54 protein-coding genes (1 of these 54 only partly in view) are annotated in these 56,415 nt (G+C 71.8%); 23 read left to right on the top strand and 31 right to left on the bottom strand.

Annotated features, from left to right (window positions below; genetic code table 11):
* The 3 genes in view from dhaM to dhaK are tightly spaced (at most 57 nt apart) and all read right to left on the bottom strand, a layout consistent with a single transcriptional unit that may run on beyond the window.
* On the bottom strand, nt 1-668 hold the 5' portion of the coding sequence (gene dhaM / locus JSX79_RS09660; RefSeq protein ID WP_229085947.1) for a dihydroxyacetone kinase phosphoryl donor subunit DhaM. 55 nt of this gene lie to the left of the window's left edge; the window shows 668 of its 723 coding nt (coding positions 1-668); it begins with the start codon at nt 666-668; its stop codon lies beyond the left edge, outside the window.
* Nucleotides 665-1,291 (bottom strand): dihydroxyacetone kinase subunit DhaL, encoded by a 627-nt coding sequence (dhaL, locus tag JSX79_RS09655; RefSeq protein ID WP_070418992.1) that lies wholly within the window; start codon nt 1,289-1,291, stop codon nt 665-667. The genes dhaM and dhaL overlap by 4 nt, the downstream gene beginning before the upstream one ends.
* Nucleotides 1,292-1,348: 57 nt before the next feature.
* Nucleotides 1,349-2,350 (bottom strand): dihydroxyacetone kinase subunit DhaK, encoded by a 1,002-nt coding sequence (gene dhaK, locus JSX79_RS09650; protein WP_070419595.1) that lies wholly within the window; start codon nt 2,348-2,350, stop codon nt 1,349-1,351.
* Nucleotides 2,351-2,662: 312 nt separating this feature from the next.
* Here dhaK and JSX79_RS09645 point away from each other — a divergent pair, with 312 nt between their 5' ends.
* Together JSX79_RS09645 and glpK are read left to right on the top strand one after the other, a co-directional pair.
* Complete coding sequence (locus JSX79_RS09645) at nt 2,663-3,385, top strand: MIP/aquaporin family protein (protein WP_070418991.1); 723 nt, start codon at nt 2,663-2,665, stop codon at nt 3,383-3,385.
* A 45-nt stretch (nt 3,386-3,430) separates the two neighbouring features.
* Nucleotides 3,431-4,942 carry a glycerol kinase GlpK gene (gene glpK / locus JSX79_RS09640; RefSeq protein ID WP_070418990.1) on the top strand — a complete coding sequence of 504 codons (1,512 nt, stop codon included), beginning with the start codon at nt 3,431-3,433 and terminating at the stop codon, nt 4,940-4,942.
* Between the two features lie 81 nt (nt 4,943-5,023).
* Here the strand turns inward: glpK and trpD are convergent, their stop codons facing one another.
* Nucleotides 5,024-6,079, bottom strand: a complete 1,056-nt coding sequence (trpD, locus tag JSX79_RS09635; RefSeq protein WP_092387129.1) for an anthranilate phosphoribosyltransferase — start codon at nt 6,077-6,079, stop codon at nt 5,024-5,026.
* A gap of 70 nt (nt 6,080-6,149) precedes the next feature.
* On the opposite strand from trpD, the gene JSX79_RS09630 reads away from it, so the two are divergent.
* The 5 genes from JSX79_RS09630 (at nt 6,150) to JSX79_RS09610 (ending at nt 11,533) form a co-directional block, all read left to right on the top strand.
* The gene (locus JSX79_RS09630; protein WP_031260857.1) at nt 6,150-6,788 is read left to right on the top strand and encodes a heme-copper oxidase subunit III; all 639 of its coding nucleotides are present in this window, start codon (nt 6,150-6,152) and stop codon (nt 6,786-6,788) included.
* A gap of 21 nt (nt 6,789-6,809) precedes the next feature.
* Nucleotides 6,810-7,619, top strand: a complete 810-nt coding sequence (locus JSX79_RS09625) for a cytochrome c (RefSeq protein WP_071294687.1) — start codon at nt 6,810-6,812, stop codon at nt 7,617-7,619.
* A 33-nt stretch (nt 7,620-7,652) separates the two neighbouring features.
* Nucleotides 7,653-8,720 (top strand): ubiquinol-cytochrome c reductase iron-sulfur subunit, encoded by a 1,068-nt coding sequence (locus JSX79_RS09620; protein WP_070418987.1) that lies wholly within the window; start codon nt 7,653-7,655, stop codon nt 8,718-8,720.
* Nucleotides 8,720-10,405 carry a cytochrome bc complex cytochrome b subunit gene (locus tag JSX79_RS09615; RefSeq protein WP_070418986.1) on the top strand — a complete coding sequence of 562 codons (1,686 nt, stop codon included), beginning with the start codon at nt 8,720-8,722 and terminating at the stop codon, nt 10,403-10,405. Before JSX79_RS09620 ends, JSX79_RS09615 begins: the two co-directional genes overlap by 1 nt.
* A 168-nt stretch (nt 10,406-10,573) precedes the next feature.
* Nucleotides 10,574-11,533 carry a phosphodiesterase gene (locus JSX79_RS09610; RefSeq protein WP_071294686.1) on the top strand — a complete coding sequence of 320 codons (960 nt, stop codon included), beginning with the start codon at nt 10,574-10,576 and terminating at the stop codon, nt 11,531-11,533.
* A gap of 94 nt (nt 11,534-11,627) precedes the next feature.
* Here JSX79_RS09610 and JSX79_RS09605 read toward each other — a convergent pair whose 3' ends face one another.
* From JSX79_RS09605 to JSX79_RS09590, 4 genes are all read right to left on the bottom strand, one after another.
* Nucleotides 11,628-13,181, bottom strand: coding sequence for a stealth conserved region 3 domain-containing protein (locus tag JSX79_RS09605; protein WP_229085946.1), 1,554 nt, complete (start codon nt 13,179-13,181; stop codon nt 11,628-11,630).
* A 93-nt stretch (nt 13,182-13,274) separates the two neighbouring features.
* Nucleotides 13,275-13,730 (bottom strand): DUF6804 family protein, encoded by a 456-nt coding sequence (locus JSX79_RS09600; RefSeq protein WP_229085945.1) that lies wholly within the window; start codon nt 13,728-13,730, stop codon nt 13,275-13,277.
* On the bottom strand, nt 13,730-14,314 hold the full coding sequence (locus JSX79_RS09595; protein ID WP_071294684.1) for a GDSL-type esterase/lipase family protein: 585 nt from the start codon (nt 14,312-14,314) through the stop codon (nt 13,730-13,732). Before JSX79_RS09595 ends, JSX79_RS09600 begins: the two co-directional genes overlap by 1 nt.
* The gene (locus tag JSX79_RS09590; RefSeq protein ID WP_070418981.1) at nt 14,311-15,843 is read right to left on the bottom strand and encodes an SDR family oxidoreductase; all 1,533 of its coding nucleotides are present in this window, start codon (nt 15,841-15,843) and stop codon (nt 14,311-14,313) included. Before JSX79_RS09590 ends, JSX79_RS09595 begins: the two co-directional genes overlap by 4 nt.
* A gap of 42 nt (nt 15,844-15,885) precedes the next feature.
* Between JSX79_RS09590 and deoC the strand changes: the two genes are divergently transcribed.
* From deoC to JSX79_RS09575, 3 genes are all read left to right on the top strand, one after another.
* Entirely contained in the window at nt 15,886-16,617 is a 732-nt protein-coding gene (gene deoC / locus JSX79_RS09585) for a deoxyribose-phosphate aldolase (protein WP_071294682.1), read from the top strand.
* A 128-nt stretch (nt 16,618-16,745) separates the two neighbouring features.
* On the top strand, nt 16,746-17,693 hold the full coding sequence (locus tag JSX79_RS09580; protein ID WP_229085944.1) for an ROK family protein: 948 nt from the start codon (nt 16,746-16,748) through the stop codon (nt 17,691-17,693).
* 156 nt (nt 17,694-17,849) lie between these two features.
* Nucleotides 17,850-18,425, top strand: a complete 576-nt coding sequence (locus tag JSX79_RS09575; RefSeq protein ID WP_229085943.1) for a type IV toxin-antitoxin system AbiEi family antitoxin — start codon at nt 17,850-17,852, stop codon at nt 18,423-18,425.
* On the opposite strand, the gene JSX79_RS09570 is transcribed toward JSX79_RS09575, so the two are convergent.
* The 9 genes from JSX79_RS09570 to JSX79_RS09530 form a co-directional block, all read right to left on the bottom strand.
* Entirely contained in the window at nt 18,404-20,764 is a 2,361-nt protein-coding gene (locus JSX79_RS09570) for a bifunctional (p)ppGpp synthetase/guanosine-3',5'-bis(diphosphate) 3'-pyrophosphohydrolase (protein WP_229085942.1), read from the bottom strand. The two genes, JSX79_RS09575 and JSX79_RS09570, sit on opposite strands and share 22 nt — an antisense overlap.
* Nucleotides 20,765-20,821: 57 nt before the next feature.
* Nucleotides 20,822-21,169, bottom strand: a complete 348-nt coding sequence (locus JSX79_RS09565) for a rhodanese-like domain-containing protein (RefSeq protein ID WP_092387135.1) — start codon at nt 21,167-21,169, stop codon at nt 20,822-20,824.
* Entirely contained in the window at nt 21,169-22,170 is a 1,002-nt protein-coding gene (gene secF / locus JSX79_RS09560) for a protein translocase subunit SecF (protein ID WP_070418977.1), read from the bottom strand. Before secF ends, JSX79_RS09565 begins: the two co-directional genes overlap by 1 nt.
* Nucleotides 22,170-23,921, bottom strand: a complete 1,752-nt coding sequence (secD, locus tag JSX79_RS09555; protein ID WP_071294679.1) for a protein translocase subunit SecD — start codon at nt 23,919-23,921, stop codon at nt 22,170-22,172. Before secD ends, secF begins: the two co-directional genes overlap by 1 nt.
* An 87-nt stretch (nt 23,922-24,008) precedes the next feature.
* Complete coding sequence (gene yajC, locus JSX79_RS09550; RefSeq protein WP_070418975.1) at nt 24,009-24,416, bottom strand: preprotein translocase subunit YajC; 408 nt, start codon at nt 24,414-24,416, stop codon at nt 24,009-24,011.
* 95 nt (nt 24,417-24,511) lie between these two features.
* Complete coding sequence (gene ruvB / locus JSX79_RS09545) at nt 24,512-25,549, bottom strand: Holliday junction branch migration DNA helicase RuvB (RefSeq protein WP_071294678.1); 1,038 nt, start codon at nt 25,547-25,549, stop codon at nt 24,512-24,514.
* Nucleotides 25,546-26,163, bottom strand: coding sequence for a Holliday junction branch migration protein RuvA (ruvA, locus tag JSX79_RS09540; RefSeq protein ID WP_071301584.1), 618 nt, complete (start codon nt 26,161-26,163; stop codon nt 25,546-25,548). The genes ruvB and ruvA overlap by 4 nt, the downstream gene beginning before the upstream one ends.
* Nucleotides 26,160-26,807, bottom strand: a complete 648-nt coding sequence (gene ruvC, locus JSX79_RS09535) for a crossover junction endodeoxyribonuclease RuvC (protein ID WP_175475696.1) — start codon at nt 26,805-26,807, stop codon at nt 26,160-26,162. The genes ruvA and ruvC overlap by 4 nt, the downstream gene beginning before the upstream one ends.
* Before the next feature lie 7 nt (nt 26,808-26,814).
* Complete coding sequence (locus JSX79_RS09530) at nt 26,815-27,579, bottom strand: YebC/PmpR family DNA-binding transcriptional regulator (RefSeq protein ID WP_070418971.1); 765 nt, start codon at nt 27,577-27,579, stop codon at nt 26,815-26,817.
* Between the two features lie 131 nt (nt 27,580-27,710).
* On the opposite strand from JSX79_RS09530, the gene JSX79_RS09525 reads away from it, so the two are divergent.
* Nucleotides 27,711-28,991: an AAA family ATPase gene (locus JSX79_RS09525; protein ID WP_229085941.1), complete on the top strand. Its 1,281-nt coding sequence runs from the start codon at nt 27,711-27,713 to the stop codon at nt 28,989-28,991.
* Nucleotides 28,991-30,448, top strand: coding sequence for a tetratricopeptide repeat protein (locus tag JSX79_RS09520; protein WP_229085940.1), 1,458 nt, complete (start codon nt 28,991-28,993; stop codon nt 30,446-30,448). The genes JSX79_RS09525 and JSX79_RS09520 overlap by 1 nt, the downstream gene beginning before the upstream one ends.
* Before the next feature lie 27 nt (nt 30,449-30,475).
* On the opposite strand, the gene pdxT is transcribed toward JSX79_RS09520, so the two are convergent.
* From pdxT to ybaK, 8 genes are all read right to left on the bottom strand, one after another.
* Nucleotides 30,476-31,072: a pyridoxal 5'-phosphate synthase glutaminase subunit PdxT gene (pdxT, locus tag JSX79_RS09515; protein WP_267484274.1), complete on the bottom strand. Its 597-nt coding sequence runs from the start codon at nt 31,070-31,072 to the stop codon at nt 30,476-30,478.
* Entirely contained in the window at nt 31,066-31,986 is a 921-nt protein-coding gene (gene pdxS, locus JSX79_RS09510; RefSeq protein ID WP_070418967.1) for a pyridoxal 5'-phosphate synthase lyase subunit PdxS, read from the bottom strand. Before pdxS ends, pdxT begins: the two co-directional genes overlap by 7 nt.
* Before the next feature lie 12 nt (nt 31,987-31,998).
* A complete protein-coding gene (locus JSX79_RS09505) occupies nt 31,999-32,682 on the bottom strand; it encodes an HIT domain-containing protein (RefSeq protein ID WP_229085938.1) in 684 nt (227 codons plus the stop codon).
* The gene (thrS, locus tag JSX79_RS09500) at nt 32,682-34,733 is read right to left on the bottom strand and encodes a threonine--tRNA ligase (protein WP_374475197.1); all 2,052 of its coding nucleotides are present in this window, start codon (nt 34,731-34,733) and stop codon (nt 32,682-32,684) included. Before thrS ends, JSX79_RS09505 begins: the two co-directional genes overlap by 1 nt.
* 62 nt (nt 34,734-34,795) lie before the next feature.
* The gene (locus tag JSX79_RS09495) at nt 34,796-35,338 is read right to left on the bottom strand and encodes an adenine phosphoribosyltransferase (protein WP_229085937.1); all 543 of its coding nucleotides are present in this window, start codon (nt 35,336-35,338) and stop codon (nt 34,796-34,798) included.
* Nucleotides 35,339-35,544: 206 nt separating this feature from the next.
* On the bottom strand, nt 35,545-35,778 hold the full coding sequence (locus JSX79_RS09490) for a hypothetical protein (RefSeq protein ID WP_139201846.1): 234 nt from the start codon (nt 35,776-35,778) through the stop codon (nt 35,545-35,547).
* Between the two features lie 585 nt (nt 35,779-36,363).
* A complete protein-coding gene (locus JSX79_RS09485) occupies nt 36,364-38,958 on the bottom strand; it encodes an ATP-dependent Clp protease ATP-binding subunit (protein WP_229085936.1) in 2,595 nt (864 codons plus the stop codon).
* 95 nt (nt 38,959-39,053) lie between these two features.
* Complete coding sequence (gene ybaK, locus JSX79_RS09480; RefSeq protein ID WP_229085935.1) at nt 39,054-39,539, bottom strand: Cys-tRNA(Pro) deacylase; 486 nt, start codon at nt 39,537-39,539, stop codon at nt 39,054-39,056.
* A 67-nt stretch (nt 39,540-39,606) separates the two neighbouring features.
* On the opposite strand from ybaK, the gene JSX79_RS09475 reads away from it, so the two are divergent.
* A complete protein-coding gene (locus tag JSX79_RS09475; protein WP_229085934.1) occupies nt 39,607-39,882 on the top strand; it encodes a hypothetical protein in 276 nt (91 codons plus the stop codon).
* A gap of 67 nt (nt 39,883-39,949) precedes the next feature.
* Nucleotides 39,950-40,687 (top strand): membrane protein insertase YidC, encoded by a 738-nt coding sequence (gene yidC / locus JSX79_RS09470; protein WP_229085933.1) that lies wholly within the window; start codon nt 39,950-39,952, stop codon nt 40,685-40,687.
* 24 nt (nt 40,688-40,711) lie between these two features.
* Here yidC and JSX79_RS09465 read toward each other — a convergent pair whose 3' ends face one another.
* Nucleotides 40,712-40,915, bottom strand: a complete 204-nt coding sequence (locus JSX79_RS09465) for a hypothetical protein (RefSeq protein WP_071294668.1) — start codon at nt 40,913-40,915, stop codon at nt 40,712-40,714.
* Between the two features lie 90 nt (nt 40,916-41,005).
* Here JSX79_RS09465 and JSX79_RS09460 point away from each other — a divergent pair, with 90 nt between their 5' ends.
* Nucleotides 41,006-42,034, top strand: a complete 1,029-nt coding sequence (locus JSX79_RS09460; protein WP_229085932.1) for a hypothetical protein — start codon at nt 41,006-41,008, stop codon at nt 42,032-42,034.
* A 233-nt stretch (nt 42,035-42,267) separates the two neighbouring features.
* On the top strand, nt 42,268-43,629 hold the full coding sequence (locus tag JSX79_RS09455; RefSeq protein WP_071294666.1) for an MFS transporter: 1,362 nt from the start codon (nt 42,268-42,270) through the stop codon (nt 43,627-43,629).
* Between the two features lie 388 nt (nt 43,630-44,017).
* On the opposite strand, the gene JSX79_RS09450 is transcribed toward JSX79_RS09455, so the two are convergent.
* Nucleotides 44,018-46,066 carry a carboxypeptidase-like regulatory domain-containing protein gene (locus tag JSX79_RS09450; RefSeq protein WP_229085931.1) on the bottom strand — a complete coding sequence of 683 codons (2,049 nt, stop codon included), beginning with the start codon at nt 46,064-46,066 and terminating at the stop codon, nt 44,018-44,020.
* A gap of 111 nt (nt 46,067-46,177) precedes the next feature.
* On the bottom strand, nt 46,178-46,630 hold the full coding sequence (locus JSX79_RS09445) for an NUDIX domain-containing protein (protein WP_092387156.1): 453 nt from the start codon (nt 46,628-46,630) through the stop codon (nt 46,178-46,180).
* Between the two features lie 115 nt (nt 46,631-46,745).
* Here JSX79_RS09445 and JSX79_RS09440 point away from each other — a divergent pair, with 115 nt between their 5' ends.
* Nucleotides 46,746-47,654, top strand: a complete 909-nt coding sequence (locus JSX79_RS09440) for a universal stress protein (protein WP_229085930.1) — start codon at nt 46,746-46,748, stop codon at nt 47,652-47,654.
* On the opposite strand, the gene JSX79_RS09435 is transcribed toward JSX79_RS09440, so the two are convergent.
* From JSX79_RS09435 to JSX79_RS09425, 3 genes are all read right to left on the bottom strand, one after another.
* Nucleotides 47,606-48,625, bottom strand: coding sequence for an SGNH/GDSL hydrolase family protein (locus JSX79_RS09435; protein ID WP_071294662.1), 1,020 nt, complete (start codon nt 48,623-48,625; stop codon nt 47,606-47,608). The two genes, JSX79_RS09440 and JSX79_RS09435, sit on opposite strands and share 49 nt — an antisense overlap.
* Before the next feature lie 117 nt (nt 48,626-48,742).
* Entirely contained in the window at nt 48,743-49,099 is a 357-nt protein-coding gene (locus tag JSX79_RS09430; protein ID WP_070418952.1) for a PRC-barrel domain-containing protein, read from the bottom strand.
* A gap of 50 nt (nt 49,100-49,149) precedes the next feature.
* Nucleotides 49,150-50,133, bottom strand: coding sequence for a glycosyltransferase family 9 protein (locus tag JSX79_RS09425; protein ID WP_229085929.1), 984 nt, complete (start codon nt 50,131-50,133; stop codon nt 49,150-49,152).
* Between the two features lie 100 nt (nt 50,134-50,233).
* Between JSX79_RS09425 and JSX79_RS09420 the strand changes: the two genes are divergently transcribed.
* Genes JSX79_RS09420 through JSX79_RS09395 form a run of 6 tightly spaced genes read left to right on the top strand, consistent with a single transcriptional unit; the run spans nt 50,234 to nt 56,374 of the window.
* On the top strand, nt 50,234-50,785 hold the full coding sequence (locus tag JSX79_RS09420; RefSeq protein ID WP_071294660.1) for an HAD-IIIA family hydrolase: 552 nt from the start codon (nt 50,234-50,236) through the stop codon (nt 50,783-50,785).
* A complete protein-coding gene (locus tag JSX79_RS09415; protein ID WP_229085928.1) occupies nt 50,782-51,861 on the top strand; it encodes a glycosyltransferase family 9 protein in 1,080 nt (359 codons plus the stop codon). Before JSX79_RS09420 ends, JSX79_RS09415 begins: the two co-directional genes overlap by 4 nt.
* Before the next feature lie 52 nt (nt 51,862-51,913).
* Nucleotides 51,914-52,915 carry a glycosyltransferase gene (locus JSX79_RS09410; protein ID WP_229085927.1) on the top strand — a complete coding sequence of 334 codons (1,002 nt, stop codon included), beginning with the start codon at nt 51,914-51,916 and terminating at the stop codon, nt 52,913-52,915.
* Nucleotides 52,912-54,276 (top strand): glycosyltransferase, encoded by a 1,365-nt coding sequence (locus JSX79_RS09405; protein WP_229085926.1) that lies wholly within the window; start codon nt 52,912-52,914, stop codon nt 54,274-54,276. The genes JSX79_RS09410 and JSX79_RS09405 overlap by 4 nt, the downstream gene beginning before the upstream one ends.
* A complete protein-coding gene (locus JSX79_RS09400) occupies nt 54,273-54,896 on the top strand; it encodes an SIS domain-containing protein (protein WP_229085925.1) in 624 nt (207 codons plus the stop codon). Before JSX79_RS09405 ends, JSX79_RS09400 begins: the two co-directional genes overlap by 4 nt.
* Nucleotides 54,893-56,374, top strand: a complete 1,482-nt coding sequence (locus JSX79_RS09395) for a PfkB family carbohydrate kinase (protein WP_229085924.1) — start codon at nt 54,893-54,895, stop codon at nt 56,372-56,374. The genes JSX79_RS09400 and JSX79_RS09395 overlap by 4 nt, the downstream gene beginning before the upstream one ends.
* Nucleotides 56,375-56,415 lie beyond the last annotated feature (41 nt).

The following is a 56,415-nucleotide window of genomic DNA, read 5'->3' as shown; positions in this document are numbered from 1 at the left end:
GCGTCGGCTCCGGTCCCCTCGATGGTCACCGACGCCCCCCTGGGCAGTGCGAGCGCCATGATCGCGAGCAGGCTCTTCGCGTCCACCCCGTTGACCCGGACCTCGGCGTCGAACTTGGCGGCCGTCTTCACGAACTCCGCGGCCGGCCGGGCGTGCAGGCCGCTCTCGTTCAAGAGTTCCACCGTCTCGGACGCGGCCACGTCGTCGACGGAGCCGGTCCCGGAGACCGGCGCCGCGCCTCCTGGACCGTCGCCGGACGGACTGGAGGCGCGACTCGCGTCCGCCTCGGAGCCTGCGGCAGACGCGGCAGCGGCCAGGACCGCGTCGACGTCGCCACCGGTCTGTGCGGCGACGGCCGCGGCGACCGCGCCCTCGACCAGCGGGGCCTGCGAGACGTGCACGCGCGCCCGGACGTCGTCGTCGAGGAAGTCGAGCGCGGTGTCGGTGGTCAGGTAGGCGGAGCCGAGGTCGCACAGGACGACCACTGCCTCGGCGTCGGCGAGTTCCTCGATGCCGGCCGTGATGGCCTCGAACGAGGTGCCGATGCCGCCGTCGTCGGTGCCACCGGCGGCCACGAGCGGGACGTCCGCCGCCATCTGCCGGGCGAGCTCGACGGTGCCGGTCGCGATCGCCGCGCTGTGCGAGACGATCAGGATCCCGACGGTCACGCGGCGTCCACGGCCGCGCGGAGGATGTACACGGTGGACTGCGCGCCCGGGTCGCGGTGCCCGACGGCACGTTCGCCGAGGTAGCTCGCGCGGCCCTTGTGGGCGACCAGCGGGTCGGTCGACTCCGCGCCGGTGACGGCCGCGTCGGCGGCGGCGGCGAGCACCTGCTCGGGGCTGTCCCCGGCGGCGGCCGCGGCGCCGGCGGCGTCGACCGCGGGCGACCAGGCGTCGACCATGGTCTTGTCGCCGACGGCGGCCTTGCCCCGGGACACGATGCCGTCACGGGCGGCGGTCAGCACCTGGACGAGCGTGTCGGCGTCGAGCTCCGCTGCGTCCCCGGCGGCCTGTGCGGCCTTGAGGTACGCGGTCCCGAACAGCGGACCCGCGGCACCGCCGACCGTCGAGATGAGCTTCGTCGCGACGACCTTCAGCACGGCTCCGGGGGTGTCGAACGAACCGGCGTCCACGGCCTCGAGCACGGCACGGAAGCCGCGGTCGAGGTTCTCACCGTGGTCGCCGTCGCCGATCTCACGGTCGAGCGTGACGAGCTCGGCCCGGTGCTCGTCGATCGTCGCGGCGGTGCGTCGGACCCAGTCGATGGCCCATGCGGTGTCGAGCGCCAATTCGTGTTCCTTCCTGCGTCCGGCTCCGTTCACGGGCCGGGTCGTGGTGCGGTGGGTTCAGCGTCCCCAGCGCAGTGCCGGGGTCTCCACCGGTGCGTCCCAGAGGGCGGTGAGTTCGTCGTCGAGCACCGTGACGGTGAGCGAGAACCCCTGCATCTCGAGGGATGTCACGTAGTCGCCGACCAGGCTACGCGTGACGTCGAACCCGCGGTCGGTGAGGACCTCGGCGGCGCGTCGGTAGGCGATGTAGAGCTCGGAGAGGGGCGTGCCGCCCATGCCGTTCACGAGGAGCAGGAGCTTCGACCCGGCGGGAGCGGCGAGGTCGGTGAGGATCGGTTCGAGCACGCGGTCCACGAGCTCGTCGGCCGGGGCCATCGGGATGCGTTCGCGGCCGGGCTCGCCGTGGATGCCGATGCCGAGCTCGACCTCGTCGTCGGCGAGGGTGAACGACGGCTCGCCGGCGTGCGGGACGGTGCCGGAAGCGAGCGCGAGCCCCATCGAGCGCGTGACGTCGTTCACGTGCCGGGCGACGGCGGCGACGGCGTCGAGGTCGTCCCCCCGCTCGGCTGCGGCGCCCGCGCACTTCTCGACGACGACGGTGCCGGCGACCCCGCGTCGGCCGGCCGTGTAGAGCGAGTCCTGCACGGCGACGTCGTCGTCCACCACGACGGACTCGACCCGGACGTCGTCCATGCCGGCGAGTTCGGCGGCGGTCTCGAAGTTGAGGACGTCGCCGGTGTAGTTCTTGACGATGTGGAGCACGCCCGCTCCCCCGTCGACGGCCTTCGTCGCGGCGACGATCGGGTCCGGCGTGGGACTCGTGAACACCGGCCCGGGCACCGCGGCGTCGAGCATGCCGTACCCGACGAACCCGGCGTGCAGCGGCTCGTGTCCGCTGCCCCCGCCGCTGACGATCCCGACCTTGCCGGACACCGGGGCGTCCGCGCGGTGGATGTGGATCGGGTCCTCGACCAGCACGACGTGGCCGGCGTGGGCACGGGCGAACCCGCGCACGGTCTCGTCGACCACGGCCTGCGGATCGTTGATGAGCTTCTTCATGCTGACCTCCACGGAGTGCGGGCGATCGCGAGGCAGCACCGCCGTCGTCGACCGGAGTGCCCTCAATCTACATCGCCGCCCCGGGCGAGCGTTCCCCCCGTGTGCACGTTCGTGCACCCCCCCGGGGGCGGCCCACCGGCCTCGGATGCGCGGGCGCACACCGACCATGCACGTTCGTGCACAATCGCGCACTTCCCTCACGAATGCATCGCCATCCGTCGATGCCCGTCAGTATGCTCGGCCCCAATCACTCAACGGGGAGTGCCGGCGCTGTACCACCGGACCCCCACCCTCACGCACTGGAGGTCACCGATGGACGGCATCGGCGTCAATTTCCTCTCCGAGCTCGTCGGCACGGCGATGCTCATCATCCTGGGTGGCGGCGTCGTCGCCGCTGTCTCGCTGACGAAGTCCAAGGGCTTCGGAGCCGGCTTCCTCATGGTGACGATCGGTTGGGGCTTCGCGGTCTTCGCCGGTGTCACCGTGTCGTACAAGTCCGGCGGCCAGCTCAACCCCGCGGTGAGCCTCGCGCAGGCCATCCTGGGCAACATCACCATCGGTGAGATGTTCCTCTACTGGCTCGCCCAGCTGATCGGCGCGATCATCGGTGCGGTCATCGTCTGGCTGGCCTACAAGCAGCACTTCGACGAGGAACCCGACGCGGCCGCGAAGCTCGGCGTCTTCTCCACCGGCCCGGCGATCCGCACGTACGGCTGGAACCTCGTCACCGAGATCATCGGCACCTTCGTGCTCGTCTTCGTGGTCATCGCCTTCACCAACGGCAAGACCCCGGCCGAGCTCGGCGCCATCCCGGTCGCCTTCCTCGTGATCGCGATCGGTGTCAGCCTCGGTGGCCCGACCGGCTACGCGATCAACCCTGCACGTGACCTCGGCCCCCGCATCGCGCACGCCTTCCTGCCGATCAAGGGCAAGGGCTCGAGCGACTGGGCCTACGCCTGGGTGCCGGTCGTCGGCCCCCTCGTCGGTGGTGCCCTCGCAGCCGGGCTGTCGTACGCACTCCTGCCCCTCGCCTGATCCACCCTCACCACACCCACCCGAGCAAGACCGTTAGGAGCACCAATGGCCGACTACATCGTCGCCATCGACCAGGGCACGACCTCCACCCGAGCGATCGTCTTCGACCACTCCGGCTCGATCGTGTCCGTCGGACAGAAGGAGCACGAGCAGATCTTCCCGCGTGCCGGGTGGGTCGAGCACGACCCGTCGGAGATCTGGGACAACACCCGTGAGGTCATCGGCCAGGCCCTGTCCCGCGCCGACATCACCCGCCACGACGTCGCGGCGGTCGGCATCACCAACCAGCGCGAGACCGCGGTGGTCTGGGACAAGAACACCGGCAAGCCGGTCTACAACGCGATCGTCTGGCAGGACACCCGCACGCAGTCGATTGTCGACAAGCTCGCCGACGGCGACACCGACCGCTACAAGTCGGTCGTCGGTCTGCCGCTGGCGACGTACTTCGCCGGCACCAAGATCGTCTGGATCCTCGAGAACGTCGAGGGTGCGCGCGAGAAGGCCGAGGCGGGCGACCTGCTCTTCGGCACCACCGACACCTGGGTCCTCTGGAACCTGACCGGTGGCGTCGACGGCGGCGTCCACAAGACCGACGTCACGAACGCGTCCCGCACGCTGTTCATGGACCTCGAGACGCTCGAGTGGCGCGACGACATCCTCGCCGACTTCGGTGTGCCGAAGTCGATGCTCCCCGAGATCGTCAGCTCCTCCGAGGTCTACGGCCACGTCGAGTCCTCGAACCTCCTCCGCGAGGTCCCGATCGCCGGCATCCTCGGCGACCAGCAGGCCGCGACGTTCGGCCAGGCGGCGTTCGACCAGGGCGAGTCGAAGAACACCTACGGCACGGGCAACTTCCTCATCTTCAACACGGGCACGGAGATCGTCCGCTCGGAGAACGGGCTGCTCACGACCGTCGGCTACAAGCTCGGCGACCAGGAGACGCACTACGCGCTCGAGGGTTCGATCGCCGTCACGGGCTCGCTCATCCAGTGGCTCCGCGACAACCTCGGCCTGATCGGCAGCGCCCCGGAGGTCGAGGCCCTCGCCAAGACCGTCGAGGACAACGGCGGCGTGTACTTCGTCCCGGCGTTCTCGGGGCTCTTCGCGCCGTACTGGCGTCCGGATGCCCGCGGTGCCATCGTCGGCCTCACCCGCTACGTCAACAAGGGTCACATCGCCCGCGCCGCCCTCGAGGCGACGGCGCTGCAGACCCGCGAGGTCCTCGACGCCGTCAACGCGGACTCCGGTGTGGACCTCACCGAGCTCAAGGTCGACGGCGGCATGACCGCCAACGACGCGCTCATGCAGTTCCAGGCGGACATCCTGAACGTGCCGGTGGTCCGTCCGGTCGTCGCGGAGACGACGGCGCTCGGCGCGGCCTACGCGGCCGGGCTCGCGGTCGGGTTCTGGGCGAACCTCGACGAGCTCCGTGCCAACTGGCAGGAGGACAAGCGCTGGGAGCCGCAGCTCGACGAAGCCGAGCGCGAGCGCACCCTGCGCCTCTGGAAGAAGGCCGTCACGAAGACGTTCGACTGGGTCGACGAGGACGTCCAGTAGTCCTGTCCTGAGGTGACCGCCTGGAGGCGCGGTGCCGGTCCCACGGACCGGCACCGCGCCTCCGCTGTGTTGCGTCTGCGCTCACGCGACGGGGGTCGCGCCCACCCAGTCGGCCAGCTTGCGCGCGGCGGCGCCCGAGTCGATCGCGTCGGCCGCGACGACCAGCTGCTCGCGGAAGCGCTGCAGGATCGGGCGGTCGACCTCGGCCGGGTCCTCCGCCAGGCGGAAGGACACCAGGCCGGCGGCGGCGTTGAGCAGGACGATGTCGCGGACGGGGCCGGTCTCCCCCGCGAGGACGCGGTGCACCACGGCGGCGTTGTGCTCCGGGTCGCCGCCGAGCAGGTCCTCGATCCGGGCCCGGGCGATCCCGAGGTCGCGCGGGTCGAGGTCGTGCTCGGTGACGCGGCCGCCGGTGACCTCCCAGATGTGGCTGTGCCCGGTCGTCGTCAGCTCGTCGAGGCCGTCGTCGCCGCGGAACACGAGCGCGGTCGCCCCGCGGGTCTGGAACACGCCCGTGATGATCGGGACGAGCTCGAGCTGCGCCACGCCCACGGCGTTCGCCTCGCACCGTGCGGGGTTGACGAGCGGACCGAGGAAGTTGAACACCGTCGGGACGCCGATCTCGCGGCGGACGGGTCCGGCGTGCGCGAACCCGGGGTGGAAGGCGCTCGCGAACGCGAAGGTCAGTCCGACACGCCGGAACGTGTCCGCGACACGCGCGGCGTCCATCGTCAGGTCGAGCCCGAGTGCGGCGAGGACGTCGCTCGACCCGGACTTCGAGGAGCTCGCCTTGTTGCCGTGCTTCACGACGGGGACACCCGCGGCGGCGATCACGATCGCGCTCATCGTCGAGACGTTCACCGTGCCGACGACGTCGCCGCCGGTGCCCACGATGTCCAGTGCCATCGGGTCGACGTCGAGCTGGACGGCCGCGTCGAGGATCGCGTCGCGGAAACCGACGACCTCGTCGACGGTCTCGCCCTTGGCGCGGAGGGCCACGACGAAGGCGGCGATCTGCGCCGGGGTGGCCCGACCTGCCACGATCTCCTGCATGGCCCATGTGGACTGGCTGATCGTCAGGTCTTCGCGCGCCATGAGCGCGCTGATCACGGCAGGCCAGGTGAGAGCGTCGAGCATGCTCTGATCGTAGTGAATTCGAGAGACCCGCCAGTTGGCTGCGAAAACACTGTCCGTGGTTTCGGCCATAATGGAGTCTGTGACTAGCACCCCTCTCTCCAGATCCGCCAGCGGTCCGGTCCTGAACAGGCCGAACGCCGTTGCCGTGGGGACGATCGTGTGGCTGGGCAGCGAGGTCATGTTCTTCGCCGGCCTGTTCGCGATCTACTTCACGTTGCGCAGCACCTCGCCCGAACTCTGGGCGACCGAGACCGCCAAGCTCGAGGTGCCCTTCGCCTCGGTGAACACGATCATCCTGGTGCTGTCCAGCTTCGCCTGCCAGTTCGCGGTCTTCGCGGCCGAGCGCTTCCAGGTGCACCGGACGAGCTGGAACCCCAAGGACTGGGGCATGACGGAGTGGTTCTTCGTCACGTACTGCATGGGCGCGATCTTCGTCTGCGGCCAGATCTTCGAGTACGCGAACCTCTGGCACGAGGGCGTGACGCTCTCCTCCAGCGCCTACGGTTCGGCCTTCTACATGACCACCGGGTTCCACGGTCTGCACGTCACGGGTGGCCTCATCGCCTTCCTGCTGACGCTCGGCCGCGGGTTCGCCGCCAAGAACTTCGGTCACAAGGAAGCGACCACCGCGATCGTCGTGTCGTACTACTGGCACTTCGTCGACGTCGTCTGGATCGGCCTCTTCGCCGTCATCTACCTTCTCAAGTAGGAACTGGATAGCCCCCACCGCATGTTCAACAGAACCAAGTCCAAGAAGGGCCGCCGTTCCCCGATGGCGACCGTGTCGCTCATCGTCGTCGGTCTCATGACCACCGGCGGTGCGTACGCGCTGTTCAGCTCCACGGCGAACGCCGACGACAGCACGAGCACCGTGGCGGCCTCGAGCCAGTCGAAGGTGAACGAGGGCCAGAAGCTCTTCGCCTCGAACTGCGCCACCTGCCACGGCCTCTCCGCGCAGGGCACCAGCGAGGGTCCGTCCCTCATCGGTGTCGGTGCCGCGTCGGTCGACTTCCAGGTCGGCACCGGCCGCATGCCGATGGCCGCCCAGGGCCCCCAGGCCGAAGAGAAGCCCGCGCAGTTCACGGACGAGCAGATCGACGCACTCGCCGAGTACGTCGCCTCGCTCGGCCCCGGCCCGGCGGTCCCCTCCGAGAGCCTCACCAACGGCGAGGACGGCGACGCCGCCGAAGGTGCGGAGCTCTTCCGCATCAACTGCGCCATGTGCCACAACGTGGCCGGCGCCGGCGGTGCCCTGACCGAGGGCAAGTACGCGCCGAACCTGCAGTCGGTGTCCGGCAAGCACATCTACGAGGCCATGGTCACTGGCCCGCAGAACATGCCGGTGTTCAACGACCTGAACCTCACCCCCGAGCAGAAGGCCGACATCATCACGTACCTCAAGTACGTGCAGGACAACAAGTCGCCCGGCGGGTTCGCACTCGGCTCCCTCGGCCCGGTGGCAGAGGGTCTGTTCATCTGGATCTTCGGACTCGGCGCGGTCGTCGCGATGACCGTCTGGCTGACCGCGAAGTCCAACTGATCGTCCGTGTCGAACGACACTGAAGGGAACACCATGGCAGAGCACGACGACGAGGCACTGAACTCGTCCTCGGCTGTCGAGAAGCACGGCACGACCACCACCTCGGCCGGGATCGCGGTCCTGCCGACGGACCCGTTCGAGAACCCGGGCGAGCCGCCGCACCGCGCACGCCGCACCGACGTCGACCCGAAGAAGCAGCGCCTGGCCGAGCGTCAGGTCGCCACGTTCTTCTACCTGTCGATCGTGGGCAGTGTCCTCGCGATCGCGGCCTACGTCGCCTTCCCGATCGACTCCGACGACTTCGGGACCGTCCGGACCGCCAACCTCTGGCTCGGCCTCTCGATCGCCCTCGCCCTCCTCGCGCTGGGCCTCGGCGCCGTGTACTGGTCGAAGTCGCTCGTGGTGGACCGCGAGATCACCGAGCTCCGCCACGGCACCCGCGGCACCGACGCGACCCGCGCCAAGGCGGTCGAGGCGTTCCAGCTCGCCGACAAGGAGTCCGGCTTCAGCCGTCGCAAGCTGATCCGCAACTCGATGATCGGCGCCCTGGCGGCCTTCCCCCTCCCGGGCATCGTCCTCGTGCGCGACCTCGCGCCCGCGGCCGACCCGAACGAACTCCTCCGCCACACCATGTGGGCGAAGGGCACGCGCCTGACGAAGGACCCGACGGGTCTGCCGATCAAGGCGTCCGACGTGACCATCGGTTCGGTGTTCCACGTCATCCCGGACGGCATGCTCGACAAGGAGGACATGCTCGAGGAGAAGGCCAAGGCCTCCGTCCTCCTCATGCGCCTCGACCCCAAGGACCTCAACCCCTCCAAGGGCCACGAGAACTGGGGCTACGACGGCATCGTCGCGTACTCGAAGATCTGCACCCACGTCGGATGCCCGGTCGCCCTGTACGAACAGCAGACGCACCACCTGCTCTGCCCGTGCCACCAGTCGACCTTCGATGTCTCGAACAACTGCGAGGTCATCTTCGGGCCGGCGGCACGCCCCCTCCCCCAACTTCCGATCGCGATCGACGACGACGGCTACCTGGTTGCGCAGAGCGACTTCCACGAGCCCGTCGGCCCGTCCTTCTGGGAGCGTGAACGCTGATGAGCAGCACGACCACCAACGCACCCGCGTCGTCGACCACCAAGCCGGCACCGGAGCGCGGATCCCGCATCATCGGCGGGGTCGCCAACTACATCGACGAGCGCACGAGCATCTCGGGCCTCGTGAAGGAAGTCGGGCGCAAGATCTTCCCCGACCACTGGAGCTTCATGCTCGGCGAGGTGGCGCTGTACAGCTTCGTCGTCGTCCTGCTGTCCGGTACCTTCCTCACGTTCTTCTTCCAGGCGTCCATGGCCGAGGTGGTCTACCACGGCTCGTACGTCCCGCTGAAGGGCATCGAGATGTCGACCGCACTGCAGTCGACGCTCAACATCTCGTTCGACATCCGCGGCGGGCTCTTCGTCCGGCAGATCCACCACTGGGCGGCCCTGCTGTTCGTGGCCTCGATCATGCTGCACATGGCCCGCGTGTTCTTCACCGGTGCCTTCCGCAAGCCGCGTGAGCTCAACTGGGTGTTCGGCTTCATCCTGTGGGTCCTGGCCATGGCCGAGGGCTTCACGGGCTACTCGCTCCCCGACGACCTGCTCTCCGGCAACGGTCTGCGCATCATCGTCGGCATGATCGAGGGTGTGCCGGTCATCGGCGTCTGGATCGCCTACCTGCTCTTCGGTGGCGAGTTCCCGGGGACCGACATCGTCGGCCGCCTCTACACGCTGCACATCCTGCTGCTCCCGGCGATCCTCGTCGCGGTGCTCGGCGTCCACCTCGTGCTGGTCGTCATCAACAAGCACACGCAGTTCGCCGGCCCCGGCAAGACGAACGAGAACGTCGTCGGCGTGCCGATCCTCCCGGCGTTCGCGGCGAAGGCCGGTGGGTTCTTCTTCATCGTCGCGGGCATCCTCGCCCTCATCGCGTCGCTGTTCACGATCAACCCGATCTGGAACTACGGCCCGTACGACCCCTCCCCGGTGTCCGCCGGTACCCAGCCCGACTGGTACATCGGCTTCGCCGACGGCGCGCTCCGTCTGGTGCCGCCGCACTGGGAGGTCGTGTGGTTCGGCTACACGGTGTCGTTCAACATCCTCGTGCCGATCGCGGTGCTGGTGTTCCTCATCCTCGCCATCTTCATCTACCCCTTCATCGAGGGTTGGGTCACCGGCGACAAGCGTGAGCACCACATCCTCGACCGCCCGCGCAACGCCCCGACCCGCACGGCGTTCGGTGCCGCCGGCATCACGCTCTACGCGAGCCTCTGGGCGGCCGCGTCGTCGGACATCATCGCGACCCACTTCTACGTGTCGATCGACCACGTCATCCACGTGATCCAGGCCACGACGGTCCTCGGCCCGTTCGTCGCCTTCTGGATCACGAAGCGCGTGTGCCTCGCCCTGCAGAAGAAGGACCGCGAGATCGTCCTGCACGGGTACGAATCCGGACGCATCGTGCGACTCCCCCACGGCGAGTACATCGAGGTGCACGAGCAGCTCGACGAGTACGAGCGGTGGAAGCTCCTGCAGTTCAACGAGTACAAGCCGCTCATGATCCGTCCGAACGCCCGAGGCAAGATCTCGAGCCTGCAGAAGGCCCGCGCCAGCATGTCGCGCTTCTTCTTCGAGGACCGGATCACCCCGGTGTCCAAGGCCGAGCTCGAGGCTGCGCACGCCGCGCACCACGGCCCGGACCTCGAAGCCGGACACGAAGCGCCCGCGGTCGAGTCGAAGCACTAGGCACCCTGCGCACCGGAACCCCCGTCACCTCGGTGGCGGGGGTTTCGTCGTGCGTGCGGGAACACGCCGTGCCGCGTTCACGTTCGATTCACCGACACGTGCTGGACTCGTCCAGGACGGTGTGGCACTGTGTTGCACCACGCACCCGACCAACGGAATGAGACCCCGATGGACAGCCGGACGGCCGAACACCCCAGGCCGAACCACTTCCTGCTCCACCTCAGCGACACCCATCTCGTGGCGGGTGACGGCGACCTCTACGGTGACGTCGACTCAGCTGCGCGGCTCGGCCAGATCATCGCCGACATCGAGTCGTCGGGGACGCGTCCCGAGGCCATCGTCGTCACGGGCGACGTCGCCGACAAGGGCGAACCCGGCGCGTACGCCCGCATCCGCGACATCGTCGAGCCGGCCGCGCGGCGGATCGGCGCACAGGTCATCTGGGCGATGGGCAACCACGACGAACGCGGTGCCTTCCGGCAGGAGCTGTTCGGGCTCCAGCCGACCGACCGTCCGGTCGACTTCGTCTACGACGTCAACGGCCTCCGGGTGATCACCCTCGACACGAGCGTGCCCGGCGCCCACCACGGCGAGGTCTCCCCCGAGCAGCTCGACTGGCTGGCCGAGGTCCTGTCGGAGCAGGCACCGCACGGCACCATCCTCGCGATGCACCACCCGCCGGTGCCGAGCGTGCAGGACCTCGCCGTCCTCGTCGAGCTCCGCGACCAGGACGCCCTGGCCGAGGTCGTCGAGGGCAGCGACGTCATCGCCATCATCGCCGGCCACCTGCACTACTCGACGAGTGCCGTCTTCGCGGGCATCCCCGTGTCGGTCGCGAGTGCCACGTGCTACACGCAGGACCTCACCGAGTACCAGGGCGGTACCCGAGGGCAGGACGGCGCGCAGTCGTTCAACCTCGTGCACGTCTACGGCCACAACGTGGTGCACTCGGTCGTGCCGATCGGGCACTACGCCACGGTCGGCGAGCCGGTGTCGTCGGCCCAGACCGAGGCTCGGCTCGCTGCGGCCGGCGTGACGATCCCGGCGGCTGCGGAGCCCGCGCCGGTGACGTCGAGCATCCCGGTGTTCACGCTCGACTCCGTGCCGGTCTCCCCCGTCCACCGGTAGGCCGCCGCACTTCGTGAGCAGAAATGGTCGGGTCCGCGCTGTGGACCCGACCATTTCTGCTCACCATGTGCCGGCGCGAGCCCGCGCGCCCGCCTCAGCCCGCGGGGCGCTCCCACGGCGCCGGGAACGGGAAGTACTTCTCGAGGAAGTCCGTCACCCGCTGCGTCCGCTCCTCGTCGCTGACCTCGGGGAAGCTCCCGTCGTTCAGGCAGAAGAAGTCCGCGTTGCGCTTCTTGAGCAGGTCGCCGAGCGCCCGCAGACCGGACTGCATCGTCGTGTCGATGTACCGCACCTCGGCGTTCTCCTGCACGATCGCCCGGCCGGTGAGCAGCGAGTAGTAGTGGTACAGCGAGTTCGTCACCGAGATGTTCTCGGCAGCACGGAACCGTGAGGCCGCGGTGGCCGCGAACTCGTCGGCGAACTCGTGCTCCATCTCGGTCATGATCGAGGCGCGCAGCGGGGTCGGCGCGTGCTCGAGGTGCCGGGTCGTCACCGCACCGAACCGCTGCTGCAGCAGTCGGCGGTTGACCCGGGCGGAGTTCTCGAACCCGCTGCGTGCCGGGTTGTTCGACCCGAGGCCGATCCGCGTCGTCGCGAGGATGAACTTCGTCACCGAGCCCGGGCTGAAGAACACCGAGGGGTCGACCAGGCGGCCGAAGAACATGTCGTCGTTCGAGTAGATGAAGTGCTCGCTGATGCCCGGGATGTGGTGCAGCTGTGACTCGACGGCCTGCGAGTTGTGCGTCGGCAGGACGGAGGGGTCGGCGAAGAACTCCTCGGAGCGGACGATGCGCACCTTGGGGTGCTCGGCGAGCCAGGCGGGCGCCGGGGAGTCCGTGGCGATGTAGATCTGCCGGATCCAGGGCGCGAACGTGTGCACCGACCGGAGCGCGTACTTCAGCTCGTCGATCTGGCGGAAGCGGGCGGGGGCGTCGTCGCCCTCGCCCAGGACCGCACCGGACTGCGCAGCCTGTCGTGCGCGCTGGTACTCGATCGCGTTGCCGTCGACCCACGAGAACACGATGTCGATCGGGAACCGGATGTCGGACACGTGGTCGTCGAACATGTGCTCGACCGTGCGCCAGGTGCGGCCGTACCGCTCGATGTCGACGAGCACGAACTCGTCGACGGGCAGGCTGCGGCGCATCAGGGCGTTCTCGACCGGCGCGAGGACCTCGGTGTCGGTGACCCGCCAGAACTCGAGCTGCACGCTCGTCTCGGCGCCGTAGCGCAGGCGTCCGAGCGGCTCGAGGCGCGGCCGGAACACGCGCAGGACGGGCTCGTCGACGGACCCGAGGCCGTCGTCGATGACGAGCACCGCGGGCTTCCCCGGAGGCTTCGCGTAGAAGGGCTCGTTCGCCGCGGCGGCCATGACGGCGCTCTCTGCCCGCTGCCGGTCGCGCTCGTCGAGGGCGATCACCGGCCGCTGGTCGTTGCCGCGGATGAGCAGGTGGTCGACGTCACCGGCGGTGAGGGCGTCGTCGAGGAACAGGAGGTCCTCGATCATCGACTGCTGCGGCGTCAGGTGTCCGTTGACGAGCGTCAGGCGTCCCTTCCGCACGACGACGTCGGGACGTTCGAGACCGCCGGAGGACGGTCGAGGGTTCAGCAGAGGACTCTCGGTCACCGGCTCGGTCTCGTTGCTCATCCACACCCTTCGGATCAGTGCGCCGGACCCGTTTGCCCGGCGACTCATCCTACCGTCCGCGCGGACGCTCGGTCCGCTCGTCGGTCGCCCGGGCTAGGGCCTGGAGGCGCTGCTCGCCTCCGCCTCGCGCGGCACCTTCACGACGATGCCGACGACGATGAACAGTGCGGCCGCGACGAGCTGCAGCGCCGCCCACACCTCGCCGGGGATCGGCACGACCGCGAGCGGGTTCCAGCAGACGGCGATCGCGGCCATCAGGAGCGCCGCCCACCACGTCCGCCCCCGCACGGCGAAGACGAGGACGATGAGGCTGAGCACGGTGACACCCCAGCGGGCGAACACGAAGCCGGACGAGTCGACGATCGCGACGCAGGCGAGGAGCACGATCGCCGCGATCAGCGACGGGGCGAGGGCCGGCCGGGTGAACGGCGGCAGCTCGCGTCCTGCTCTCCCGCCGGACGCCGAGCCCGACCGCGTCGGCTCCGCCCCGCCCACCGGCACGCCGTGCAGCGACGATCCCGCCGGTGGTCGACCCTTCCGTCCTGCCATCAGGCGGTGGCCCCGTCGAGGTCGATCGCCTGGATGGACCGGGACATCGGCGGGAGCTCGCGCACCCGTTCGAGCGCGGGCACGAGCTCGGCGACGTACGCCCGGTAGCCGTCCTCGGTGAGGTGCAGGCCGTCGTCGGTGAACCGGTCGTCGAGGTGGTCGCCGTCGGCGAGGGCCGGCCACGCGTCGAGGTACTGGGCGTGGCAGGTGGCGACGAACTGGCGGAGGTGCCGGTTCGCCTCCTCGATCTTGGCCGTGTACTCCGCCTGCCGCGGCAGGATCGACACGAGGAGCAGCCGGACGCCCGGGAGCTCGCGGCGGAGGGTCACGAGCACGGACTCGACCCCCCGGACGACGTGCTCGACGCTCTTGCGGTGGTTGCCGAAGTCGTTCGTGCCGATGAGCAGGACGATGACCTCGGGCTGCTCGGCGACGACGGCGTCCAGGCGTGCGAGGACCCCGTCGGTCGTGTCACCGCCGATGCCCTGGTTGACGGTCCGCTCGTCGGGCAGCCAGGCGTCCCACGACCCCTGCTCGGTGATGCTGTCGCCCAGGAACAGGACGCTCGTGCGTTCCTCGGTCATGCTGCCTCCTCGTGTGCGGGTTCCGGGTTCCCATTCTGCTGGGTCCAGTTCCGCCCCGTCGACTCGGTGTGCTCGGACTCCCGCTCGGCGGCCGCCGTGATGCGCTCGACCATCCCGGGGAAGATCACGCCGTGGAACGGCAGGATCGAGTACCAGTACAGGCGGCCCGCGAGCCCCTGCGGGAAGTAGATCGCCCGCTGCCGGTAGTCGCTGCCACCGTCGTCCGCGGGGGTCACGGTCATCTCGAGCCAGGCGCGGCCCGGGGACTTGAACTCGGCGCGCAGTCGCAGGTAGCGCCCGCGTTCGAGCCGCTCCACGCGCCACCAGTCGAGGGCGTCGCCCTGTTCGAGGCGCTTCTGGTCGCGCCGCCCGCGGTTCAGGCCGACTCCCCCGGCGAGCTTGTCCATCCACCCGCGTGCCACCCAGGCGAGCGGGAAGGAGTACCACCCGTTCTCGCCGCCGATCGACTCGACGACCCGCCAGACGTCGTCCGCCGATGCGGCCGAGTGGCGCTTGCGGTCGTCGACGTAGACGGTGTGGCCGGCCCAGTCCGGGTCGCTCGGCAGCGGGTCCGCGGGGGTGGCCGCGAGCGTCGCGTTCCGCCAACTGGTCTCGACCTCGCCGGTGCGCATGCGGCTCAGGGCGAGACGGACCGCGCGGCGGTACCCGGTCAGCCCGCCCTCCGGCCGCGGCACCACGTCGTCGATGTCGTGCTCGCGCTGGACGCACTCGAACTGGAGCGACTCGATGATCGGCTTGGCGAGCTTCCGCGGGATCGGCGTCACGATGTTGAACCAGTGCGCCGCGAGCCCCGGGGTGAGGACGGGCAGCGGCGAGATCGGGCGCTGCGGGAGCTTCGCCTCCACCGCGTACCCGTTGAGCATCTGCCCGTAGCGGAGGACGTCCGGGCCGCCGATGTCGAACGTGCGGTTCACGTCCGCGGGGATGTCGAGCGCCTTGACGAGGTAGTAGAGGACGTCACGGACGGCGATCGGCTGGATGCGGTTCCGGACCCACCGCGGCGCCGGCATCCACGGCAGGACGTCGGTGACGTGGCGGATCATCTCGAACGAGGTGCTGCCGGACCCGATCACCACGCCGGCCTGGTACGCGATCGTCGGGACGCCGGAGTGGAGCAGGACGTCCCCGACCTCCTTGCGGCTGCGGAGGTGCTTCGAGAGCTCGCCGTCGGGGTGCAGGCCGCCGAGGTACACGAACCGGCGCACGCCGGCGGCCGAGGCCTCGCGCGCCATGGTCTCGGCAGCGTCCCGCTCGGCCCGCTCGAAGTCGCCGTCCGCCCCCATCGCGTGGGCGAGGTAGTAGACGGCCTCGATGTCGGCGACGGCCCGGCGCACGGCGTCGGCGTCCTGCAGGTCGCCGGCGGTGATCTCGACGTCGTCGTGCCAGGGGACGTCCTGCAGCTTCCGGGGCGTGCGGACGAAGACGCGGACGGTGTGACCGGCTTCGAGGAGACGTGGGACGAGACGACCGCCGATGTAGCCGGTGGCCCCGGTGACGAGGACGCGCATGCGGGGCACGGTACGCGGCTCGGCTCCGGGTAGGCTTGCCGGGTGGACAAAGCAGCGTTCTCCGTCACCGCCGATGCCGTCCGTGGTCTCATCGACCACGCGATCCTCAAGCCCGAACTCACGCGTTCGGACGTCGACGCCCAGCTCGACGAGGCCGCCGCGTACCGCGTGTTCAGCGTGTGCGTCCGCCCGAGCGACGTCGCGCACGCCGTCGAGCGCCTGACCGGCACCGGGGTCGGCGTCGGCACGGTCATCGGGTTCCCGCACGGCACCACGTCCACCGCGGCCAAGGTCGCCGAGTCGCTGCAGGCCCTCGCCGACGGTGCGTTCGAGCTCGACATGGTGCAGAACATCGGCGCCGCGAAGTCCGGCGACTGGGAGCGCGTCGAGGCCGACGTCCGCGCCGTGGTCGACGCCGCGGGCAGCACCGTCGTCAAGGTCATCCTCGAGACCGCCTTCCTCACCGACGACGAGATCGTCGCCGCGTCGCGTGCCGCACGGTCCGCCGGTGCCGCCTTCGTGAAGACCTCCACCGGGTTCGCCGGCGGCGGCGCCACCGCGGAGCACATCGCGCTCATGCGCGCCACGGTCGGCCCCGACACCGGCGTGAAGGCCTCCGGCGGCGTCCGCGGGCTCGACACGCTGCTCGAGATGGTCGAGGCCGGTGCGGACCGCATCGGCACGAGCGCCTCGGCACGCATCCTCGACGAGGTCGCGCACCGCGCCGAGACCGGCACCGCGTCGGCCGTCGGCGACGACACCACGTCCTACTGACGGTCCGGGGCGCGAGCCCCCGCGACCTCCAGCACCACCCGACCCACCACCAGGGGCCGGCGCCCACCGGACGCGACGACGCGTACGAGACCGGCACCGCGCCTCCAGACCGCCGCATCGGAGCGCGCATGTCCACGACCCAATCCACCCCGCTCGCCCTCGCCGTCGACCTCGGCGGCACGAAGGTCGAGGCGGCCCTCGTCACCGACGCCGGCGTCGTCCTCCCCGCCACGCGGTTCCGCAGCCCGACCGGCCCCGGCCGGACGTCCGACGAGCTGCAGGCCGCGGTCGACGAGGTCGTGACGGCCGCCCTCGCCGCGCTGCCGACGGACGCCACGCTCGTCGGTGTCGGCATCGGCTCGGCCGGTCCGGTCGACGAGGAGCACGGACTCGTCTCCCCGCTCAACATGCCGGTCTGGCGCGGGTACCCGCTCCGGGACCGCGTCGCCGCGCACGTCCCCGCCGGCGTCCCGGTGACGCTCCGCATGGACGGCCTGGCGATCACGCTCGCCGAGCACTGGGTCGGCGCGGCGCAGGGCTCCGACCACGTGATGGGCATGATCGTGTCCACCGGCGTCGGCGGCGGCCTGATCCTGCACGGCCGGACCGTCAGCGGCCCGACGGGCAACGCCGGGCACATCGGCCACGTCGAGTGCGGCGGCTTCGACGACCACTGCGCGTGCGGCGGCACCGGCTGCCTCGAGGCGATCGCCAGCGGCCCGAAGACCGTCGCGTGGGCGCAGCGCCAGGGGTTCACCGGCAGCACCGGCGAGGAGCTCTCGGCGGCCTACGCGGCGGGCGACGAGATCGCCGTCGCGGCCGTCAAGCGCAGCGGTCGCGCCCTCGGGCAGGCCATCGCGGCGGCCACGAGCCTCGTCGACCTCGAGGTCGTGGCCATCGGCGGCGGGTTCTCGCACGTCACGCCCGACCTCTTCGAGTACGCGCGCGATGCGGTGGCGGAGCGCGTCGAGTTCGGCTTCGTGACCAAGGTGCGGATCGTCCCGACGGGGCTGTCGCAGGACGGTCCCCTCATCGGCGCCGCGGCGCTCGTGCACCGGGCCGACGTGCTGCGCTGACGACGTCGGCTCTCGACGGCACGTGCTGACGGACGGGAGGCGCGGTGCGGGGCGGACCCGCGCCTCCTGGCCCACAGGTGGTCACGTCCCGGCCGCACGTCCGTCGCTCTCCACAGGGCGCGTCGACGCGCCGTGCGCGTCGGGCAGGATGTCCGGGTGTCCCGAACCCGGCTGCTGACGAGCGACGACTGGCCCGAGGCCGAGCTGCGCGCAGCGGTCCTCGCCGGCGAGCTCGTGGCCGTCGGGGCGTGCTGGGCCTCCCCCGCCGAACCGCAGACCCCGGCGCTCCGGGCGGCAGCCGCGGCGTGGGCGCTCCGGGACGCGCGCCTCATCGCGAGCACCCGGACGGCCGCGTGGGTCTGGGGTGCCGTCTCGCGTGCGCCGGCCCCGCTCGAGGCCTGTGTCCCGCTCCGGGTCCGCGTGCACGTCGACGGCGCGCTGCGCGTCCGCGAGGTCGTGATCACGGACGAGGACGTCGTCGTGCTCGGTGGCCTCCGCGTCACCACGCCGCTGCGCACGGTCGTGGACCTGCTGCGCAGCCCCGGGGACCGGCCCGGTGGGTTCGACCCGTCGGACGCGGCAGCGGTGGTCGGGCTCCTGGCGATCGGTGCGGTGTCGGTCGACGCGGTCGCCGGGTCCCTCGAGACCCTCGGGACGATCCCGATGGCCCGGCAGGCGGAGCGGCGGTTGCGGGCGGTCCTGGAGTCCGGTCAGCCCGCGCTGACCCGGTAGACGTCGTAGACCGCGTCGATCCGTCGCACCGCGTTGAGCACACGGTCCAGGTGGGTCGTGTCGCCCATCTCGAACACGAAGCGGCTCAGCGCGAGCCGGTCGGACGACGTCGAGACCGTCGCGGACAGGATGTTCACGTGGTGGTCCGTCAGCACCCGCGTCACGTCGCTGAGGAGCCCCGACCGATCGAGCGCCTCGATCTGGATCTGCACGAGGAACACCGACTTCGAGGACGGTGCCCACTCCACCTCGATCATCCGGTCGGGCTCGTTCATGAGCGACTTGACGTTCGTGCACGAGGCCTGGTGCACCGAGACGCCCTGGCCGCGGGTGATGAACCCGACGATCTGGTCGCCCGGGACCGGCGTGCAGCACTTCGCGAGCTTCACGAGGATGTCCGGCGCGCCACGCACGAGGACGCCGCTGTCGCTGTTGCGCAGCTGCCGGCTCGTGACCTGGCGGGGGAAGCTGAGCTCCGGCTCTTCCGTCTCGGTCTCGGTCTGGACGTTCCCGAGGACCTTCTCGATCACCGACTGCGTGGAGACGTGCCCCTCGCCGACGGCCGCGTACAGCGCGGAGATGTCGTCGTAGCGCATCGACGACGCGACCTCGGAGATCGAGTCCTGGCTCATGATGCGCTGGAGCGGCAGGTTCTGCTTCCGCATCGCCCGCGCGATCGCGTCGCGGCCCTGCTCGATCGCCTCTTCGCGGCGTTCCTTGGTGAACCACTGCTTGATCTTGTTCCGGGCGCGTGGGCTCCGGACGAAGGTCAGCCAGTCCTGGCTGGGGCCGGAGTCGGGGTTCTTCGAGGTGAAGATCTCGACGACGTCGCCGCTCGACAGGGCGCTCTCGAGGGGCACGAGACGCCCGTTGACCTTGGCGCCCATCGTGCGGTGGCCGATCTCGGTGTGCACGGCGTACGCGAAGTCGACGGGGGTCGCACCGGACGGCAGCCCGATGACCTTGCCCTGGGGCGTGAAGACGTAGGTCTCCTTCGCACCGATCTCGTACCGGAGCGAGTCGAGGAACTCACCCGGGTCGCTCGTCTCGGCCTGCCAGTCGGTGATGTGCGCCAGCCACGCCATGTCCTGGTCGGTGGCCGACGAGGAGTCGACGTCACGGCCGGCCGCGCGCTGCTTGTACTTCCAGTGGGCGGCGACACCGAACTCGGCCCGCTGGTGCATCTCGTGGGTGCGGATCTGGATCTCGACCGCACGGCCCTGCGGCCCCAGGACGGTGGTGTGCAGCGACTGGTACAGGTTGAACTTCGGCGTCGCGATGTAGTCCTTGAACCGACCCGGCAGCGGCGTCCACCGCGCGTGCACGGAACCGAGCATCGCGTAGCAGTCGCGCACGGTCGGGACGAGGACGCGGATGCCGACCAGGTCGTAGATCTCGTCGAACTCGCGCCCGCGGACGATCATCTTCTGGTAGATCGAGTAGTACTGCTTCGGGCGGCCCATGACCTCGCCGCGGACCTTGGCGGCCTTGAGGTCCTTCTTGAGCGTGCCGATGACGTTCTGGACGAACTGCTCGCGCTTCGGCTGGCGTTCCTTCACCAGGCTGTCGATCTCGACGTACAGCTTGGGGTGGAGCACCGCGAACGAGAGGTCCTCGAGCTCCAGCTTGATCATCTGGATGCCGAGCCGGTGCGCGAGCGGCGCGTAGATCTCGAGGGTCTCCTTCGCCTTGCGCGTGGCGGAGGTCGACTCGACGAAGCCCCACGTGCGGGCGTTGTGCAGCCGGTCGGCGAGCTTGATGACCAGGACGCGGATGTCCTTCGACATCGCGATGACCATCTTGCGGACGGTCTCGGCCTGGGCGCTGTCGCCGTACTTGACCTTGTCGAGCTTCGTGACGCCGTCGACGAGCATGGCGATCTCGTCGCCGAAGTCCTCGCGCAGCTGGTCGAGCTGGTAGTCGGTGTCCTCGACGGTGTCGTGCAGGAGCGCCGCGGCGATGGTGATCGGCCCGATCCCGAGGTCGGCGAGGATCTGCGCCACCGCGACCGGGTGCGTGATGTAGGGCTCGCCCGACTTGCGCTTCTGCCCGTCGTGCGCGCGTTCCGCCACCGAGTAGGCGCGCTCGATGAGCGTCACGTCGGCCTTGGGGTGGTGCGACCGGACGGTACGGATCAGGGTGTCGACGGCACCGGCGGGCTGGGCGCGCGAGAACAGCCGCGGCAGCAGCGACCGGAGCGAACCAAGGTTGCCGGTCGTGTTCGGCCCGAGCGGACTCGTCGGCCGGGGTGCGGAGCCGGGGCGGCTCGCGGAGCCGGTGTCCTGCCCTGCCCGCGGCGCAGAGGCGTCCTGCGGCGTGGACTCACGCGTGTCCGTCATGCTGCGCCTCCCGGGATGCCCGTCCGAGCTCGATCCGACAAGACTACGCGTGTCCGGTCAGTGCTCGTGACGCGGTTCGCCCTGGGCGTCGCGCACCACGGGGGCGCCCGACTGCTCCCACGCGACCATGCCGCCGACGAGGTTCACCGCGGGGACCCCGGACTGCTCGAGTGCCGCCACGACCCGCGCGGAGCGTCCGCCGGAGTGGCAGACGATGATCGCGGGCTCGTCGCCGCCGTCGATCTCCTTCCACCGGGCGACCAACTCGGACATCGGCACGAGGGTCGCCTCGGGAGCGTGGACCTCGTCCCACTCCCCCTGCTCGCGCACGTCGAACAGGCGCGCGCCGGCGTCGATCCGCCGACGGGCCTCGGCGACGTCGATGTCGACGATCTCCGCCGGCATCAGACGCCCGCCGTCGCGTCGACCTCGCGCTGACGCTTGGCCGCAGCGGCCTGCTTCTTGGCGTCGGCCTGCTTGATCTTCGGCTCGTTCTCTCGCAGGTGCGCGTACATCGGCGACGCGATGAAGATCGTCGAGTAGGTGCCGACGATGATGCCGATGAACAGCGCGAGCGAGATGTCGCGGAGCGTTCCGGCGCCGAGGATGTACGACCCGATGAAGAGGATCGCGCCGACCGGCAGCAGAGCGACGACCGAGGTGTTGATCGACCGCACGAGCGTCTGGTTGACCGCGAGGTTCACCGACTGCACGAAGGTGCGGTGGGACTCCTGGCTCGTGTTCTCGCGGACCTTGTCGAACACCACGACGGTGTCGTACAGCGAGTAGCCGAGGATGGTCAGGAAGCCGATCACCGCCGCGGGCGTGACCTCGAGCCCGACGATGCCGTACACGCCCGCCGTGATGAGGAGGTCGTGGAGGAGCGCCACCATCGCGGACACCGACATCTTCCAGGTGCGGAAGTACAGCGCCATGAACACCGCCGCGAGGGCGAGGAAGATCACGAGGCCGCGGATCGCCTGGTTGAGCACGTCGGCACCCCAGGTCGCACCGATGAAGGTCGCGGCGACCTGGCTGTCCGGGACGTCGTAGGCCTTCGCCAGGGCGTCCTGGACCTCGGAGGTCTCACGGTCGGTGAGCTGGCCGGTCTGCACGCGGATGCCGTGCGTACCGAGCTGCGAGACACGCGGGACGCCGTCGGGGACGATCGACTCGACGGTCTCGGTGGCGAGGTTCTGGTCGAGCGTCTTCACGTCGGAGAGCGTGAACTCGGACCCGCCGGTGAACTCGATGCCGAGCTGGTACCCGCCACGCAGCCACGGGACCGCCAGCGAGACCACGATCGCGATGATCGCGATGACGTACCAGGTCTTGCGTCGGCCGACGATGTCGTACGAGCGCTTCCCCGTGTAGAGGTCGCTGCCGAACTGGCTGAAGCTGGCCATCAGTCGTCCTTCCCGTCCGGCGTCGTGCCGTTCTCGCCGGAGGCCTGCGCGGCCTTCCGCTCTGCGATCGTCTGTCGACGCTGCGCCTCACCGGCGCTGCGCTGACGCCTGCCGTCGACGACCGGCGCGCGGAACTGCGCGCGACCGCGGTAGACGGCCCCGAGGGCCGCGGGATCGAGCCCGCTGAACCGGTGTCCCTCGCCGAAGAAGCGGCTGCGGGCGATGAGCTGCATCATCGGGTGCGTGAACATCACGACCACGACGACGTCGATCAGGGTGGTGAGGAGCAGCGTGAACGCGAAGCCCTTCACGTCGCTCACCGCGAGGATGTAGAGCACCACGGCGGCGAGGAAGTTGATCGAGTCGGACGCCAGGATCGTGCGCAGTGCACGCTTCCACCCGGACTCGACGGCACTCTCGAGGCCCCGGCCGTCACGGAGTTCGTCCCTGATGCGCTCGAAGTACACGATGAACGAGTCCGCCGTGATGCCGATCGCGACGATCAGACCCGCCACACCCGCCAACGACAGGCGGTAGTCGACGCGCCAGGACATGATCGCGATCACGAGGTACGTCAGCGCCGCGGCCACACCGAGCGAGAGGACCGTGACGAACGCGAGCGCCCGGTACTGGATGACCGAGTAGATGATGACCAGGATCAGACCGATCAGACCCGCCACGAGGCCACCGACGAGCTGCGCGGTACCGAGCGTCGCGGAGATGTTCTCGTTCGACTGGACCTGGAAGTTGATCGGCAGCGCGCCGTACTTCAACTGGTCGGCGAGGGTCTTCGCGGAGTCGGCCGTGAACGAGCCGGTGATCTGCGCCTTGCCGTTCGTGATGGCCGCGTTCGACGCCGGCGCCGTGATGACGGAGCCGTCGAGGACGATCGCGAACTGGTTCTGCGGCGGCTGCAGCTTCACGAGCCGGCTGGTGACGTCACGGAAGTCGTCCGAGCTCTTGCCCTTGAACGTCAGGTTGACGGCCCACTGGCCGGTCGACGTGCCCTGCGAGTCGGTCGCGAGGCCGGAGGTGGCGTTGCTGATGCCCGAGCCGGACACCTCGACCGGGCCGAGGATGTACTTCGCGGCACCGTCCTGGTCACACGTGACGAGGGGCTCGTCGTCCGGCGCTGTCGTGACGTCGTCCGGAGCGTTGCAGTTGTAGTTCGTGTACAGGTCCTGCAGCGCCGGCGTGACCCAGTTCAGGTCGCTGCCGTTGGTCGGCTTGGCGCTCGGCGTCGCGGCGAGCGATGCCGGCGGGGAGTACGGCGTCGCGGAGGCCGACGAGGACCCACTGCCGCCCACCGCGGTGTTGGTCGCCGCCTCGGTGTAGAGGACCGGGCGGAACGTGAGTTTCGCCGCCGCCTCGATGCGGTCGATCGTCGCCTTGTCCGGCTTGCCCGGGATGGAGACGACGATGTTGTTCGTCCCCTGGGTGTTGATCTGCGACTCCGAGACACCGGTCGCGTTGATGCGCTGCCGGATGATGTTCACGGCCTGGTTGAGCTGCTGGCTCGTCACCGAGCCGCCCTCGGTGTTCTGCGCCGCGAGCGTCAGCTGCGTGCCGCCCTGGAGGTCGAGGGCGAGTTCCGGGACCCAGCTGGCCCCTTCGAACCACTTGCCGCTGTCGTCCTTGGTGTTCCCGGCGAGGACCGACGCGGCGGTGTTCAACCCCGCGAGGACCGCCATGAGGATCACCAACCAGGTCAGCGAGCGGATCGCCTTCTTGACGGGTGTCGATCGTGCCACCGGTCGTCTCGTCTTTCTGTCAGGACCGACGGCGGTTGACCGGCGGCAGGTGTCGCCGCCGGGTCGGTGGACCCGGCGGCCGAGGAGTCAGTCTTCGGTCTTGCGCTTCGCAGCGTCGGTGTCGGCGTCCGTGGACTCGACACGCTCGCCGTAGATCGGCTCCCCGTTGAGCTCGGCGACGGGCTTCGGCGCTGCCGGCTCGTCCTCGGGCGTGGCCGTGGTGGTGATGTCCGACGCGGTGTCGTCGACGACACGCGACAGGGTCTGGCGGTGGACGGTGACGACCGTTCCGGGTGCGATCTCGACGTCGGCCGTGACCTTCTCGTCGTCGACCGACAGGAGCGTGCCGTACAGACCGAAGGACAGCATGACCTTCGCGCCCGGCACCATCTTGGTGGCGAGCTCGCCCTGCTGCTTCTTGCGCTTCCGGCTGTTGTAGAACATGAAGGCCGCGAACGCCACGACGATGACGATGAGGATGACTTCTTGACCCATGATGCGTTGCCTTCTCTGGTTGCTCGGTTTCGGGCCGTAGCAGTCTAGGGCACACGTCTGTGCGTGGCATGTCACCGAGACCGCGGACGGGGACGTCAGTCGGCGTCGTCGTCGAACAGTCCGGGCTGTGCGAGGCCGGTCTGCCCGGGTGTCATGTCGAAGTGCCGCCAGGCCTGCGGGGTGGCGATCCGCCCGCGGGGGCTGCGGGTGACGAGGCCGACCCGGACGAGGAACGGTTCGACGACCGACTCGATGGTCTCGGACTCTTCCCCGACGGACACCGCGAGGGTGTTCAGGCCGACGGGACCGCCGTCGAAGCGCGTCAGCATCGTCTCGACCACCGCGCGGTCGAGACGGTCGAGGCCGAGTTCGTCGACGTCGTAGAGGTCGAGGGCGCCCTGCACGGCGGCCATGCCGTCGGTGGTGCGGTGCACGAGGGCGTAGTCGCGGACACGCCGGAGCAGGCGGTTCGCGATGCGCGGTGTGCCCCGGGAGCGCCCGGCGATCTCGCGCAGGGCGGACCGGTCGATGTCGAGTTCGAGCAGGTGCGCCGCCCGGATGAGGACCTGCTCGAGCTCGTCCTTCTCGTAGAACTCGAGGTGTGCGGTGAACCCGAAGCGGTCGCGCAGCGGGTTCGGCAGGAGGCCGGCACGGGTGGTGGCGCCGACGAGGGTGAACGGCGCGAGGTCGAGCGGGATGCTCGTGGCGCCGGCCCCCTTGCCGACCATCACGTCGATGCGGAAGTCCTCCATCGCGAGGTAGAGCATCTCCTCTGCCGAGCGGGCCATCCGGTGGATCTCGTCGATGAACAGGACCTCGCCGGGGACCAGGGACGACAGCACCGCGGCGAGGTCACCGGCGTGCTGGATCGCCGGGCCGCTCGACATCCGCAGGGGGCGACCGGACTCGTGCGCGACGATCATCGCGAGGGTCGTCTTGCCGAGTCCGGGAGGGCCGGCCATCAGGATGTGGTCGGGCGTCCGGTCCTGCAGTGCCGCCGCCTTGAGGAGCAGGTCGAGCTGCCCCCGGACCTTCCGCTGCCCGACGAACTCGTCGAGGGACTTCGGGCGGAGGGCCCCCTCGAACGCGAGTTCCTCTTGTGACTCGGCGCCCGCGGCGGTGATCCCGCTCACCGGCCGGCACCGGCGGGGCGGAGCGCGCCGAGGGCGGCGCGGAGCAGTGCCTGGGTGCCCATCGAGGCGACGCCCGGCTCGGACGCGATGGTCTCGTCGACCGCGCGCTGCGCAGCGTCCTCGCGCCAGCCGAGGCCGACGAGGGCGGCGACGACGTCGGTCGCGGCCGGGTGCGCGGTGCCGCCGCGGGCCGCCACGACGGGGGCCTGCTCGAACGCGGCGAGCTTGCCGGAGAGGGCGACGATGATGAGCTTGGCGGTCTTCGGGCCGATGCCGGAGACCTTGCGGAAGGCGCCGTCGTCGTCGTGTGCGACGGCGTTCGCGACCTGGGCCGGGTCCATGTGGGCGAGGACGCCCATCGCCGACTTCGGGCCGACGCCGGACACGCTGCGGAGGAGGTCGAACACCTGGAGCGCGTCGGTGGACTCGAAGCCGAAGAGGAGGTGCTCGTCCTCGCGCACGATCATCGCGGTCCGGACGAAGACCTCGGACCCGTGGCGCATCGTCAGCGCGTGCGCCGGGGTCACCGTGACCGCGTAGCCCACTCCCCCGACCTCGATCACCACGCCGGAGCCGGCGATGTCGATGCAGGTGCCCCGGAGACTCGCGATCATGCCCCGAGCCTACGGCCGGCCACCGACGATGCCGACGAGCCACGCTGCGAGCGACCGGCGGCCGCGGCCGCGGCGCGTGCCAGCGGCGAGTCGACCGTGCCGCCCTGTGCGTCCCGCCACGCACGCTGTGCCGGGGTGAGGTTCGTGGCACGCGTGCCGACCGTGTCGGGTGACCCGAGCCTCCAGGCGTGGCACACCGCCAGGGCGAGCGCGTCCGCGGCGTCGGCGGGCTTGGGGGCCTCGTCGAGGCCGAGCACGCGCGCGATCATCGTCTGCACCTGGCGCTTGTCCGCGTTGCCGTACCCGGTCACGGCAGCCTTCACCTCGGACGGGGTGTGCAGCCCGACCGGCAGCCCCCGTGCCGCCGCGGCGTGCAGGGCGAGGCCGGCGGCCTGCGCCGTGCCCATGACCGTCCGGACGTTCGCCTGCGCGAACACCCGCTCGACCGCGACGGCGTCGGGACGGTGCTCGTCGATCTCGGCGGCGATGCCGTCGGCGATGCGGAGCAGCCGCTGCTCGAGCGCCATGTCCGCCGGGGTGCGCACGACCGTCACGTGGACGAGCCGGGCGCGGCGGTTCGATGCGACCTCGACGATGCCGACGCCGCACCGCGTGAGCCCGGGGTCGACCCCGAGCACGCGCAGCATCGGGCTAGTCCTCGTCCTCGTCGAGCTCGGCCTGGACGTCCGCGGGGATGTCGAAGTTCGAGTAGACGTTCTGCACGTCGTCGCTGTCCTCGAGCGCGTCGATCAGGCGGAACACCTTGCGCGCCGTGTCGGCGTCGACCGGCACCTTGAGGCCGGGGACGAACTCGGCATCGGCGGAGTCGTAGTCGATCCCGGCGTCCTGCAGCGCAGTGCGGGCCGCGACGAGGTCGGTCGCCTCGGTGATGACCTCGAAGCCGCCGCCCTGGTCGATGACGTCCTCGACGCCGGCGTCCAGCACCGCCGTCATGACGGTGTCCTCGTCGAGGCCGTCGGTCTTGGTGACGGAGATGACGCCCTTGCGGGAGAAGTTGTAGGCGACGCTGCCCGGGTCGGCCATGGTCCCGCCGTTCCGCGACATCGCGGTGCGGACCTCGGCAGCGGCACGGTTCTTGTTGTCCGTGAGGCACTCGATGAGCATCGCGACGCCGTTCGGGCCGTAGCCCTCGTACATGATCGTCGTGTACTCGATCGTCTCACCGGTCAGGCCGGCACCGCGCTTGATGGCGCGGTCGATGTTGTCGTTGGGGACCGAGGTCTTCTTGGCCTTCTGCACGGCGTCGACGAGGGTCGGGTTGCCGGAGAGGTCGGCGCCGCCCATCTTGGCGGCGACCTCGATGTTCTTGATGAGCTTCGCGAACGACTTGGCACGTCGCTGGTCGATGACGGCCTTCTTGTGCTTGGTCGTTGCCCACTTGGAATGCCCGGACACGGTGCTCCTTGCGTCTTGCGGAAAGTCCCGTCCAGCTTAGCGGCCTGGAGGCACGGTGCGGCCCCGCCTCGCGGGCGGGCCCGTCGACGCACGTACGATGGGCGCAGCACCGGGACGACCAGGGGGAACGCATGACCGATCCGCTGTCCGCACTCGAGGCCGCCGTCCAGGCGCTCCCCGACGACCGGACCCTCCGGGTCCGCTACGCCGAGCTGCTCGCCGACGCCGGCCGGCACGGCGAGGCGATCGAGCAGGCGAGCGTCGTGCTGCGCGAGGCGCCGGAGGACGAGGCGGCGACGGCGGTCGTCCGGCGCGCGGCCCTCGCGGCATCGGAGCCGCCGGGATCGACGCCAGCCGCGGCTCCGGCAGCGGCGCCGCCGGCACCGAGCGACCGGCACGAGGACATCGACTGGTCCGAGCTCGAAGCGTCGATCGCGAACCCGACCGAGCCGCCGTTCGTCGAGCGGGTCGTGGCCGAGCACGACGAGGAGCTCGTGGCCGAGGCCGCCGAGACCGCCGAGGACGCCGACCCGGTGGCGGAGCTGCGCCGCGAGACCGTCCGACTCGCCGACGTCGGCGGGCTCGAGGTCGTGAAGCGGCGGATCGACGAGTCGTTCCTGCAGCCGATGGCGCACCCCGAGATCGCGGCCGCGTTCGGCAAGAAGCTCCGCGGCGGCCTGCTGCTGTACGGTCCGCCCGGCTGCGGCAAGACGTTCCTCGCCCGCGCGATCGCCGGCGAGCTCGGGGCGCACTTCATCTCCGTCACGCTCAGCGACGTGCTCGACCGGTTCATCGGCGAGAGCGAGAAGAACATCCACCGGGTGTTCCGCACGGCCCGCGAGCACGCGCCGGCCGTGCTGTTCTTCGACGAGATGGACGCGATCGGCGCGAAGCGGAGCGGGAACACGTTCTCGTCGTTCCGGAACGTCGTCAACCAGATCCTCGTCGAGATGGACGGGGTCGACTCGCAGAACGACGGCGTCTACGTCCTCGCGGCCACGAACCACCCCTGGGAGGTCGACGCCGCGCTGAAGCGACCGGGACGCTTCGACCGGATGGTCCTCGTCCGTCCGCCGGACGACGACGCCCGCGAGGCTATCCTCCGTGTCCACCTCCGCCGACGGCCGATCGAGGGCATCGACCTCGGCGACCTCGTCCGTCGCACGAAGGGGTTCTCCGGCGCCGACCTGGAGCACCTCGTGACCACCGCGGCGGAGAAGGCGATGACGGAGTCGATCCGGACCGGGTCCGTGCGGCCGATGCGGATGGACGACATGCGCGCCGCCCTCAAGGAGGTCAAGCCGTCGATCGGCCCCTGGGTGCAGACCGCCCGCAACGTCGCGGAGTACTCCAACGGCAGCGGCGAGTACGACGACATGGTCGAGTGGCTCCGCGAGGAGAAGCAGCTCTGATGCCCGACGCGGTCGACGTCGTGGTCGAGCGCGCCGACGCGCTCCTGGGCTTCAAACGCCCGGACGAGGCGCGGGCCGTGCTCACCGCCGCCGTCGCGAGCACACCGGACGACCCGCGGCTGTGGGCGACGCTCGCACGGGCGGAACGCGCACGCCACGACCACGCCGCCAGTCGCACCGCCGCCGAGCGCGCCCTCGCGCTCGACCCCGACAACGCCACCGCCCTGTCCGCCCGGGTGAACGCGATGCTCGACGCGAACGAGCGCCAGGCGGCGAAGGCCGCGGCCGAGGAACTGCGCGAGCGCCGACCGGACTGGGCGACCGCGCACCTGCTGTGGGCGTTCGCACACACACGCTGGTCGCACGCGAAGCGGTCCGCAGCGGAGGAAGCCGCGTGGCCCACGGCGGACGTCGCCCGGTCCGCGGCGGCCCTCGACCGCGCGCTCGAGCTCGCACCCCACGACGCCCGGCTGTTCGCCGACGCGGCGCAGTGCTACCGCGCCCTCTCGTGGACCGACGGGGCCCTCGCGCCACGGGCTCGCGAGGCCATGGACCGAGCACTCGAGCTCGACCCGAACGACGAGTGGGTGATGCTCGCGGCCGGGTCGGTCCTGCAGCTGTCCGAGCGGGTCGCGCAGTCCGCTCGGGTCCTCGCGCAGCACCCGACGTCGTGGGAGGCCCGCCGGCGTGTGGACGACGGGCTCTGGAGCCTCGTGTCCGTGCCGGTCGGCGTCGTCGCCTGGTCCCTCGTCGTGACGGTGCTCGGCGCCCACATCGCTGCCGGGGGCGGTGCGAACGTCGTCACGAAGACGCTCGGGTGGACCCTGACCGGCATCGCGGCGCTCTGGGTCTGCTTCGTGGAGGTGCACTCGTTCGCGAAGTTCCCGCGCGGACTGCTCCTCCGGACGATGCGGCGGGTCCCGCTCGTGCCGGTCGTGCTCGGCGTCGCGGCACTCACCTGGATCGCCGGTGCCGCCGGAGCGGTGCTCCTGCTCGCCGGCATCGTCCCACCCGCCGGTGACGGCTACACAACCATCGTCACCGTGCTCGCCGTCGCGCTGCTGCTGCAGTCCACTGCGCAGGACGTCACCACGATCGTGCAACGCCGTCGTCAGGTGCGGTCCGGGCTGTGGGACGGGCTCGTCGCCGACCGCGGACGGCGTCGCAAGGAGGAGAACGACCGCGGTGGTGCGTACATCGCCGGCTTCGCCGCGCTCGTGACCTGGGGCATCGTCGCGCTGGCGGCACCGACCACGGGGACGTGGGCCGTGGCCGCCGTCCCGCTGCTGCTCGCCACACGGGTGTTCGTGCTGCAGAGCGCGGCGGAGATCCTGCGTGCCGTGGCCCAGCCGCGGCGCGCTCGGCTCGTCGTGTACGCGGTGATCGCCCTCGGGTTCGGCGTGTGCGCCGTCCGGGCCGTCGTGGTGCAGGTGCTGGTCGCCGCCGGCGTGGCCTGACCCCGTCGAGCGACCGGCCGGTCGGCGTCAGGCGGCGCGGACGAGGTCGAGGAAGCGCCGGTGGAAGCGGTCCTCGCCGGCGACCTCGGGGTGGAACGCACTCGCGATGACGGCACCCTGCTGGACCGCGACGACCTGCCCGTCGGGGAGCGCGCCGAGGACGTCGACCCCGGGGCCGTACTGCTCCACCACGGGCGCGCGGATGAACACCGCGTGCACCGGGGCCTCGCCGAGGGCCGGCATCGGGATGTCGATCTCGAACGAGTCGTTCTGGCTGCCGAAGGCGTTGCGGCGCACCGTCGTGTCGAGCACGTCGAGCGTCTGCTGCCCGGGGATGCCGGCGGCGATGCGTGAGGAGAGCATGATCATGCCCGCGCAGGTGCCGTAGGTCGGCAGCCCGCCGCGGATCGCCTCGGACAGCGGCTCGGCCACGCCGAAGGCACGCGCGAGCTTGTCCATGACGCTGGACTCCCCGCCCGGGATGACGACGCCGTCGAGGGCGCCGATCTCCTCCGGGCGACGGAGCGGCAGCACGTCGGCACCGAGTTCCGTCAGCGACGCGATGTGCTCACGGAAGTCGCCCTGCAGCGCGAGGACCCCGATGCGGGGCCGGGCGCTCACCAGCCGCGCTCGGCGAGACGGTGCGGTGCGGGGACGTCGGCGACGTTGATGCCGACCATCGCCTCGCCCAGACCACGGGAGACCTCGGCGATGACCTTGGGGTCGTCGTGGAAGGTCGTGGCCTTGACGATCGCGGCGGCACGCTTGGCCGGGTCGCCGGACTTGAAGATGCCGGAGCCGACGAACACGCCGTCCGCGCCGAGCTGCATCATCATCGCGGCGTCGGCCGGGGTCGCGACGCCACCGGCGGTGAAGAGCACCACGGGCAGTTTGCCGGTCTGCGCGACCTCCTTCACGATGTCGAACGGGGCCTGCAGGTCCTTCGCGGCGACGTAGAGCTCGTCTTCCTTGAGGTGGCGCAGCGCCGCGATCTCCTTGTTGATCGTGCGGATGTGCTTGGTGGCCTCGGACACGTCACCCGTGCCGGCCTCGCCCTTGGAGCGGATCATGGCGGCGCCCTCGGTGATGCGACGGAGCGCCTCGCCCAGGTTGGTCGCACCGCAGACGAAGGGGGTGGTGAAGTTCCACTTGTCGATGTGGTTGACGTAGTCGGCCGGCGACAGCACCTCGGACTCGTCGATGTAGTCGACGCCGAGCTCCTGCAGCACCTGCGCCTCGACGAAGTGGCCGATGCGGGCCTTCGCCATGACGGGGATCGACACGCTCGCGATGATCTCCTCGATCATCGACGGGTCGGACATGCGGGCGACGCCACCCTGCGCGCGGATGTCGGCGGGGACGCGCTCGAGGGCCATGACGGCGGTCGCGCCGGCCTCTTCCGCGATGCGGGCCTGCTCGGCGTCGACGACGTCCATGATCACGCCGCCCTTGAGCATCTCGGCGAGGCCGCGCTTGACGCGGTCCGAGCCGGTGATCGAGGTGCCGGGGGTGCTCGTGGTGCTGCTGCTGTCGCTCATGATGCCGACAGTCTAGTGCTCCGACGGCCACCCTTCGGCGACGAGTCGGCGGGTCTCGCCGAGCAGCTGGGACATCGACTTCGTCCGCGCGATGATCGGGAAGAAGTTCGCGTCCGACTGCCACCGCGGCACGATGTGTTGGTGCAGGTGGCCGGCCACACCGGCGCCGGCGACCTCGCCCTGGTTCATCCCGATGTTGAAGCCGTCGCAGTGCGACACGGCACGCAGGACGCGCATCGCCGTCTGGGTGAGCTCGCCGATCTCGCGGAGTTCGTCCGGCGTCGCCTCGTCGTAGAGCGGGACGTGGCGGTACGGGCAGACGAGCAGGTGCCCGTTGTTGTACGGGAACAGGTTGAGCAGGACGTACGCGTGCTCGCCCCGCGCGACGATGAGACCGTCCTCGTCGGACCCGCGCGGAGCCTCGCAGAACGGGCAGTCGTCGTCGTGGCCGCGGCCCCTGCCCTCGCGCCCGGCGTCGATGTACGCCATCCGGTGCGGGTTCCAGAGGCGCTGGAACGCATCGGGCACCGCGGCGCCGGTCGCGGCGTCGCGGATCACGAGCGGGTCGTCCGCCCCGCCGGCGCCAGCCGCACCGGCCGGACCCGACGAGTCGGGAGCGGGCACGGCGGTGGGACCGGCCGCGTCGTCGACGCGACCGGTCCCACCGACGGGATCCGTGCCTCCTGGAGGAGTCATCAGACCTGCGCGCGCTCGCGGATCGCGGTGAGGATGCGCTCGACCGCCTCGTCCACGGGCACACCGTTGTCCTGTCGACCGTCGCGGAAGCGGAACGAGACCGCGCCGGCGTCGCGGTCGTCGCCGCCCGCGATGAGCTGGAACGGCACCTTCTGCTTCGTGTGCGTGCGGATCTTCTTCTGCATGCGGTCGTCCGAGTGGTCGACCTCGGCACGGACGCCGTGCGAGCGCAGCTTCGCGACGACCTCGTCGAGGTAGTCGCCGTACTCCGCTGCAACCGGGATCGCGACGACCTGGACCGGGGCGAGCCAGGCCGGCAACGCGCCGGCGTAGTGCTCGGTGAGGACGCCGAAGAACCGCTCGATCGAGCCGAACAGCGCGCGGTGGATCATGACGGGGCGCTGCCGCGTGCCGTCCGCCGCCGCGTACTCGAGGCCGAAGCGCTCGGGCAGGTTGAAGTCGAGCTGGACGGTCGACATCTGCCAGGTGCGGCCGATGGCGTCACGGGCCTGCACGGAGATCTTCGGGCCGTAGAAGGCGGCACCGGCGGGGTCCGGCACGAGCTCGAGTCCGGTCTCCTCCGCCACCTCGCGCAGGGTGTTCGTGGCGACGTCCCACACGTCGTCGTCGCCGACGTACTTCTCGGGGTCCTTCGTGGAGAGCTCGAGGTAGAAGTCGTCGAGGCCGTAGTCACGGAGCAGCGACAGCACGAACTGGAGGGTCGTGGTGAGCTCCTCCTTCATCTTCTCCTGCGTGGTGAAGATGTGCGCGTCGTCCTGGGTCAGGCCGCGCACGCGGGTGAGGCCGTGGATGACGCCGGACTTCTCGTTGCGGTAGACCGTGCCGAACTCGAACATCCGCAGGGGCAGGTCGCGGTAGGACCGGGCCTGCGAGCGGTACGCCAGGATGTGCATCGGGCAGTTCATCGGCTTGAGGTAGTAGTCGGCGCCCTGGCGGGTGATGTTGCCGTCCTCGTCGCGCGCCTCGTCCATGTGCATGGCCGGGAACATGCCGTCCTTGTACCAGCCGAGGTGCCCGGAGGTCTCGAACAGGTCGCCCTTGGTGATGTGGGGCGTGTAGACGAACGAGTAGCCCTCTTGCTCGTGCCGACGGCGCGAGTAGTCCTCCATCTCGCGGCGGATGATGCCGCCCTTCGGGTGGAAGATCGCCAGGCCCGACCCGATCTCGTCGGGGAAGGAGAACAGGTCGAGCTCGGCGCCGAGCTTGCGGTGGTCGCGCTTCGCAGCCTCTTCCAGCCGGAGCAGGTAGGCCTTGAGCTGGTCCTTGTCGGGCCACGCGGTGCCGTACACGCGCTGGAGCTGCGGGTTCTTCTCCGAGCCGCGCCAGTACGCCGCGGCGACGCGCATGAGCTTCGACGCGTTGCCGATGATGCGGGTGTGCGGCAGGTGCGGGCCGCGGCAGAGGTCCTGCCAGACGACCTCGCCCGTCTTCGGGTCGACGTTCTCGTAGACCGTCAGCTCGCCGGCACCGACCTCGACGCTTTCGCCCGAGTCGCCGGCGTCCGCGGCACCCTTGAGGCCGATGAGCTCCTGCTTGTAGGGCTCCCCCGCCATGCGCTCGCGGGCTTCCTCGTCGGTGACGACGACGCGGCGGAAGCGCTGGGCCTGCCGGATGATCCGGTCCATGTTCTTCTCGATCGCCTTGAGGTCTTCGGGGGTGAAGGGCTCGGCGACGTCGAAGTCGTAGTAGTAGCCGTCGGTGACGGGCGGGCCGATGCCGAGCTTGGCGTCGGGGTTGATCTGCTGCACCGCCTGCGCCAGGACGTGCGCGGCCGAGTGGCGCAGGATGTCGAGGCCGTCCTGCTCGTCGAGGGTGACCGGCTCGACGAGGTCACCGGCGTCGACCGAGGCCGCGAGGTCCTTGAGCACACCCGCGACACGGATCGCCACGACGCCGCGGACGCCGTCGAACAGCTCGGTGCCCGTCGTGGTCGTCGTCGCGGTGCGGGGCTCGGGTGCCTGGGGCACGGCTGCGGGCTCGGCGTTGTCCGGCGACGCGCCTTCCGGCGCTGCGGCGACTGACTCGGTCACGATGATGGGACTCCTCGGTTGGATGGTGGATCAAGACTAGTGCGCGGGGCGCCCGCCGAGGCTCACGCGGGGACGGCGCCGAGGGTCTGCACGGGCAGGCGCGGTTCGAGGCGCTCGCGACCCGACAGGCCGTCGAGTTCGAGCAGCGCGGCGAAGCCGATCGCCTCGTAGCCGGCGCGCTCGAGCAGGGTCACGGTCGCGGCCGCGGTGCCCCCGGTCGCGAGGACGTCATCGACCACGAGCACGCGCGTGCCCACGGGCAGCTGCCCGGGGCGGAGCTCGAGCTCGGCCTCGCCGTACTCGAGGGAGTACTGCTCGCTGAGGACCTCGCCGGGGAGCTTGCCCGCCTTTCGGACCGTGAGGACGCCGACCTGGTGCTGCGCGGCGATCCCGCCGGCCAGCGCGAAGCCGCGGGCCTCGATGCCGGCGACGGCGGCGAAGCCCTCGCCGATCGCGAAGGGTGCTGCGAGTGCCTCGCACACGCGGCCGAACGCGACGGCATCGGAGAACACCGGCGTGACGTCGCGGAACAGGATCCCCGGCGACGGGAAGTCCGGGACGATGGCGGTGAGGCGTTCGACGAGTGCAGCTGCGGTTTCGGTCACCCGACAACGGTACGGGAGGCGCGGGGTGCGCCCGACCCGCCCCGCACCGTGCGCGGTGGGGCGCGCAGGGCGCGGGGGCGCGGTTCGCGTGGCAGTGTGCGAGGTCCCGCGCTCCGTGCGGGGCCAGGGGCCGGGCACGGAGAGCGGAACCTCGCACACTGCGGCAGACGCGGGGCGGCGCGCGCGCCGCCGCAGCGCCGCGCGGCTCAGCGCCAGCGGTTGAGCATGCCGACCTGCGTGAGCCACGCGACCTCGCGGGCGGCGCGCTCCTGTTCGAGGCGCCGGCGCGTCTCGAGGTCGACCGACGGACGCACGTGGTGCGTCCGACGACTCCAGATGATCAGGGACATCCCGATGCGGAGTGCGATGCGGTCGGAGAGCGAGACCCGACGGCGCACCGCACGGGTATCGGGGGGACGGTTGACGGTCTTCGTTGACAAGGTGGTGCCTTTCAGGCGTGACGACGACTGCCAGGGCATGGCAGTACTGCCCGGAACGCGGGCAAGGGAGATGAATGCGGGAGAATGCATTCCGCGCCCCGTCGAAGAATGCACGACGGGTGCGGTCAGGAATTGCTGCCGATGGAAGGAGCGTCGCACCAGCCACCGACATTCACGACCGGTGTCGGGCACGCGCCGAGTGCGTCACCACGAGGGCGACGGGCGAGTGCGACCGAGGGTCGGAACGGCACCGGACTGCGAGGAGGACCTCAGCGCGGACGGGCCGGTCGGAGATGCGACTGGTGTGGGACGCCCCGTGTCAGCGGACCCGGATCGGGGTGCCGCCGGACGTACGGATTCCACGGAACGGAGTCGTTTCGGTGAACATCATGGTCAGGCCCCCTCTCGGTCTCGTGCTGACGCGGTGATTGCTGCTCGTGAACACTATCCACACCGGTATTCCCCGCGCAACCCTTTTCTCGAGATTCGTCCGGAATTGCATTCCCGAACAGTTCGGGAACGCCGGACACGCAGAACGCCCCGGTCCCACGAGGGGTACCGGGGCGTTCGATGCGGACGAGGTGCCTAGACCGCGGCGGGGACCGCGACCGTGGCGTCGAGCGCGCCGTCGACCACGTCGACCCGGACGGTGTCGCCCTCGGCCACGGCCTCGTCGACCACGAGGCTCGCGATGCGGTCGTCGACCTCGCGCTGGATCAACCGACGGAGCGGACGGGCGCCGTACTCCGGCTCGTAGCCGTGCTCGGCGAGCCACCCGACCGCGGCGTCCGTGACCGTCAGGGTCATCCCCTGGGCGACGAGGCGGAGCGCGGTGTCCTCGAGCAGGAGCGACACGATCGACTCGATCTGCGAGCGGTCGAGCTTGCGGAACAGCACGATCTCGTCGATGCGGTTGATGAACTCCGGCCGCATCGCCTCACGGAGCTTGCCCATGACCCGGGCGCGCAGGTCGTCCTCGGCGAACCCGTCCCCCGCGCCGACCGGCGCGAAGCCGAGTGCACCGGAGCGCGACGCGAGGAACTCCGAGCCGATGTTCGACGTCATGATCACGACCGTGTTCCGGAAGTCCACCGTGCGGCCCTGGCCGTCCGTCAGGCGACCGTCGTCGAGCACCTGCAGCAGCAGGTTGAACACGTCCGGGTGCGCCTTCTCGACCTCGTCGAGCAGGACGACCGAGTACGGGTTCCGACGGACACGCTCGGTCAGCTGCCCGGCCTCGTCGTAGCCGACGTACCCGGGAGGGGCGCCGACCAACCGCGACACGGTGTGCCGCTCGCCGAACTCGCTCATGTCGAAGCGCAGCATCGCCGACTCGTCGCCGAACAGCGACCCGGCCAACGCCTTCGCGAGCTCGGTCTTGCCGACACCGGTCGGACCGAGGAACAGGAAGCTGCCCACCGGACGACGGGGGTCGCCCATGCCGGTCCGGCTGCGCCGCACCGCGGTCGCGATCGCCCGCACGGCGTCGTCTTGCCCGACGACGCGCTCGTGGAGTTCGTCCTCGAGCGCGGCGAGCCGGGAGCGGTCGCCCTGCGTCAGGCGGGTCGCCGGGATCCCGGTGGCACGCGACACGACGGCCGCGATGTCCTCCTCCGTGATCGAGGTGCCCACGGATTCCGGACCGGAGGCGCGACCTGCGTCGGCCGACCCGGCGGCGGTGATCCGCGCCTCCAGTCCGTCGATCTCGTCGCGCAGGCGCGACGCTTCCTCGTAGTGCTCCTCGGCGACGGCCGCGTCCTTCGACGCGGTGAGGGTCGCGACCTGTGCGCGGAGCGCCTCGACGTCGACGTCGCCCGACAGGGCCAGGCGACGACGTGCGCCGGCCTGGTCGATGAGGTCGATGGCCTTGTCCGGCAGGTGCCGGTCGGTGACGTAGCGGTGCGAGAGCTCGACCGAGGCGCGCAGGGCGTCCGGCGTGTAGGTGACGCTGTGGTGCTCCTCGTAGCGCGGGGCGAGTCCGGTCAGGATCGCGACGGCGTCCTCGACGCTCGGCTCCCCCACCGTGACCGGCTGGAAGCGACGCTCGAGTGCGGCGTCCTTCTCGATCCGGCGGTACTCGTTCAGCGTGGTCGCGCCGACCATGTGCAGGTCGCCACGGGCCAGCCGGGGCTTGAGGATGTTGCCGGCGTCCATCGAACCGCCCTCGCCGCCACCACCGGCGCCGACGACGGTGTGCAGCTCGTCCACGAAGACGATGAGCTCGTCGGCGTGCGCTGCGATCTCGTCCATCGCCTTCGTGAGGCGCTCCTCGAAGTCGCCGCGGTAACGCGTGCCGGAGAGCATGCCGGCGAGGTCGAGGGCGACCACGCGCTTGCCCTGGAGCAGCACGGGCACGTCGCCGTCGGCGATGCGCTGGGCGAGCCCCTCGACGATGGCGGTCTTGCCGACGCCGGGCTCGCCGATGAGGACGGGGTTGTTCTTGGTGCGACGGAGCAGGATCTCGACGGTCTGCTCGATCTCGTCGGCGCGGCCGATCACCGGGTCGATGCGGCCGTCGCGGGCCCGCTCGGTGAGGTCGGTGCCGAACTGGTCGAGCGTCGGGGTGTCGCTCTCGGTGCCGGTGGTCTGGTCGGTGCTCGTGGGCATCGTGCGCCCCTCCCTGGCGGCCGCCGCGGCCTGCGCGGCGTAGTCCTGCATGACCTGCGGAGTGACGCCGGCACTGGCGAGCAGCTGCCCGGTGACGGTGTCCTGGTCCATGACGAGCGCGAAGAAGACGTGCTCGGGATCGGTGTAGGTGCTGCCGAACCCGCGGGCGGCCTGGGTGGCCTCGAGCAGGATCCGCTGCGCGGTCCCGGTGAGGGCCGGGCGACCGTCGGGCTGCTGGCGGGGTTCGCGCGCCATCGGCAGGCGCTGCTCGACCTCGTCCGCGAACTGCTCGGGGTCGACCCCGGCGTGCCGGAGGACCGCGGTGAACGGGTCGGTGCGGACGAGCACGTGCAGGACGTGCAGGGCGTCGATCTCGTGCTGGCCCTGCTCGGCCGCGAACTCCGCGGTGCGCTGGAGCAGCTCGTGGGTGCGACGGCTGAGCAGTCGCGTGATGTCGACCGGGCGTCCCAGCGGTACGGATCGCTGGGCGCCGGAGTCCTGTGCCGCGAGCAGGCGGGCGAGGAACTCGTCGAACGAGTCGTTGCCGCCGGTCGGGCCGAACGTTGCTGGCAAAGGGACCTCCTGGGAACTTGAGTGCCTTCGACTCAATGCAACGCAGGAGGGACCGGGTCATTCCCGGTCGTGGAAGAAACTTGCGGCGACCCGGCTCAGGTCCGCGCGATCGGTGCTGCGGTCGCCTCGGTGATGCGTACGAGGTCCGCCGGGGACACCTCGATGTCGAAGCCGCGACGCCCGCCGGACACGAAGATGCTCGGGTAGGACAGCGCCGACTCGTCCACCACGGTCGGCAGCTTCGTCTTCTGCCCGACCGGGCTGATCCCGCCCACCACGTAGCCCGTGCGCTTCTCGGCGAGGGCCGGGTCCGCGAGCGTCGCCTTCTTCCCGCCGACGGCAGCCGCGATCGCCTTGAGGTCGAGCCGGTTTGCCACCGGGACGATCGCCACGGCCAGGGCACCGTCGACCGACACCACGAGGGTCTTGAACACCTGCTCCTCGCGGAGCCCGAGGGCGGCCGCGGCCTCCTCGCCGAAGTTCGTGGCGGTCTCGTGGTGCTCGTACACGTGCGGCGTGTACGCGACCCCTGCCCGCTCGAGGGCGGCGGTCGCTGGGGTGCTCGGCGAACCTGCGGTCATGGGCACGATCCTGCCGTGACCAGCCACTTCCCCCACGACGGCGCGCGGGCGTTACCCTGAACGGACCATGACCGCCGTCGAACTCCTGCTGCGCGCCACCGCCGCGATGGTGCTCGGCGACCCGTCGGTCGGTGCCGTCCCGCTCCTCGCGGTGGCCGCGCTCGGACTCACGGCCGTGGCGGTCGCGGTCCTGGTCGCCGGCGTCCTCGCGATCGTCCTCGGCCTGGTGCCGGTCCGATCGCTGTCGTCGCGCGCCCCGGCCGACCTCGTGACGCGGATCGCATGGAGTCACCCGGACGCCGACGGGCACGCCCGACCCCGGGCACCGGGAGCCGTCGCCTGAGGCCCTGACCACCGACCGGTGGACGGGCCGTACACGCGACCCCTCCCACCGAACCGATCGGAACGTCATGGACCTCACCACCCTGCCCCTCGTCGGGCCGCTGCTGCACGGCGGCGCCGACCTCCTCGCCGCCGCCACCGCGGCGCTCTCCCCCGTCGCCGGAGGGCTCGCCGCCGCCGTCGCCGTCGTGCTGCTCACCCTCGTGGTCCGAGCCGTGCTCGTCCCGCTCGCCGTGCTGCAGGTCCGCGCGGAACGGGACCGCCGACGCCTCGCCCCGCAGATCGCCGCGCTCCGGGAGCGCCACGCGAAGGACGCCGAACGGCTGCAGCGTGCGATGCAGGAGCTGTACACGAACGAGAAGGTCTCGCCGCTCGCCGGGTGCCTGCCGGTCCTCGCCCAGGCGCCGGTGCTGTCGCTCGTGTACACGCTGTTCACGCACGCCTCGATCGACGGCACGGTGAACACCCTGCTGACGGCCACGCTCGCGGGCGTCCCGCTCGGGCACTCGCTCGTGGTCGTCGTGACCTCGCCGCTCTGGTGGCACGCGTGGGTCGTGGTGCTCCTGCTCGCCGTGCTCGCCCTCGTGGTCGAGCTCACCCGGCGGGCGAACCTGCGGTGGAACCCGGCGGCGGTGCCGGACGCCGCGGTGCCGGGAGCGGCTGCGACGGCGGCGATCAGCCGGTGGGCGCCCTTCGTCACGGTGGTGTTCGCCGCGATCGCGCCCCTGGCCGCCGCGCTCTACGTCGTCACGAGTGCCGCGTGGACGCTCGGCGAACGTGCGGTGCTGCGGCGCGTGCTCGCCTGACGTCGCGGTCGGGCGGCGGGCGTGTCAGCCGCCCTGACCCTCCTGCTGCGGGCCCTGGTCGACGGGGTCGTACTCGGTGCCGCGGCCCTGCTCCTCGTCCGGCAGGGGGACGTGCCGCTCGGTGCCCGTCCCGCCCGGGCTCGTCGCGACGTAGTCGGCCTCCCCGGACTGCGTGTCGTGGCTCAGCGGCTCGAGGGTCTCGGGGTCGGGATCGTGCTTGTCGCTCATGACCCCCGTCTACGCCCCGCGAACTGGGTGCGCGCCCGCACGGCGCCGGTGGGACGATGGGCGGACAGTGCGACCGGACCGGGAGTGCGCATGGCCGACGACGACGTGGCAGCAGAACGAGCACGGCTCGAGGCGCTCGCATGGGGTGGTGCCGCGTCCGAGACCGACGCGGCCGCAGCGCGGCTGGCCCTCGAACGGCTCGGCCGAGGACGGCGCGGTCCAGGAGGCGCGGCTCCCGTCTCCCCGCGGGCCCGGTCGACGGGACGGTCGCGTCCGACCTCCGCGGCCGGCTCCGACCGGGCCGTCACTTCGGGCACGACGAACCCGTTCCACACCGGCGGCGCGCGGCCCCTCGCCGGTTCCTCGGGAGCCGCCGCTGACCAGATGGCGACGCCGGCACCGGGTCCGGTCTCGGTGCCGTCGACACCGGGGCCGCGGACACCGCACGCGGGACCGCAGGGCGCTGCCGCCGCCGCGGGTGCTCCGAGCCCGGTCGACCGGACGGCGACCGACGACACGAGTGGAGTCGCCGACGGACCGGACCACGAGAAGGAGCCGGCTGACCGTGGCGGAGGCGGGTCGCGCCTCCTGGACCGCATCGGCGCCTGGCGGACGCGAGCCGCACGGGTGCTCTGGACCACCCGGCCACGGGTCTGGATCGGGCTGGGCGTCGCGGCGGCCGTCGGTGTGGCGTTCGCGGCGGGGACGGTGGTCGGGACCTCGAGGCCGGACCCGGCGGCGGCGCCGAGCGTGACGCCGAGTGCCGGGACGATCACGCTCGAGGACCTGCTGGACGCGCCGCAGACCTACGCCGACCAGTTGCCGGGACCGGTCGAGGCGCCGGTCACGCTCCGGACGACGCGGCTCATCTTCACGAACCGCGCGCTCGACGGCGGCTCGTTCGAGACCCCCTGGAGCGTGTGGGCCGGCGTCGGGACGGACCGCTCGACGATCTGCCTCGTCGCGACGGCGAACCGGCTGGAGTCGACGTCCGCGTGCTACCCGCGGCAGGACGCGCTGCACGGGTCGGTCTCGCTGTCGGCGCAGTCGATGAGCGGCACGCTGACGCTGAGCCTCCGGGGCGGTGGGGTGCAGGGCACCGTGACGAACGAGAACTGATCGGGAATGTCTCGGCACTGACGGCGTTGGAGCGCTCCTAGGACTTTCTCGGCGAAGGCCCTCGCATCTCCTCGCTGCAGCGTGCAACACTGGAAGAGCGCACTCGCCGTGGAGTCGTACCCACAATCCACACACCACAGCGAGCGCGCATCGTCGGCCGGCACCGTCCGGTCCGGTCGTCGTCACGTCGACACCGACGCGCGCTCCGCCGTTCCCCGGAGGAGGTCAGCATCGTGTCCACCAACACCACCACCTCGGCCGTGTCGACGAACACGCGGCCGATCACCGTCACCACGCAGTCGATCGTCGGCATCGCCGTGCTCGGGCTCGCGACGTTCTTCGCGATCACGACCGAGCTCATGCCGGTCGGGCTGCTCGGCACCATGAGCGCCGACCTCGGCGTCTCCGAGTCGACCATGGGCATCGTCGTGACGGTGTACGCCGCCGCCGTGGCGATCCTCGCGCTGCCGCTCACGTCCTTCACCGCCCGGCTTCCCCGCAAGACCGTCCTCGTGGCGACGCTCATCGGCTACACGGTGTCGAACGTGATGATCGCGCTCGCGCCGTCCTTCGCGGTGGTCTGCGCCGGCCGCATCGTCGGCGGCGTCGCACACGCGCTCTTCTTCTCGGTCGCCTCGGCCTACGCGACGCGCATCGTGCCGCCGCGTCTCGCCGGTCGTGCGATCGCGTTCGTGTACTCCGGCAGCTCGCTCGGCTTCGTCATCGGCGTGCCCGTGGCGACCTGGGTCGCGCAGTCGATCGGGTGGCGCCCGGCCGTCGGTGCCGTCGCCGTCGCCGCAGCGGCACTGGCCGTCGTCGCGCTCCTGTTCCTGCCGAGCGTCCGCGGGGCCTCGTCGCCGCACATCGGCTCCCCGAAGGCCTGGGCCCGCACCGGCCTGCTCTCCGTCGTGATCGCCGACCTCCTGCTCTTCGCCGGGCACTACGTCGTCTACACGTACATCGGGCCGTACGCGATCGACGCCGGGCTCGACGCCGACATGGTGAGCGGGGCGCTGCTCGTCCTCGGTGGCACGGGTGTCGTCGGTCTCTGGCTCGCCGGCATGTTCGTCGACCGGGCTCCGCGGCAGACGCTCATCGCGGCCGTCGCCGTGATGGCAGCGGCGTTCGCGGTGCTGCCGTTCGTACACGGGTCGCTGCTCGGCACGATGGTCGTCGCCGGCGTGTGGATGGCCGCGAACGGCACCACCGGCACGCTCTTCATGGCCGCGGCGATCCGCTCCGGCGGTGTCTCGCCCGACATCGCGGGTGCGCTCATCAACGGTGCGTCGAACATCGGCATCGCCGGCGGCGCGGCCATCGGCGGCCAGGCACTCGGCGTCGTCGGGCTGCAGTTCATGCCGTTCGCCGGGGCCGTCGTGCTGGTCGGGTCGCTCGGCGTCGTGATCGCGGCGCGTCGGGGCTTCCCGGTGCACACGCACAACCAGGAGCACCTGTCGACCTCGTCGATCGAGGCGATCACGTCGTCGCTCGCGGTCGTCACGACCTCGGTGCCGGTGGTGTCGCGGGCGATCCAGACCCTGACGGGGTCGGTCGCGGTGGCGACGGGGTCGGTGCCGACGCGTCGGCGGCGCTGAGGCGCCCCGCACGCACGACGGGGCGGGAGTGTGCGAGGTTCCGCGCTCCGTGCGGGGCCGGGAGCCGAGCACGGTGCGCGGGACCTCGCACGTTGCGTGTGGGCGGCGCGGTGTGGGCTGCGCGGCGTGGTCCCGGTGCGTGAGGCGCGCGGCACGGGAGGCGCGGCGTGCGCCCGGTGCGCACCGCACGGTCTGCGGACGGAGCGGCAAGGTGCGAGGTCGCGTGCTCAGTGCGGGGCTGGGAGTCGGGCACGCTGCGCAGGGCCTCGCACGGTGCGTGCAGCGCGCCGCGCGCGAGACTGGGCGGGACCTCGCACGCGGTGGGCAGCGGCCCGCACGCACGACGGGGCGGGACCGGCAGCGCCGGCCCCGCCCCGTCGTCGTGCGGTCAGTCCTGCAGGTGCGACGTCCGGCGGCGGTTGCGCACCGCACGGAACGTCAGCAGCCCGCCGCCGAGCAGCACGAGCACGCCCGCCGCGATGAGCCCCGGCGTCAGGTCGGCGCCCGTGTACGCCAGCGCGCCGCCGGTGGTCGATCCGCCACCGGACGAGATCGGCGTCGTGCCGGAACCACCGCCGGGGGTCGGTGCCGGAGCGGGAGCCGACGGCGTGGGCGTCGGGGTCGGGGTCACGACGGCGGCCGGGACCGTGATCGCCAGCGCCGCGGCCGAACCGCTCGCGGGCGTGGTGATCGTCACCGGGTCCGCGCCGTCGACCTCGACGGTGTACTCCGTCTCGGGCGTGAGGCCGGTGAGGTCGAACGTCCCGTCCGTGCCCGTGGTGGTCCGGACGGGGTCGCCGGCCTCCGGGTCGGTCGGGGTCGCGACGACGTCGACGCCCGCGGCCGGGTCGCCGTTCGTGTCGGTGACCGTGCCGGGCTGGTCCGTGGTCGTGACGACCGGCGCCGCGGGCGTCGCGAACGGCAGGTCCGACTCCGCGCTCGCGCCACCGGCGACGGTGACCCCGGTGTTCTGGGTCGGGCCGGTCGCGCCGGGCTCCGGGACGGTGGTGCGGACGGTGTACGTGCCGGCCGCGGTGTGGAACGTGTAGCGGCCCGAGGCGTCCGTGGTGGTCGAGGCCACGACGGTGGTGCCCTGCAGCAGCTCCACGACCTGACCGGCCGCGACGGGAGCGCCGTCGAGGCTGACGACACCGGTGACGGTCGCGATGACCGCGGCGGGGGCCTCGATCGGGTCGAGCGCGGTGGGGTCGCCACCGGCCGGTCCGGTCGTGATCGTCGTCGGGTCCTCGTCGCCGACCGAGACACCGAGGTCGGTGCCGGCGGGCAGGTCGGAACCGGTGTAGACGCCGTCGCTGTTCGTCGTCGTGTTGACGAGTTCCTCGCCGTCGGACGGGTCGACGATCACCACGGGGACGTTCGACACCGGGTTGCCGTCGGCGTCGGTCACGGTGCCGATGACCGACGTGGTGCCCTGTGGTGCGGTGAACGGGAAGTCCACGACCTGGTCGGCACCGCCCGGGACCGTGTTGAGGGACGTCGTCGCCGACGGGGTGCCGTCGGCGTTCGGCGGCGGCGTGATCGTCACGGTGTAGCCGCCGATGACCGGGAGCTCCGGGAACGAGTAGGTGCCGTCGGCGCCCGTGGTCGTCGTGTAGAGCGTGCCGCGGGGTGCCTGCACCGTGACGGTCGCGCCGGGGATCGGGGTGTCGTCGAGCGTCGCGGTGCCGGTGATCGCCGCCGTCCGGTTGGCGAACCAGGTCTGGTAGACGGGGAACCCGCTGCGCTGCTGGTAGGTGATCGTCAGGGTCTCGAGCGGGACCGTCGGCGTGAACCACGCGGTCGCGCCGGAGGTGTCGTTGGCGGCCGCGTTCCCCGTCAGGGTCCGGGTCGCGGCGTCCCACGTGGGGGCGTCCTGGCCAGCAGGGACCCCGCCCGGATCGGCCGGGCAGCTCCATCCGCCGGCGGAGACGGATGAGCACGAGTTGTACGAGCTCTGGTAGCCGAGCTGTGCCGCGGTCGCCGCTGCGCCGCCCTGGACGGTCGCGGAGATCGTCGCCTGATCGGCGTCGACGTCACCGAGGACGAAGGACCAGCTGCCGTTGCCCGGGGTCGCACCGTCGAAGGTGTAGGTCGTGGTCGACGCTGCCGACGCGGTCGGCGAGTCGGCGTTCGGACGCTGGTTGATGTAGGTGTTCCCGCGGCTCGAGCCGTACACCGCGCCCGGCCCCGTCGACGGCCCCTGCCAGGTCGAGGCACCGCTGATCACGGTGGACTGCCGTGAGTTCGACGTGAACGTCGTCGCCGGGAACCCCGGCAGTGTCATCGTGCCCGTGTAGGCCTTGCTCGACCCGCTGACGGTGAACGTGCCCCAGTGGCCGGCCGGCGCGGCGGACGCGCTCGTGGCGCCCCCGATCGCCAGACCCGCTCCGAGCACGATCCCGGTCAGCCCTGCGGTGACTGCGCGCCAACGCCGCATGTGGAACTCCCCTGTTTCGGCGCCGCCTCACCACGACGCTCGCTCAGGTTATCCAGCGACCGCGAAGTCCGTCCACACCGAGACGTGTTCGTGACACGCGCCCGGAGCCGGTCACTCCGCGGTCAGCCGGTCCAGCGCCGCGACCTGTCCCGCGACGACCATCGACCGCGCCTCGTCGATCGGGACCCAGCGTGCGTCGTCGACCTCCGGCACCTCGACGAACCGTCCGGAGCCCCGCGGCAGCTCGATCCGCGCCGTGTTCGACCGCACCCGATCGACCGAGAAGCCCGGGGCGTCGACCGCGAACACCCGCACGCGCTTGCCGGACGCCTGCCGCACCTCGCCGAGGTCGGTCACCGGTCCGTCCGGTGCGGCGACCCCGATCTCCTCGGCGAACTCGCGCCGTGCGGTGTCGAGCGGGTCCTCGTCCCCCTCGACGATCCCCTTCGGGATCGACCACGCGCGCGGGCGGTTCCGCCAGAACGGCCCGCCCATGTGCGCGATCCAGACCTGCACGCCGGCGTCGTCGGCCCGGTACAGCAGGAGTCCAGCGCTCAACACCACACCGCGAGGCTACACAGCGGGCAACGGCGACACAGCGGGCAACGGGAGTAGTTTGCAGCGCAAGGAGCGCCATGGCGACGCCCCCGGAGGACCCCGGACGAGGAGGTCGATCGGGATGGACGAACGGTGGACGACGGTCACACTGGCCGCCGACGCGGCGAAGCCGCACGAGGAAGCCCTGCACTGGGTCACGTCCCGGGTCGGCACGGGCATCGAGCGCATCCGGGTCATCGGCGTGGACCCGGCGATCGAAGGGCGCACCGGACCCGACGGCAAGCGCGTGGCCGACGCCCTGGCGGACGCTGCCCGCACGGCGATGCCCGACGTCCGGGTCGAGGTGCGTCGGCACGCCGGGCCCTTCGCCGCGGCACTCGTCGAGGAGTCGGACGGTGGCGATCTCCTCGTCGTCGGGACCTTCCGCGGCCGGCGCGGTTCGACGGCGGGTGGGGACCCGGCCCGGGTCGCCGAACGTGCAGCGGTGCCGACGGTCGTCGTGCCGGAGGGACCGCACCCGATCGACGGCGACGTCGTCCTCGCGGTCGAGGAGCCGATCGACGAACGCGCCCTCGCGATCGCCGTCGACGAGGCGCACCGACTCCACCGTCGCGTGACGCTCCTGCGTGCCTGGGAGATGCCGGTGCTGACCCGCACGGGCCTCACGGACTTCGCCGAGGACCCGATGCGGTGGCGCACCCGGAACGCCGAGCTGCTGCAGCGGGTCACGACGGCCCTGACCGCGCGGTACCCCGGCGTCCGGTTCCACCCGCTGCTCGTCGAGGGGCACCCAGGGCACGCGATCGCCGCGCACACCCGCCGTGCCTCGCTCGTCGTGCTCGGCCTCGGGCACGTGACGGCGCTCTCGGGGTCGGTGCTGCACGACGTCCTGCGGGAGACCGCGTCGCCGGTGTGCGTGGTCCCACGGGCGGCGCACGGCGCACACGACGTCGGCAGCGCGGAGGTCCCCGCCGCGACCGGTCAGCCGGCGAGGTCGCGCGCGGCGGCCGCCACGCGCTTCGTGAGGTAGGCGACGCCCCGCGTGTTCGGGTGCAGGGCTCCCGGCTCGAGGTCGATCCGCCGCAGGTCGCCGGTGCCGTCGAGCGAGACGCCCGACACGTAGGGCTTCTTCGTCGCGCACGCCGAGTGCGCCTGGGTGGACGAGAACACGTCCACGAACCGGACCCCGGCCGCCCGTGCCGCCGACGCCGAGACGTCGTTCAGCGCCTCCTGCACGCCGTGCAGGTACCGCACGTCGGTGTTCGTGAACGGGTACGAGTTCGTCGGGAAGGAACCCGCGAGCGTCCCGAGGTCGAGGGCGGACCGGAAGCAGCCGCCCTTCGGCGTGTGGTCGGCGTCCGGGAAGATCGCCGGGTACCCGAGGAAGAGGATCGTCGCGTTCGGCGCGGCTTCCTTGACCGTGGCGAGGGTGTCGGCGATGCCGAGGGCGACGCGGGACTCGATCTTCGTGCCGAGCAGGTCCTCGCCGTCGGTCACGAGCGTGCTCCGGCAGGACGGTGCGTCGCGTCCGGAGAACACCGGGCCCTTCGCCGAGAGCGCGAGGCAGGACGCCGCCGTGCCGAAGAGGTCGGCGTCGTTCCCGCCGATCGTCAGCGTCACCAGGCGGGTGCGTTCGGACAGCGACCGGATCTGCGGGGGCACGCCCTTGAACTGGAAGCCGCTCGTGACGTCGTCGCTCGTGGCGCCACCGCACGTGACGTCGGTGAGGGCGAGCCCGAAGCGCGCGGCGATGCGGTGCGGGTAGTCCTGGGCGGACTGCCCGCACGCACTCGTCGGCAGGTGCGTCGGGTCGGACAGCCCGTACCCCGCGGAGTACGAGTCGCCGAGCGCGACGTACTCGCTGCCCGGCGGGATGTCCGCGAGCGTCTCCGCCGGCACACCGGTCACCGGGTAGGGCTGCGGGACCGGCCACATCGGTGCAGCCGACGCCGCACCACCACCGGCGACCGATCCGGCGAGCACGACGAAGGCCGCCACCACGGCGAGCAGCGTCGAGCGGACGGAGCGGAGCAGGTTCGGCCTCCAGGGACGGGTCGGACGGACCAGGCTAACCGGTCGACCCGGCTGCCGCGGTCAGCGACCGACCGGGCGCCGCGATCAGCGACGACCCAGGCGCCGCTCTCCCCCGCTGCCGGTGCGGTACTCGAGCCCGTAGTGCTGGTAGACCTCCGGTTCCAGCGAAGCGTCGAGCTCGCCGTCGGTCGCGATCGTCGGCGCGGCCTTGATGGTCTTCTTCGGGTACGCGACACGCAGGTGCTTCGGCGCGACGAGGGCTCCGGTCAGGGGCACGAACAGGAGCTTCTGGAAGCCGACCATCCCCGTCGTCACCGCGCCGAAGGCGGGCTCGGACGTCGCGGTGTCGTAGTAGATGCTCTCGAGCGTCCCGACCTTGTCGTCCGCCTCGTCGACGACCGGCAGGCCGATCCAGTCCCGGATGTTCGCGGCTTCGAACACGTGCGCCTCCTCGCGAGCACCCGGCGCGTCCGGGTCGCTCTCCGTCGACGCTACCGGGCCGCGGACGGGTCGGTCACGCCGAGCGAGTCCACCGCGGCGAGCACGTCGTCGGGCCCGATGGCGAGCAGCGCGGGGTCCGGGTCCTCGGCGAAGACGTCGCCGCGCCGCACCGAGGCGTCGGTGAGGACGACGTGCGGACCGGAGGCCGGAGGCCCCCACGCCTCCGGCGGCGCCGGACCGAAGACGACCACCGACGGGACGCCGTAGGCGGACGCGAGGTGCGCGGCGCCGGTGTCGACCGTCACGACGAGCCGTGCGGCCGCGATCACGCCCGCGAAGTCCTGCAGTGCGAGCACGCCGGCCAGGATCGCCCCCGGCGCCAGCCCGGCCGCCTGCGCGACGGCGGCGGCGCGCTCGACGTCGTCCGCGCCTCCCGTCAGCACCACGTCGAGGCCGCGCTCGCGCAGTCCGCGCACCACGGCGGCGAAGCGGTCCGTCGGCCAGTGCCGCGCACCGTGGAACGCACCGACGTGCACGACCGCGGCACCCTCGGCGACCGGCGGCGCGTCGGGACGGGCGATCGCGACGTCGTCGGGGTCGGCCTCGATCCCGTGCCACCGGAGCAGCTCGGCCCAGCGGTCGCGCTCGTGCACCGCGTCGGGCCACTCCGGTCCGTCGAAGCCGTTCGTGGGGTCGGCGTGGCCGATCACCCGACGGGCACCGAGCGCGGCGACGAGGTCGGACGACTCCGGCCCGGCGCCGTGCAGGTTCACGGCCACGTCGACCGCGCCCGCGGGTGCGCCGATCGGGTGGTCCAGACCGTGCTGGGCGAGGTGCACGTCCACGTCGGGCACGAGCTCCACGACGGGCGCCAGCCAGGCCGTCGTCGCGAGCGAGATCCGGTGGTCCGGGAAGGCGCGGCGCAGCGCGTGCAGTGCGGGCACGGCGACGAGCAGGTCGCCGAGCTTGATGGCGCGGAGCACGAGCAGCTCGGGGCGCCCGTCGGACGGGGGCAGGGTGTCGACGGCGGTCACCGCGCCGACGGTAGACGGACGCCCCCGCCCGCCCGTCCGGGAACGCGTTCCGCGGCTGTTCCTGAACCCGCCACCGGCCCGCGGTCGGTACGTCAGGAGCATGGCCCTCGCTCCGGACCGCACCGTGCGCGGTCTCCTCTTCGACCGGGACGACACGCTCGTCATCGACGTCCCGTACAACGCCGACCCGCACCGGGTGGTGCCCGTCCCCGGCGCGCGTCGAGCAGTGGCACGTGCCCGTGCCGCCGGGCTGGCGCTCGGGGTCGTCACGAACCAGTCGGTGATCGCGAAGGGGATGGCGACGCGCGAGCAGGTCGACGCCACGAACGCCCGGGTGGACGAACTCGTCGGACCCTTCGACGTGTGGTGCGTCTGCCCGCACGACGCCGACGACGACTGCGCGTGCCGGAAGCCGCGGCCCGGGATGGTCCTCGACGCGGCCGGACGACTCGGCCTCGACCCGTCCGAGCTCGTGGTCGTCGGCGACATCGGCGCGGACGTCGGCGCCGCTCTGGCCGCGGGCGCCCAGGCCGTCCTGGTCCCGACGCCGCGCACCCGGCAGGAGGAGGTCGACGCCGCGCCGACGGTCGCGGCGACGATCGAGGACGCCGTGGCGCTCGTCCTCGACCACGTGCGGGCGGTGCGGTCGTGAGGACCGGACCCCGGGTCCTCGTCGTCCGGCTCGACTCGTTCGGCGACGTCCTCGTCGCCGGGCCCGCCGTCCGGGCCGTGGCCGCCGGCGCGTCCCACGTGACGATGCTGTGCGGGCCGCAGGGTGCGCCCGCCGCGGACCTGCTGCCCGGCGTGGACCGGGTCCGGGTCTGGGCGGCGCCGTGGGTCACCGAGACCGCCCGCCCGATCGACGACGCACTGCTCACCGACTTCCGCGCCCTGGTCGCCGAGGAGGCGCCGGACGAGGCCGTGGTCCTCACCTCGTTCCACCAGTCGCCGCTGCCGGTCGCGCTGCTGCTCCGCCTCGCGGGCGTCCGTCGCGTCTCCGGCGCGAGCGTCGACCACCCCGGTTCACTGCTCGACGTGCGGCTCCGACCCGGCGAGGACCTCCCCGAGGACGTCCCGGAACCCGAGCGCGCCCTCCGCATCGCCGAGGCCGCCGGGTTCCGACTGCCGTCGGGTGCGTCCAGGAGGCTCGGCGTGCGTCTCGACGTCGCCCCGCCTGCCGAGGTGGCCGGGCTGGACCGGTACGTGGTCGTGCACCCCGGCGCGAGCGTTCCGGCCCGCGCCTGGCCGGAGGACCGTCACCGGGCCCTCGTCGCCGCGTACGCGGCGCAGGGCACCACCGTCGTCGTCACCGGCTCGCCGGGCGAGCGCGCCCTGACGGCGCGGGTCGCCGGCGACACCGCGATCGACCTCGGCGGACGCACCACGCCGGCCGAGCTCGCGGCGGTCCTGGCCGGTGCCGAGGTCGTCGTCGTGGGCAACACGGGGCCGGCGCACCTCGCCGCAGCGGTGGGCGTGCCGATCGTCAGCCTGTTCTCGCCGGTGGTCCCGGCCGTCAAGTGGGCGCCGGACGCACCGCTCGTCGAACTGCTCGGCGACCAGGGGGCTCCGTGTCGCCTCAGCCGAGCCCGAGCGTGCCCGGTGCCGGGGCATCCGTGCCTGTCCTCGGTGCGCATCGAGGACGTCCTCGAAGCGCACCGGAGGCTGCTCGACCGCGCTTCCCGGATGGTCCGGAGAAGTCTGCGGAGCACGCCAGAAGGTGCTGCGTAGCTTCCGCACTGCTCCTCCTCCTGTTCTCCTCATCCCGACCGGAAGGCCCCGCATGCGGATCCTCGTGTGGCACGTGCACGGCGGCTGGATGGACGCCTTCGTCCGTGGCCAGCACGAGTACCTCGTCCCGACCACGCCCGCCCGGGACGCCTGGGGGCTCGGCCGTGCCGACCGCGCCTGGCCGGCCTCCGTCGTCGAGATCGACCCGGCCGACGTCGCCGACGCCGAGGTCGACGTCGTGGTGCTGCAGCGGCCCGAGGAACTCGACGAGGCGCGCCGGCTGCTCGGCGGGCGCGAGGTCCCGATGGTGTTCGTCGAGCACAACGCACCCCGTGTGGACGTGCCGAACAGCCGCCACCCGCTGCGGGACCGCGACGACGTCACCATCGCCCACGTCACGCACTGGAACGCGCTCATGTGGGACTGCGGCTCGACGCGGACCACGGTCGTCGAGCACGGCGTCGTCGACCCCGGGCCCCGGTACACCGGCACGCTCGACCGACTCGGCGTCGTCATCAACGAACCCGTGCGCCGCGGCCGCGTCGTCGGGACCGACCTGCTCCCCCGCTTCGCCGCGGTCGCACCGGTCGATGTCTGGGGCATGGGCACCGAGCGCCTGCCCGAACTCGGCTTCGGCGACCGTGTGGTCGCCCGCGGTGACGTGCCCGCCGATCCGATGCACGCGGCCCTCGCCGAGCGCCGGGCGTACGTGCACCCGAACCGGTGGACGTCCCTCGGCCTGTCGCTCATCGAGGCGATGCACCTGGCGATGCCGGTCCTGGTCCTGGCGACGACGGACGCGGCCCGCACGGTCCCGGCCGACGCAGGCGCGATCGCGACGGACGTCGAGGAGCTGGTCCGCGCCTCCAGGACCCTGCTCGAGGACCCGGACGAAGCGCGCCGACGGGGTGCCGTCGCCCGCGAGGCCGCGCTCGCGCGGCACGCACTCGGCCGCTTCACCGCGGACTGGGACGACCTGCTCGACGACGCTGTGACGCGCGCCGTGACGCGGAACCGCACGGCCTCCGCCGCGCTGGAAGGGAGTGCGCGATGAAGATCGCGATGGTGTCCGAGCACGCGAGTCCGCTCGCGGTCCTCGGCGGGGTCGACGCCGGCGGGCAGAACGTGCACGTCGCCGAACTGTCGGGCGCGCTCGCGGACCGCGGGCACCGGGTGACGGTGTACACGCGCCGCGACGACGCCGACCAGCCCGTGCGCGTCCTGCTCCGCCCCGGCGTCGAGGTCGTGCACGTCGATGCCGGGCCCGCGCGGACCGTGCCGAAGGACGCCCTCTTCCCGTACATGGGGACCTTCGCGTCGGTGCTCGCGGCGGAGTGGTTCGTCGACCGGCCCGACGTCGTGCACGCGCACTTCTGGATGTCCGGGCACGCGGCCCTCGAAGCCGTCGCCCAGGTCCAGGCGCGAACCGGCGGCGTCCGCATCCCGGTCGTCCAGACCTTCCACGCGCTCGGGGTCGTGAAGCGCCGACACCAGGGCGCTGCCGACACGAGCCCAGCCGAGCGCGAGTGGCTCGAGCCCGCGGTGGGCCGCAGCGCCGACCAGGTCGTGGCGACGTGCTCGGACGAGGCGTTCGAGCTGAAGGCGCTCGGTGTCCCGCTGCACCGCATCTCCGTGGTGCCCTGCGGCGTCGACGTGTCGCTGTTCCGACCCGAGGGCGCCGGTCTCCCCGTGGAGGAGCGCGGCCGTGCCGCCCGGATCCTCACGGCGTCGCGGCTCGTCCGGCGCAAGGGCGTCGGGACCACCATCGCCGCACTCGCCGCGCTCGTGCACGAGGGCCGCGACGTCGAACTCGTCGTCGTCGGCGGTGCCGGGGTCGCCGGCGCCGACCTCCCGGACGACCCGGAGTACCAGCGCCTCGACGCGCTCGCGCGGTCCCTCGGTGTCCGCGACCACGTCACCTTCCGGGGCCAGCTCGGACAGCACGACATGCCGGCGGTCTACCGCAGCGCGGACGTCGTCGTCTGCGCGCCCTGGTACGAGCCGTTCGGGATCGTCCCGCTCGAGGCGATGGCGTGCGGACGCCCGGTCGTCGCGTCGAGCGTCGGGGGGCTGATCGACACCGTCGTCGAGGACGCCACCGGGCTGCACGTGCCCCCGCGCGACGAGCACGCCGTCGCCGCGGCCGTCGGCGGTCTGCTCGACGACCCCGACCGACGGGCGCAGTACGGACGGGCCGGCCGCGAGCGTGCCGAGTCGCGCTACACGTGGCAGAAGGTCGCCGCGGACAGCGAGCGGGTCTACGAGCGGCTGCTCGCCGGCAGCCGGTCGGTCGCCGCCCCCGTCCTCGACGCCCTCGCCCCCGACGCCCTCGCCCCGATCGACACCGAGACCCGCGGTCCACGGGCCGGACGGGCCGCCCGCTCCACCCAGTCCACCGAGAGGACGGCACGATGACCATCGACCAACGCACGGGGACCGTCGACGAGCGCACCAGCGCCAGTGCGCGGATCGTGCTCGACCACGTGGCGGCCTCGGTCCCCGTGGTCGCGTCGCTCGTCGACCACGGCGACCACATCGGTGCATGGGCGGACGACATCGCCGCGCGGCTCGTCGCCGGACGCCGGTTGCTCGCCGCGGGCAACGGCGGGTCGGCGGCCGAGGCGCAGCACCTCACGTCCGAGCTGACCGGTCGCTTCGACGGGGACCGTCCGGCGTACTCGGCGATCTCCCTGCACGCCGAGTCCTCCGCCGTGACGGCCATCGGGAACGACTACGGCTTCGACGAGGTCTTCGCCCGACAGGTCTCGGCGCACGCACGGGCCGGCGACGTCCTCGTCCTGCTGAGCACGAGCGGCCGGAGCCCGAACCTGCTCCGCGCCGCCGAGGCCGCCCGCGCCGTCGGGGCCCGGACGATCGCGATGACCGGGCCGCGGCCGAACCCGCTCGCCGAGGCGGTCGACGACGCGATCTGCATCGACGGGCCGTCTGCGAACGTGCAGGAGGCGCAGCTCGTCCTCGTGCACGCGCTGTGCCGGGCGATGGAACCGGCGCTCCGCTGCGGGGCACGGCGATGACCGGGCCGCACGGGAACCCCACCGTGCCGCACGGGAACCCCACCGTGCCGCACGGGTCCGCGACCGCGCCGCGGCTCCGCATCGCCGTCGTCGGGGACACCCTGCTCGACGTCGACGTCTCCGGCACGAGCGAGCGCCTCAGCCCCGACGCTCCCGTGCCGGTCGTCGACGTCCGCACCGACGACCGCCGTGCCGGTGGCGCCGGCCTCGTGGCGACGATGCTCGCGCGCGACGGCCACGACGTGACCCTCGTCACCGTGCTCTCCGACGACTCCAGGGGACCGGAGATCCGCAGCCTGCTCCCGGACGTCACCGTCGTCGCGGGCCCGTCCGGAGCGCCCACGCCCGTGAAGACCCGCGTGCGGGTCGTCGACCACGCGCTCGTGCGGATCGACGAGGGGTGCGGCACCCCGCCCGTCCCGGACGTCACCGACGCGATGACCACCGCCCTCGACGGGGTCGACGCCGTCGTGGTCGCCGACTACGGCCGCGGGGTCGCCGCCGCCCCGACCATGCGGGAGGCCCTCGCCCGGGCGGCCCGGAGCACCCCCGTCGTCTGGGACCCGCACCCGAAGGGCGCCGCCCCGGTCGCCGGGGTCGCGGTCGTGACCCCGAACTCCACCGAGGCGCGCCGGTTCACCGCGGACGCGGTCGTGGCGCCCCACGCCGGCGCGGGCAGCGCCGGCAGCGCGGACGTCACCTTCGCCACCGCGGCAGCGGCCCACCTGGTCGCCACGTGGCGCGTCGACGCCGTCGCCGTGACGCTCGGCGACCGCGGCGCGCTCGTCGCGAGCAGCAGGGACGGCAACCGCTTCGTCCCGGCACCCTCCGTCACCGCAGGCGACCCCTGCGGTGCGGGCGACCGTCTCGCCGCCGGTGTGGCCGTCGCCCTCGCCTCGGGAGCCGACGTCGCCGAGGCCGTCACCGCCGGGGTCACCGCCGCGTCCGAGTACCTCGCCGCGGGCGGCGTCACGGCGCTCTTCGCCCAGGAGGGTCCGGCCCCCGTGCGCGTCCCCGGCGCCGACCGCGACGCGATGCGCCTCGTGCACGACGTGCGGAACGCGGGCGGGACCGTGGTCGCCACGGGTGGCTGCTTCGACCTCCTGCACGCCGGGCACGCCCGCACGCTCTCGGCAGCCCGGGCACTCGGGGACTGCCTGGTCGTCTGCCTGAACTCCGACGACTCGGTCCGGGCGCTCAAGGGCCCCGACCGGCCGATCATGGGCCAGGACGACCGCGTCGAGCTGCTCCTCGCGCTGGACTGCGTCGACGCCGTCGTGGTCTTCGACGAGCACACGCCCGACGAGGCCCTGCGCCGCTTCCGTCCGGACGTCTGGGCGAAGGGCGGCGACTACACCGCGGCCGAGCTCCCGGAGTCGCACACCCTCGCCGAGTGGGGCGGCCGCGTCGTGACGGTCCCGTTCCACCCCGGCCGGTCGACCACGCGACTCGCGGCGGCCCTCGAACACGTCGGCTGAGCCGGCACGCCCCACTCGGCGAGAGTGTGCGACTCCGGGAG

The organism is Curtobacterium sp. GD1 (genome assembly GCF_020882855.1).
GTDB lineage: Bacteria > Actinomycetota > Actinomycetes > Actinomycetales > Microbacteriaceae > Curtobacterium.
The sequence above is the reverse complement of the archived record's forward strand: the minus strand, read 5'-3'. Positions and strand labels throughout refer to the sequence as shown.

Bases quoted from the DNA above. Each gene is read 5' to 3' on its own strand.
- dhaK (WP_070419595.1), bottom strand. From the start codon at position 2,350: ATGAAGAAGCTCATCAACGATCCGCAGGCCGTGGTCGACGAGACCGTG.
- JSX79_RS09645 (WP_070418991.1), top strand. From the start codon at position 2,663: ATGGACGGCATCGGCGTCAATTTCCTCTCCGAGCTCGTCGGCACGGCG.
- glpK (WP_070418990.1), top strand. From the start codon at position 3,431: ATGGCCGACTACATCGTCGCCATCGACCAGGGCACGACCTCCACCCGA.
- trpD (WP_092387129.1), bottom strand. From the start codon at position 6,079: ATGCTCGACGCTCTCACCTGGCCTGCCGTGATCAGCGCGCTCATGGCG.
- JSX79_RS09630 (WP_031260857.1), top strand. From the start codon at position 6,150: ATGGAGTCTGTGACTAGCACCCCTCTCTCCAGATCCGCCAGCGGTCCG.
- JSX79_RS09625 (WP_071294687.1), top strand. From the start codon at position 6,810: ATGTTCAACAGAACCAAGTCCAAGAAGGGCCGCCGTTCCCCGATGGCG.
- JSX79_RS09620 (WP_070418987.1), top strand. From the start codon at position 7,653: ATGGCAGAGCACGACGACGAGGCACTGAACTCGTCCTCGGCTGTCGAG.
- JSX79_RS09615 (WP_070418986.1), top strand. From the start codon at position 8,720: ATGAGCAGCACGACCACCAACGCACCCGCGTCGTCGACCACCAAGCCG.
- JSX79_RS09610 (WP_071294686.1), top strand. From the start codon at position 10,574: ATGGACAGCCGGACGGCCGAACACCCCAGGCCGAACCACTTCCTGCTC.
- JSX79_RS09605 (WP_229085946.1), bottom strand. From the start codon at position 13,181: ATGAGCAACGAGACCGAGCCGGTGACCGAGAGTCCTCTGCTGAACCCT.
- JSX79_RS09600 (WP_229085945.1), bottom strand. From the start codon at position 13,730: ATGGCAGGACGGAAGGGTCGACCACCGGCGGGATCGTCGCTGCACGGC.
- JSX79_RS09595 (WP_071294684.1), bottom strand. From the start codon at position 14,314: ATGACCGAGGAACGCACGAGCGTCCTGTTCCTGGGCGACAGCATCACC.
- JSX79_RS09590 (WP_070418981.1), bottom strand. From the start codon at position 15,843: ATGCGCGTCCTCGTCACCGGGGCCACCGGCTACATCGGCGGTCGTCTC.
- JSX79_RS09580 (WP_229085944.1), top strand. From the start codon at position 16,746: ATGTCCACGACCCAATCCACCCCGCTCGCCCTCGCCGTCGACCTCGGC.
- JSX79_RS09570 (WP_229085942.1), bottom strand. From the start codon at position 20,764: ATGACGGACACGCGTGAGTCCACGCCGCAGGACGCCTCTGCGCCGCGG.
- JSX79_RS09565 (WP_092387135.1), bottom strand. From the start codon at position 21,169: ATGCCGGCGGAGATCGTCGACATCGACGTCGCCGAGGCCCGTCGGCGG.
- secF (WP_070418977.1), bottom strand. From the start codon at position 22,170: ATGGCCAGCTTCAGCCAGTTCGGCAGCGACCTCTACACGGGGAAGCGC.
- yajC (WP_070418975.1), bottom strand. From the start codon at position 24,416: ATGGGTCAAGAAGTCATCCTCATCGTCATCGTCGTGGCGTTCGCGGCC.
- ruvA (WP_071301584.1), bottom strand. From the start codon at position 26,163: ATGATCGCGAGTCTCCGGGGCACCTGCATCGACATCGCCGGCTCCGGC.
- JSX79_RS09525 (WP_229085941.1), top strand. From the start codon at position 27,711: ATGACCGATCCGCTGTCCGCACTCGAGGCCGCCGTCCAGGCGCTCCCC.
- JSX79_RS09520 (WP_229085940.1), top strand. From the start codon at position 28,991: ATGCCCGACGCGGTCGACGTCGTGGTCGAGCGCGCCGACGCGCTCCTG.
- pdxS (WP_070418967.1), bottom strand. From the start codon at position 31,986: ATGAGCGACAGCAGCAGCACCACGAGCACCCCCGGCACCTCGATCACC.
- JSX79_RS09505 (WP_229085938.1), bottom strand. From the start codon at position 32,682: ATGACTCCTCCAGGAGGCACGGATCCCGTCGGTGGGACCGGTCGCGTC.
- ybaK (WP_229085935.1), bottom strand. From the start codon at position 39,539: ATGACCGCAGGTTCGCCGAGCACCCCAGCGACCGCCGCCCTCGAGCGG.
- JSX79_RS09475 (WP_229085934.1), top strand. From the start codon at position 39,607: ATGACCGCCGTCGAACTCCTGCTGCGCGCCACCGCCGCGATGGTGCTC.
- yidC (WP_229085933.1), top strand. From the start codon at position 39,950: ATGGACCTCACCACCCTGCCCCTCGTCGGGCCGCTGCTGCACGGCGGC.
- JSX79_RS09465 (WP_071294668.1), bottom strand. From the start codon at position 40,915: ATGAGCGACAAGCACGATCCCGACCCCGAGACCCTCGAGCCGCTGAGC.
- JSX79_RS09460 (WP_229085932.1), top strand. From the start codon at position 41,006: ATGGCCGACGACGACGTGGCAGCAGAACGAGCACGGCTCGAGGCGCTC.
- JSX79_RS09450 (WP_229085931.1), bottom strand. From the start codon at position 46,066: ATGCGGCGTTGGCGCGCAGTCACCGCAGGGCTGACCGGGATCGTGCTC.
- JSX79_RS09440 (WP_229085930.1), top strand. From the start codon at position 46,746: ATGGACGAACGGTGGACGACGGTCACACTGGCCGCCGACGCGGCGAAG.
- JSX79_RS09420 (WP_071294660.1), top strand. From the start codon at position 50,234: ATGGCCCTCGCTCCGGACCGCACCGTGCGCGGTCTCCTCTTCGACCGG.
- JSX79_RS09410 (WP_229085927.1), top strand. From the start codon at position 51,914: ATGCGGATCCTCGTGTGGCACGTGCACGGCGGCTGGATGGACGCCTTC.
- JSX79_RS09405 (WP_229085926.1), top strand. From the start codon at position 52,912: ATGAAGATCGCGATGGTGTCCGAGCACGCGAGTCCGCTCGCGGTCCTC.
- JSX79_RS09400 (WP_229085925.1), top strand. From the start codon at position 54,273: ATGACCATCGACCAACGCACGGGGACCGTCGACGAGCGCACCAGCGCC.
- JSX79_RS09395 (WP_229085924.1), top strand. From the start codon at position 54,893: ATGACCGGGCCGCACGGGAACCCCACCGTGCCGCACGGGAACCCCACC.